The sequence below is a fragment of the Ruegeria sp. H3 genome (genome assembly GCF_056533095.1).
Genome location: NZ_JBQFOD010000006.1, coordinates 114,950 through 170,827, shown reverse-complemented (window position 1 = coordinate 170,827; position 55,878 = coordinate 114,950). Strand labels below are relative to the sequence as shown.

Genomic DNA, 55,878 nt, shown 5'->3' with positions numbered 1-55,878 from the left:
ACCGAAACTGTACCCAGATGGGTTGATCGGTTGCTGATGGCTAAGACTTAAGACAACATGAGCAGCAAAATTGTAAGACCAAACGCATCACCTCCTTCAGGAGAAGCCGCACCATGACAGATCAAGACCCAAAAACTGGTGAAATTCTCGAAGACGGCAGCATGGCCGACCGCGACCAGCTTAGCGCTCAGTTGTCCAGTCTTTGGTGGACCTTCTTAATTCGCGGCATTTTGGCCGGTGCTGTTGGTATTGCCGCGCTTTTCTGGCCCTCTGGCAGCATTGCCTTGCTGCTGCGTCTGGTTGGGGCCCTGCTGGTCATTGATGGCGGGTTAACGCTGCTTGGGGTCGGACGCCGGGGCCTGTTGGGTGGCGCAGCCATCGGTGCAGTACTGATCGGACTGATCTTGCTGATCTGGCCTGAGGGCACCGTGAAGTTGGCCTTTTTCCTGTTGGGGGCCTGGGCGCTGATTATTGGTATCGGCTCGCTGGCTGCGTCGCAGCAGATGAATGAGCGTGATCCGCAACGCGGTTCGATGCGCGGTTCGGGGATTGCGGCACTGATCGTGGGTCTGGTGTTGATGATCTGGCCCGCCATTGCACTGGTCGCGCTGGGATGGGCGATTGCCTTCTCGGCGCTTGCCATTGCGGTTGTCATGTTCTGGCTGGCAAACCGCCTGCGCAGCGCCAACAACCGGATCGGCATGAAGACCATTCATCACTAGGGACTAACACTTGCGACTATGCAAACAGGCCGGGCATTGCCCAGCCTGACGCATGGATGACGGCCGCAAAGCGGCCCGAAGACAGGCGTTGCTGCTAGTTCGAATGGGATCCGTGGTCGTGACCATGCTTGTCCTGGCGCTCCAGATCCACTGGGATGTTCAGAACGACCTCTCCGGCCTGCTCAAACACCAATGTAACAGGAACCGTGGCACCATGCTCGAATGGAGCCCTCAACCCCATCAGCATCACATGCGCACCACCGCGTTTGAGCATGTAGGTCTCGCCTGCTGGGATGGTAAAGCCTTCCTCGACATGGACCATCTGAGCCACGCCATCATCGTTGATCTTATGCGTGTGCAACTCTACCCGGGCTGCGGCATCTGATGTTGCACTGATCAAGCGGTCATCCGTCTCGCCCTGGTTCTGGATCATCATGAACGCGGCGCCCGCTTTGGCGGCTTTGCCGGATGAACGGGCGTAGGCGTCGTCAACAATGATCTGGCTGTCGGCAAAGGCCGGAACGGCCAGAAGAACGGTTGCAAAAGTGGCGAACAGGGTTGTTTTGAGGGACATTGTGCCTCTCCTTAAGTGTCTAGCGGTATGAAAACTATGAATGGGATCAGACCAAGACAGGAGGTGCACGCGCAGGTGTATCCGGGATGGGCGATGCGACAAGGCTGCCTTTATCGCGCAATGGCGTGGGAAGTCGATGCGCCGGGGCCTCAGGCTGCGCGGGTTGCACATCCGCAACCGCCCCCAACAGGGTCAGCGCATAGTCGGGGCAGTAATGTGGTGGGGCTGTAGGCTGTCCATTTGCGTCAAAATAGACCACAACAGGGCCGTTTCCGGTACATAGGACCATCTGGCCCGTCGCCATATCCACGCCGCGCGAAACCGCAATACTCTGCCCGGTCAGAACCAGCAGCAGAGATAAAATTACCGGCAAAAACTTATGAAACGCAGATCTCATCCTGACCTGCATATAGGCCAGACAGATGAAACGCTTCAAGCGCCAAACAGTCGCGCTTGAAGCGTCTCTTAGTAATCCAGCCCAGGCCGTTTAACGACCCCTTTAGTCAGGCTGGTATGGGAGCGATTCACCTGACGCTGAATACGCGTGCAGGCTAAAATTGCTTTTTTGAGAACGGTCGAAAGCAACAGGAAAATATAGAAACTCTTTAACGACATCACTCGGCCCCCGCCCAAAGAATGTAGTCAACATACGCCCTACATCTGCGCGCGTATGTGAACTGTTTCACGGTCGTTACAATTTATTTGAACTTTTTTGGGGCCCGAGCTGAATCGCAAAACGAAAAACCCCGCACCAATCGGGTACGGGGTCATTCAAACGGAATGTCAAAGAGGGTTACGCCGACGCTTGTGCCTTGGCGATTTCCTTTTTCACTTTCAATGCGTTCGCAGACAGCTCTTCATCCTTGGCCTTCGCCAGGAACGCGTCCAGACCACCGCGGTGATCGACAGAACGCAGCGCAGCCGCCGAGATACGCAGCTTAACGCCACGGCCCAGGGTTTCGGACTGCAGGGTGACATCATTCAGATTCGGCAGAAAACGACGACGAGTTCTGTTTTTGGCGTGGCTGACATTGTTGCCAGTCATCGGGCCTTTTCCGGTCAGTTCGCAACGGCGCGACATGGTTTCTTCCTTTGTTTCTGGAGGCCGGGCAAAACGCCTGCGGCCAAATCACAAGGGGCGCAACCCGAAGTCGCGCCCGAAAACTGGTTGGATGCGTGTAGTGGGAATCGCAGGAAGGGTCAAGACGGGTTACGCGGAATATTTGCGCCCTCTGTACCTTCTCTGAATGCCGGCGCGACCGGCGCATGCAACAGGGGTTTATTGTTTTTTAAATGACGCGAAACCAGCCGGGTCTGCAACTTGCCACGTGGGATCAGCCGCGCCGGGTCGGGGCTGTGATCGTGATCCGCCAGCTCCGGGAATATCTTGAATATCTCACGGCGCGCGGAGGTGCTGAGCGATTTCAACGCCTCGGGCCCGGTATACAAGCTCTCGGTTGGGGCACCTTCGGCATAGATCACCTCATGTCGGTCAAACAGCAAGTGGAAATACTCGACCGACCGCACCTCGTGATCGACATAGATACCCGGCACTGAGGTCAGCTTGATCGCCGGAATAAGAACTTCGGGCGCTCCGAACATGCGCTGCGCGATTTTGGATTGGACCAGCATCCGGTGCTGGCGCGAGACCAGCAAATCGCGGTTCGGCATCCCCTGTCCCAAGGCGCCTGCCACGATGCGCACCGGGCGTAGTTTGGGGTCCTGTTCAAGATCACGGGTTTTGAATGCCCGCCGCCCCGCCCAACGCACAGTTTGGGGTCCCAATCCAACCGTCTGGACCCTGTCCCCGGCCGTGATCTTCTGGATCGGGCAAAACCCGCAATCCGTCGAAATCAGAGTATCGCGGGTAAAGCACGGAAACCCGGCACCATTTTCGAACCCTGTATACGTGACAGTTGTTCCCGACGGCAGGGTAAACGACCCGCTGGACAGCGAATAGCTCGTGCCGGCCACAACCGTGATTGTGCCGAACGTACTGTCAGTGATCACGGTACCTTCGGGTAGGTTCAGCGTATCGGTACCACCGCCGCCTTCGACCGTACCTGACACACTAGTGCTTTGGAAATCCAGCGTATCGTTGCCATTCCCCAATGCAATGCTGCTGATGTCTGACCCACGGACAACGACGGTATCCGCGCCTCCTCCGGCATTCAGTGTTCCGACTGTGCTGCCGGTGATGGTAATGTCGTCACCACCCCCGTTGCCACGTACAACTCCAATAACCGTGCTGTTCGTAACCGTGATCTGGTCGCTGCCTCCACGGCCGCGAATATTGTCAATCGGAGTACCCTGAGGCGTACCATTCAACGTACCGTTGTCATCGGTAACGTCGATTATGTCGTTGCCATTGGTACCCCTTATATTGGGCATGGTCCTCTATTCCCAAGCAACAGTCAGGTCTAAGATAGCAACCATTTACACGACCAGATCGGCATGATCCGATAGAATACGCAACCATAGTGCGATGAGACGCCGCGCGCATCAAGGCCCCGGCCAAAACAACCGAAGACTAATCAACTGGCGGCGAGTTTTGCCAACATATGCCGCGCTGCGGTCGTGGGGCTGATCGTACCTTGACCCACCTCAGTGCTCAGCTCATCCATTTCCCGGCGCGCCTCGGGTGTGTCGAGACGGGCCAGCAGAGCATGCCGAACCTCTTGATCGAACCAGTAGCGGGCCTGTGCAGCTCGGTTTGTTGTCCAAAACCCGTTGTCCCGCCGCCATTGGCTGAGCGACTGTATTTCTGTCCAGGCTTGGTCGAGGCCATGTTCTTCAATGGCTGAGACTGTCATCGCTTTGGGAAACCCCTCCGGGTCCTGCGGGCGTTTGCGTAACAGGCGCAGGGCACCGGCATAGTCCGCACAGGTGCGTGTCGCCGTCGCCTTCAGGTCACCATCGGCCTTATTGATCAGGATGATATCTGCCATCTCCATTATACCGCGTTTGACACCCTGCAACTCATCCCCGCCCGCCGGAGCAAGCAGCAGCAGGAACAGATCCGAGAGGTCGGACACTACAGTTTCCGACTGGCCGACGCCCACGGTTTCGATCAATACGACATCATATCCTGCCGCCTCACACAGCGCGATGGCTTCGCGCGTGCGACGGGCAACACCCCCAAGCTGGCTTTGGCTGGGAGAAGGCCGGATAAAGGCGTTTGGATCACGGCTCAGACGTTCCATCCGGGTCTTGTCACCCAGGATAGACCCCCCGGACCGGGCCGAGCTTGGATCGACGGCAAGAACAGCAACGCGCAGGCCTTGCCCGGTCAACATCATGCCAAAGCTTTCTATGAAGGTGGATTTACCCACACCAGGCGTACCCGACAGGCCAATCCGCAGAGATTGCCTGCCTGATTGCGCCAGATAACTCAGAAGCTCCGAGGCCTGCTCCCGGTGATCTGCACGGATGCTCTCAACCAGCGTGATTGCGCGCGCCAGGGCCCGGCGCTCACCTTGCATGATCCTTTCACCCAATTCAGCAATGTCCATCCGCCCGGCCTTTTTTGGTGATTTGCCCTAAATGACGGTGCCGCGCCGCAATTGTCCAGAGCGCATCCAGTGTTTTGGCGGGGCCTTCTGGACGTTGACCAGCGCTTTGGCGATAAGGCGGTATGACACGATTGCCAATAGACGACGCGCTGCCCGAACTGATTTCTGCCCTGAGGGACCATGGGCGCGCCGTTCTGCAAGCCCCGCCGGGCGCGGGTAAGACAACCCGCGTTCCTCTGGCAATGCTAAAGGCCGGTCTTTGTACCGGTAAGATCGTAATGTTGGAACCCCGCCGCTTGGCCGCGCGCGCGGCTGCTGAACGCATGGCGGAGGCGCTGGGTGAGCGCGCGGGTCAAACCGTCGGCTACAGGGTCCGTGGTGAGGCCAAAACCTCGAACGCCACACGGATTGAGGTCGTGACCGAAGGCATCCTGACCCGAATGCTGCAATCTGACCCTGATCTTCCTGGTGTCGGGGCAGTGATCTTTGATGAGTTTCACGAACGATCCCTGAACGCCGATCTGGGTCTGGCGCTGTGCCTTGAGGTAGCTGGGGCTTTGCGCGATGACCTTATCCTCGTGGCGATGTCGGCCACGCTGGACGCTGAGCCGGTCGGGCGGTTAATGGAAGCCCCTCTCGTGACCTCGGAAGGGCGCAGCTATCCGGTTGAAACCCGCTGGCTGGACCGTCCGTTGGGCCCACAGGCCAGACGGTTGGATGCGCTGATTGATCTGGTTGAAACGGCAGTGTCCGAGACACAGGCGATTGGCGACGGCATTCTGGTTTTCCTGCCCGGTGAAGGTGAAATCCGACGGGCCGAAGCCGCGCTCAGCCGGCGCTTGCCAAAGACCTGCACGTTACGCCCCTTGTTTGGTGCCCTGCCCTTTGCCGCCCAGCGCGCAGCCATAGCACCGGTTGAGGCCGGACGCAAAATTGTGCTGGCAACGTCAATCGCAGAAACCTCACTGACAATTCCCGACATCCGCGTGGTCGTGGATATGGGTCAGGCGCGACGGGCGCGGTTCGATCCGGGCTCGGGCATGTCGCGGCTGGTGACCGAGCGTGTCACGCGGGCCGAAGCCACCCAGCGAACTGGCCGCGCGGGCCGTGTGGCCGAAGGGGTCTGCTATCGGTTGTGGTCAAAGGGCGAGGAAGGTGCCTTGCACTCCTATCCGCCCGCAGAAATTGAGGCCGCTGACCTGACCGGGCTGGCGTTAGAGCTTGCCTTATGGGGTGCGGAAGCTGGTGATCTTGCGTTTCTGACCTCTCCACCTGATGGCACATTGGCCGAGGCGCGATCCCTGTTGCGAATGCTTGGCGCGCTCGATGACAAAGGGCGGATCACAGATCACGGGCGGCGTTTGGCATCCCTGCCTCTACACCCGCGTTTGGGCCATATGCTGGTTCGCGCCGGAACACAGGCAGCCCCGCTGGCCGCGTTACTGGCTGAACGAGATCCCCTTAAGGGCGCTCCGGTCGATCTGACCCTCAGGATGGCTGCGATACGCGATACACGCGCTTTTCAAAGGGAAAAGCCCTGGCAGGTCAATCCAAGCGTCGTGGATCGGATCAAGGGCGAAACGAAACGTCTGCGCGCGATGATCAAACCTCAGGACGAAACCTTCAGCGCCGCAGCAATAGCAGCACTGGCCTATCCCGATCGGATCGGGCAACGGCGCAGAGGGGATGCGCCGCGCTATGTCCTGTCGGGCGGTAAAGGCGTGGTACTGGAAAACGAGGATACCCTGGCCAATGCGCACTATCTTGTCGTGCTCGACACCGATGGGAACCCGCGCGAAGCCCGCGTACGGATGGCGGTGCAGATTTCCGAACGCGATATCCGCGATCAGTTCGCTGACCAACTGTGTTGGGTCGATACCTGCACCTGGTCCAAGCGCGAACGGCGCGTAATCGCGCGACAGCAGGAACGGCTTGGCGCAATCACCCTGAGCGACCGCCTGTGGAAAGACGCTCCCGATGACACCGTGGTACAAGCTATGCTGGACGGTGTGCGCGATCTGGGGCTGCGCCTGGAAGGCGCCGCCGCGCGTTTTGCCGCGCGGGTCGAACTGGTACGCGCCGATGGGATTGATCTGCCGGATTTTTCAATCGAAGGGCTGATGTCTTCAATCGAAGATTGGCTATTGCCCATGCTGTCTGGCGTGCGCAGCGCCGAAGACTGGAAACGCTTTGACCTACTACCCGCGCTCCGGGCGCGGCTGGATTGGGAACAGATGCAAGAGTTGGACAAGCGTGCGCCGGGGTCTTTCAGCACGCCATTGGGGCGCAAAGTGCCGATTGACTATGGAGGCGACGTACCTGAAATCGCAGTTCGCCTACAGGAGCTTTTCGGGGTTGCGCAACATCCCGTTGTCGCAGGCGCGCCGCTTAAGATCACCCTGCTGTCCCCTGCGCAGCGCCCTATTCAGATCACGCGGGATTTGCCCGGGTTCTGGTCCGGGTCCTATGCGGATGTCCGCAAAGATATGCGAGCGCAGTATCCCAAACACCCGTGGCCCGAAGATCCGACGCAAGCAGACCCTACCCTGCGCGCCAAACGCCGCAGAAGCTGAGGTAAATCGGGGGGATCAACCGCCAAAGCCCACAAAAAGACACATATTTCCTTAAAAATGGGTAAAACATTAATCTTTTGGTCACGGATTTGTTGAAATATCATGACTCAATGGTTACCTGATCGGCCGAAGAATCGAGAAAAGCACCTGATATTTTGACTATGTCACATTGGTTTCGCAACATATGGGAAGAGGTCGCAAAACCCCTGTTTCTGCGCCCGCGTCGGGTGCAATTTGCAGCCCTGTGCACGCGACAAACCGATGCTGGCCCCGAAGTTCTGCTGATTACCAGCCGCGATACCGGACGTTGGATAATTCCAAAAGGTTGGCCGATTGACGGACTGGATGGCGCAGAAACCGCCGCGCAAGAAGCTTGGGAAGAGGCCGGCGTTGAAGCTGACATGGTTGAAAAGAACCCGTTCGGCCACTTCACCTACGACAAAATACTAAAAGACGGTTCAGCACAGCCGGTTCTGACAAGCGTTTATCGTGTTGCGGTACGCGCGCTGGCCGATGAATTCCCCGAAATTGGCCAACGTAAGCGCAACTGGGTGACCCCCAAAACGGCGGCCACTTTGGTCAGAGAGCCAGAATTGCAGGCCTTGCTACTTAAGGTCGAGTAGCACGTGTCGAAGCCAGCCAGAACTCGCTGCCCCGTTACTGGGAAACCACTGGCACTTTAACACCGCGAGCTCTCGTGTCGCCCGGCCGCACATGGTGCTCAGTTGAAGGTCTTGATGGGGCTGATTGAAATAGTCGGTTCGGCAATCCATAGAGAGCATCGATCGTTCATGCTGCCGCGGAGATGGTCTAGCAACATAGATCGACGTTGGAAAACACCCGCTGTCAGCGCCCCGGGCAAATCCGCCAGGAACATCAAAGGCAAGGTCTTATCCAGACTGATCTACCTGCTTCCGACCGCCTTTGCCCCGGGCCGTATCTCCTGTGGGCGCATGGGTGGCGTGGGTCGCTGTTGGATCAAATCAGAAACTCGAGTACAAATTGGTGTCTTCATGCCCATTTGTTCTGCCAGACGCATAACCTCACCTTGAAGGCTATCGATTTCCGTTTTGCGACCCTGCATCAAATCATAGGCCATCGAAGTGCGTGCGGTTGGGTCAATCGTCAGCATCTTCGACGCAACACGCATAAAGATCGGCGTTGGCAGACGCAGAATGAAAGGTGCCAGGCCGGCGGGTAACGGCGTAGTCGACGCGACCGGCTTGCTCGCAGCTTTCAGCACATTCAATGCCTCAGCCATTTGATCGGCCATCAAGCGGCGCCACTGGCGATCCATCAACTGATCGACAAGTGTTAGTCCGGACAAGGCGTTCAGCGCGTTGTTCAGATTGATGACCAGTTTGCCCCACTGGACCGCTTCGATTTGATCGCTTGCCGAAATTGGCAGATTAGGGCTGTTCAGGCGTTCAGCCAAGTTTCCGGGACCGGTCTGAACTACGATGTCACCGGATGTGGCACAGTGGTAGGTTGCGGGTTCAGTCGGGACCACATTAAACGGTACCATGCCCGCGCGCACGTCGTAGCCAGGCAATGCGTCGCGCAGGGTTTGGACATTCTGAATCCCATTTTGCCAAGATAGAACGGGCACCCCTTGTGTCGCATGAATAGCAATCAGACCCGCCATTTCAGACGTGGCCCCAGATTTTACCGTCACGATGATCGCATCGGCACCACCGAGGCATTTGGGATCATCGCTTAGAGTCAGCTTCTGCGCGGGCAGATGGCGATGCAGCCCCGCATAGTTTGTGACCGTCAGGCCCTGCTTTCGGATCGGTTCCAATACCCGGGGCCGCCCAAGCAAGGTGACTTCGTGACCGGCATCAGCCAGCAGCGCACCGCAATAGCATCCGATACTGCCAGCCCCAGCGATGACAATCTTCATGGCGATCCCTCCGCTTAACAAAGGATCACCGGGTTCTCAGCCCGGGACAAGCCCATGGCTCAATGACGTCGCGTTCACCGTGCCAGACGGGGCTTGGTGCGTTCCAATTCCTCTGAAATCGGAATGAACTCCTGATCATCCCCGGGCGGCAGGTGGAATGCGCCATTGGCCCAATCTGCGGTTTTCCACTCGCGGGTTGCGGTTTCGATCTTTTCTTTCGACGAGGATACAAAGTTCCACCAGATATACCGGTCCTCGTTCAATGTCGCCCCGCCCAACAGCATGAGCCGCGCGCCAAGAGGCCCCGCCGTAACCGAAAGTTTGTCTCCCGGACGGAAAACCATCATGCGCCCCGCGTCGAACCTGTCTCCGGCGATCTCAACCTGACCTTCGGTGACATAAACGCCCCGATCTTCATGATCGTCGGGCAGCGGGAAGGATGCACCAGGGTCGAGCTGCACATCCAGATAGAAGGTTTCAGACAGCATGGTCACCGGGCTTGTTTCGCCATAGGCTGTACCCAAGATCAGCCGCGCGCTGACACCGGCATCCTGAATATGCGGCAATGCAGCCTGTTTGTGATGCTCGAAATCAGGGGCCATGTCTTCATGTTGTTCTGGCAGGGCGATCCAAGTCTGGATACCGAACAGACTGTTTCGCTTGCCTCGGGTCTCATCGCTCGTACGTTCTGAATGGGTCACGCCACGTCCGGCAACCATCCAGTTGACCTCACCCGGATAGATCATCTGGTGGGTTCCCAGGCTGTCGCGGTGCTCGAACTCACCCTGATAAAGATAAGTCACGGTACCCAGCCCGATATGGGGGTGAGGGCGCACGTCGATTCCGCCTTCGGTGATGAATTCCGCCGGGCCCATCTGGTCGAAAAAAATGAAAGGCCCCACAAGCTGCCGCTGAACCGAAGGAAGTGCGCGGCGCACTTCGAACCCTCCGAGGTCACGCGCGCGCGGGATGATCAAAGTGTCCAATGCCGGGTTTTCGGATAGGCATTCGGGGTTGTGGGTCGGATTCCAACTCATTCCTGCTCTCCCAGTCGGGCGGCCCGAGGGGCCATATTGCGTTCACAAATGTGAATATAGGGCGAAACGTGTGCGGTAAAAGCGCATCAACGCACAGTTTGCGTGCAGGGAGATATCAGTGTTGGCAACAGGCACCAAACCTCACAGAGGCGTGAGGGCGAAACCTTGCGATTCCATTCGACGCGACCTCGGAATCGTCCGCGCATGTGCTATCTTTGGATATAGAGGCCATTGAACGAAGGGCTGCATTAGGTTCGACAGGAGAGTATCCATGACCCGCCTACTAATCACGCGCCGGAACCTGATCGCTACCGGAACAGCCGCACTAGCAGGCGGATTTACACCGGCACTGGCGGCTGGCGTTGCTCCTACTCCATCGATGCGAGGTGGGTCGAACAATTATCGCCCGGGCGCTCCGATCGTTGAACGGATCGGTGGCGGCGGCTTTTGGATGACAGGCTCGGTGCGCCGCGCGGGCGATGGGGCTCCCTTGCCGGGTCAACGCATCCAGATCTGGGCCCATACCACCGAAGGGCACGAGCGCGATCCGCAAAGCCATGGCGCGACACTAACGGATGCAAATGGTGAATTCCGGCTGGAAATGCCACAAATCGTTCCAGCCTTTGGTCAACCACATGGTCACCTGGCCTATGACAGTGGCACATATGAGACTGTGTTTCTGCGCCCGGTGATGTCCAGCTCTAAGGATAAAACGCTGGCTGCGCATTTCGTGTTGCAACCGATCTGACCCTCGTGATCCGTAAAATCGCACTCTGGGCGAGCCTGTTTGCCGCACTGGCCATTCCTTTGATGGTCGCAGGCTTCAGCCCATTGCTGGCATGGCGCGACCCTGTCTACATTGCGGCCGGTTTTTCGGGGATCATCGGCCTAGGTCTGCTGTTGGTTCAGCCCCTGCTCGCCGCCAGAGACCTGCCTGGCCTGACCCCAATGACCAGCAGAAACTTGCATCGCTTGTTGGGCGTCACGCTGATCATCTCCATTTTATTGCATGTCGGAGGTTTGTGGATCACCAGCCCGCCTGATGTTGTTGATGCGCTGCTATTCGTTTCACCGACACCATTTTCCGCCTGGGGTGTTGTCGCGATGTGGGCCGCCTTTGGCGCCGCTGTGCTGGCCCTTTACCGAACGCGCCTACGCCTTCGGTTTCGCATCTGGCGGCTGGGTCATGCGGGGCTCGCAACTATCACCATTCTAGGCAGCGTGATCCATGCGATGCTGATCGAAGGCACGATGGAAGTCATAAGCAAGACTGCACTCTGTGTGCTGGTTGTTTTGGCGACCGCGCAGGCGCTCGCCAAATTGCGGGTATGGGATGTGAAGCGAAGGGCTTAGACGCCTAGACACCAGCGCATTACCGCCTTTTGCGCATGCAGGCGGTTTTCGGCCTCATCAAAAATGACCGAGTTCGAGCCGTCCATAACCTCGGAAGTTGCTTCTTCTTCACGGTGTGCGGGTAGGCAATGCATGAACAGCGCATCCTGTTTCGCATGGGACATCAGTTCGGCATTGACCTGATAGGGGCGAAGCAGGTTGTGGCGACGCTCTTTCGCGGATTGAGAATCATGCATGGACACCCAGGTATCCGCCACGATCAGGTCAGCACCTTCGACAGCTTTATGGGGGTCGCGTTCGACGACGACCTTTGAGCCCCGCTGACGGGCAAAGCCCATGAACTCTTCCTCGGGGTCGAACTGAGCCGGGCCAGTAAAGGTGAAGTCAAATCCGAACTGTCCGGCAGCATGCAGGAACGAGGCGCAGACATTGTTGCCGTCGCCCGTCCAGACAACCTTTTTTCCTTTGATCGGTCCGCGATGTTCTTCGAAGGTTAGGACATCGGCCATGATCTGGCAGGGATGGGTTCGGTCGGTAAGTCCGTTGATCACCGGCACGTCCGAATATTCGGCCATTTCGGTCAGAATGGTTTCGTCAAAGGTCCGGATCATGATCATATCGACATAGCGCGACAGAACGCGGGCGGTGTCAGCGATGGTTTCGCCATGGCCCAGCTGCATGTCCTTCCCTGACAGAACCATAGTCTGCCCCCCCATCTGGCGAACGCCCACATCAAAGGAAACACGCGTCCGGGTTGATGGTTTTTCAAAGATCAGCGCAACCATGCAGCCCTTGAGGGGCTGTTCATCATCCGGCGCGGCTTTGCGGAGACCCAAACGGGCCTGTTTCATTTCGCTGGCCTGATCGATCATCGCTCTAAGGGATGCGGTATCGGTTTTGTGGATATCAAGGAAATGGTTCATGGCGTATCGCTTTTTGTTGTCGACGGGCGGGGGCTCTGCCCCCGAACCCCCGAGGTATTTTTTAACAGAAGAAGGGTCATGCGGTGGCAAGTTGGCCTTCAACCTGTGCGGCAGCCTTGTCGAGGCGGATCAGAGCTTCGACGATGTCATCCTCGCTGAGGGTCAAGGGCGGTAGCAAGCGGATCACGTTGTCGGCAGCGGGCACAGTAATGACCTGGTTGTCATAACCTGCGTTGACGACTTCGATATTCGCCGCCTTGCATTTCAGGCCCAACATCAGGCCGGATCCGCGCACCTCTTCAAAGACATCCGGATGTGCGGCAACCAGACCTTCGAGCTTCTGACGCATCAAGCCCGCTTTGCGGTTGACGCCCTCAAGGAATGCGGGTGTGGCAACCTGATCAATCACGGCGCAGCCAACAGCGCAACCCAGCGGGTTCCCCCCATAGGTCGAACCATGGGTGCCTGCTGTCATGCCGCTGGCGGCCTCTTCTGTGGCCAGCACTGCGCCTAAAGGGAAGCCTCCGCCAATGCCTTTGGCGACCATCATGATATCCGGGGTGATGCCCGCCCATTCATGCGCGAAGAGTTTGCCAGTGCGGCCCACGCCGCATTGCACTTCGTCCAGGATCAGAAGCAGGCCATGGTCGTCGCAAATCTGGCGCAAAGCTTTAAGTTCGGCATCGGGAACAGGCCGAATACCTCCTTCACCCTGCACTGGCTCGATCATGATCGCAGCGGTGGTTTCGGAGATGGCGTTGGTCACACCGTCGAGATCTCCGAAGGTGAGATGCACAAAGCCGGGCAACAGAGGGCCGAAGCCCTTGGTCATCTTCTCGGACCCGGCGGCGGCGATACCAGCCGAGGAGCGGCCGTGGAACGAGCCATCAAAGGTGATGATCTCGACCCTCTCGGGCTGGCCTTTGTCATAGAAATACTTGCGGGCCATTTTGACGGCCAGTTCACAGGCCTCGGTGCCCGAGTTGGTGAAGAACACGGTATCCGCAAAGGTGTGTTCGACAAGCTTATCGGCCAGCGCCTGCTGCTGCGGAATGTGGTAGAGGTTCGAGACATGCCACAGCGCATGCGCCTGTTCCGTCAGCGCATTGACTAACGCCGGATGCGCGTGGCCAAGCGCGTTCACCGCGATCCCGGCACCGAGGTCCAGAAAACGTCGGCCATCCGCCTCAGTCAGCCAGGCGCCTTCGCCCTTCACAAAAGTCAGGGGCGCACGGTTATAGGTCGGCAGAACGGACGGGATCATCGGATCATCCTTTTAAGATAGCTTAAGCCCTGTGAGTGATACACCGGGGCCATGGTCGTCAACTGATTTGGTGAGATTTGCGGCGCTTTACACGGCGCAAAGAGATCAAACGAAGCGGTTACGCAGAAAAGCGTCGGCGTCGGAGGCGCAGGATATGTGCGGTTTTGATCATGCGGGCCGTATAGCGACCCGTAGCGGTTCTGGAAACCCATAATTTGCGTCGTGCAAGAAATATTGCTCAGCATCGCTGCGCCTTGCAGTTACGTCTTGCCATTCTGGACGCGCTGCCCCACCGGTAGACCATGTTCGAACCCAAGGATCAGAATCCGCCACTGGCCGCCCTGCTGATTTTCTTCGCCAGTGCCTTTATTGCTGCAACGACCTTGTTGGCCAAGGCGTTGGGAACAGAAACGCTCGGCCCGCCGCTTCACCCAATGCAAATCAGCCATGGGCGGTTTTTGTTTGCGTTTGTGGTGATTGTCAGCGCAGTTGGCATTCTGCGCCCGCAGTTGCGGCGCCCCCATTGGAAGCTGCATATTGGTCGAACAAGCTTTGGCTGGCTTGGCATCACACTGATGTTTGCCTCGGTCGCGTTCATTCCAATCGCGGATGCAACAGCGATTTCCTTCTTGAACCCGGTCTTTGCCATGGTGCTTGCAATTCCTTTGCTGAAAGAGGGTGTTGGACCATGGCGCTGGCTGGCTGCTGCTGTATCGCTGGCAGGTGCGTTGATCCTGCTCCGCCCAACCCCTGAGAGCTTTCAGCCCGCAGCATTGTTGGCCCTGGCGGCTGCTGCCGTAATCGGGATGGAGCTGATTTTCATCAAAAAACTCTCAGGCAAGGAAATTCCTATCCAAATCCTACTGGTGAATAACTCGATGGGATTGGCCATTGCATCCGTTGCGGTCGTCTTCGTCTGGCAAATGCCCAACCCAGCACAATGGGCTGCGCTAATTGGTATCGGAGTCTTGATGGCCTGTGCCCAAGCCTGTTTCGTGAATGGTATGGCCCGTGCGGATGCCTCATTCGTGGCGCCGATCAGCTATGCAACACTGATCTTTGCAGCGATCTATGATTTTGCCGTGTTTCGCGTCGTGCCGGATCCGGTCAGCATCATCGGCTCGTCCATCATCATTGCCGGCGCGTTGATCCTGGTCTGGCGTGAAGCGCGGCAGCGTCAGGCCTTGAGCCGGTAACCCTTGCGCAACATCCACCATGTCATCGTACAGACCAGCAGAATGGCCAGGCTGCACACAATGGCCCCCAAAACAGGAGAGCTGTCCGACACACCGATCATGCCGTATCGCAACCCGTCGATCAGATAGAAAACCGGGTTTACATGGCTGATCGCCTTCAGAACCGGAGGCAAGGCGTCGACGGAATAGAAGGTACCCGACAAAAACGCCAAAGGTGTAACGATGAAATTGGTGATCGCAGCCATCTGATCAAACTTGTTGGCAAAGATACCGGCAAACAAGCCCAACGCGCCCATAAAAGCGCTTCCGAGAAGCACGAAGACCAGTGTGACCAAGGGATTGTGCGGAGCGATCGACAGGAATACCCAAAAGGCCAGGGCCACAACGCAGGCGATCAATGCGCCCCGCGCGATCCCACCTGCTAGATAACCCAGCAAAATCTCAAGCGGTGACAGGGGCGGCATCAACGTATCAACGATATTGCCTTGCACTTTGGCGATCACCATCGAAGAAGACGTATTGGCAAAGGCGTTTTGAATCACCGTCATCATCATGATGCCCGGCGCAAGGAAGGTCAGGAATGGCACACCCATCACATCCGGCCTACTGGGACCGATGGCGATTGTAAAAATTAGCAGAAACAAACCAGCCGTCACCAAAGGGGCCAGCAGAGTTTGCGTCCAGACCGCCAGAAAGCGCAGAGTTTCGCGCTGCGCCAGCGTATAAAGCCCCATCCAATTCACCGCGCCGAACCGGCGCGTGCCCTGATCCACAAGATTCTGCATGTCTGCCCCATAACTGATTCGAAGACCGCTTGTAACTCGGCCCGCAGTGATTAGAATAGGGCGCTGAAACGAATTCCCAAGGCGGCCCGAATCCGGGGCCGCTTTCCGCTTTTGAAAGGCAAATGATGTCCTGGACTGACGAGCGTGTAGAGCTGCTGAAGAAGATGTGGGGCGAGGGCCAGTCGGCCAGCCAGATCGCAAAAGAACTAGGCGGCGTGACCCGCAACGCCGTGATCGGCAAGGTACACCGTCTGGGCCTATCAAACCGCGCAACTGGTGCGACTCCGGCGAAATCCGAGCCTAAGGAAAAGCCTGCCCCCTCACCAAAGGTCGAGGCCAAGCCCAAAGCTGCACCCAAGACTGAACCCGCTCGCCCCGCGCCAGCGCCTGCGGCCGAGTCAAAACCTGCGGTTCCTGCCCGCCGGCAGATCATCCCGGCCGGTCAGCCGTTGCCGCCGCAGCCTTCAGCCAATGAAATCAGCCCCGAGGCATTGGCCAAGGTCAACGAGGTTGAGAAGAAGGCCAAGAAGCTGACGCTGATGGAACTGACCGAAAAAACCTGCAAATGGCCCGTGGGTGACCCGGCAACCGATGATTTCTGGTTCTGCGGTCTGCCGGTTGAGCCCGGAAAACCCTATTGCGAGGCCCATGTAGGTGTGGCGTTCCAGCCCATGAGCTCACGCCGCGACCGGCGGCGGTAACGGCACATCGGGTGCAATTCAATTGTCTTGGTTTTGCACCTTTCGAACAAACACTGTCTTTGGCAAGCCGTTACCTTGAAAGAGGTTGGCTTGTCCTAAATATTTCAGTCTTCGCCGGGTATTTCGCTTTGAGGCCAGTTTGAAACACAAAGTTTTATTCTTTGCCTATGCCGCACTAATTTTTCTGGCTTACCTACAACCATTCAACAACACGGTGTTCACCCCTTCCGCGTCTGGCAAAGGCCAACCCTTTTGGGTGCAAACTTTATACCTTTCAACTTGGATAGCCCCAATCCTACCTCTGGCAATCGCAGGATTTGTATCAATGGGGGTGCACTACATACCAGCCACTCTTGCCAAGCTTTGTGCTGCAATAACGGCTGTTGCAGGTATCTTTCTGACGCTGGCATCAGGAGTTTTTTCTCTGTTTTTAGAAACCCAGGTAGTTCATGGAATCAGTCTGACGATTGCCGTCTCATCCAGCTTTCTTGTTTGGTCGGGGAGTGACGGAAATCCAAAACCCTCATGGTTAGCCAAAATCGGGGTTTCGATTGGAACAGTGGCAGCGCTTTGGTCTCTTGTGACAGTTCCTATGATCCAAGTTCAAGCTCACATCATCGCTAAAGGGTCACCTTTCTGCATTGCGCATCACTCACCGCGATCCAAAGTCGACAAACTTTATGAACTACGCGGGTTTTCTTTTTACACCGAAGCGACGGGCTACAAATCCACTTCCGATTGGTTCTTTCACGGCCTGATGATCGTGGATCATCCAGACGCACAACGCATTTACAACTGGTCCCCACGGCGATGGCGGTTCGATCTGGTTGAGCGCCCAGACGCATTTGTCGCGACTGTAAGGAATGTTTGCATTCCAACCTGAACCCTCATCGCGCCGGATAGGACGCTTCGTCTGACATCGGCACCCAACCCGGCAGGTCCTGAGGCGATACCGAGACGTGCAGTTGCTCGGACCGATCCTGTCCGACCCTGCGATGCTTGCGTAGCAGGAAAATCTTACCCCACCCCCGCCACGTGCCCACCGAAGGCGCACCGGCATCTGTCGGGAACCGATCCCTCCACCCGTCTGGCAAAGGCAGCCCATGTCGCTCGGCCTTATCTAGCATCCAGATCATCGAGATATTGCTAAGCGGTCGGGCCTGTTCGAACCCGTTCAACTGACCACCTACATCTCCATGGCTGCCGCGGAACCAGACTTGTTCAACATGGCCTTTAAAATCGGGTTTGCACTGCCAGAGCACCGGCTCATACACCTCTCGCGTCTCATCCAGGGCCATGGCGTGATAGCCATGGCGCGTGGCTTGCCCCAGATGATGGTTGTGAAAAGCGTGCCTGTCTTCTGCCCAGCGCCACAACAATGGCAGACGCAGCCCAAGCGCCTTTACGGTATCCCAGACGCCAATCATCTCGATGGCAAGGTCGTCATGGCAGAACTTGCCCCGGAAATCCCGCGCCGCCGCGCCCGAAGGGTTGCACTCATAGTGGCGGTAGGCCTGTTTGATATTGCGCTCGGTTGCGTGCTCGGCCTTAAGCAGGCCGATCATATCGATCACCCCGGCCAGGCTGCGCACGCCATAGGCACCGCGTGAGTAACCCATGAAATAAATACGATCCCCCGGTTTGTACCGCGATGCCAGATATCCATAAGCGCGCCTGATTTGCCGGTTGATCCCACGCCCCATCATCACATCCAGCGAGGATTTCCAGCTGTCCCACTGTACGCCAGCTTCATAGAAAACGGATACTTGGCTGCCCATCTCCTTGCACAGTCGGTAAGTCTGACCCGCGTGGGTTTCGAATCCCGGTTCGAGCGTCGACATGGTCCCGTCCAGAATGATGACATGGCTGATCGGCTCGCGATGCCGCACTTCGGCAGAATGCTCGGACCGCAATGGCCGCCCAAGCCATCCCAGTACCTTTCTGCTTAGCCGCGACAAAACCATATCTCAGCCACTCCTGTACTCTGCAAAGTTGCGCGCGCGTCTCAGCATCGCACCTCCTCTGACCCTGGTCGCATGCACACCAATAGCCTCTGCATCCGCATCTCACCCCCGCAACACCAACGAGCGTCCAGCTTAAGGCGCGCTGATAAACGCGGCATGGAGATAAACTTAAGGATGGGCATCCTGCCCCTGCCGGACAAGGCACCCAACGAAACCGTGAGCCTCTGCACCATCATCTCGATCCTAGTCAGCCATTTGGGCAGCATCATGGCCAAGTCCGTCACCTGCTTCAGCGTCTTCAATTGAACCATCATATGTCTGAATATATTACGAAAGTTCAAAACCAGTGCAAATCTCCAGAAAGCGTCTGTCGCCGGGTCACGAAACTGACAGCAAAGCTACATCTTGTTCCGCCGCGCGGCCCTGTGACCACACCGTAAGAGTGTGATCGACCCGACCATCCGTTGTCTGTGGCGTGGTTCACGGTCGCGATGAACTTCACCGCTGAGGGGAATTGGCGGCAAAGCCTTCCACTTTCGCAAAGCTTTCGCTATTGCAGGCGCTGACCCTCAATTCGATGACGCAGGACGCATCCCATGGCGATGGAAAAGACATTCAACGCGGCCGAGGCCGAGGCCCGTATTTATGAGGCCTGGGAACAGGCCGGAGCCTTCAAGGCAGGCGCGAACAGATCGCGTGACGAAAGCTTTACCATCATGATCCCGCCGCCCAACGTGACGGGTGCTTTGCATGTGGGCCATGCGTTCAACAACACGCTACAGGACATCCTGATCCGCTGGCACCGCATGCGTGGGTTCGACACGCTCTGGCAACCCGGTCAGGACCATGCGGGCATCGCGACCCAAATGCAGGTCGAGAAGATGCTGGCCAACACCCAGCAGCCCGGTCGGCGAGAGTTGGGTCGCGAGAAGTTCCTTGAGAAAGTCTGGGAGTGGAAGGGCGAATACGGCGGCACGATCATCGAGCAGCTTAAGCGCCTCGGCTCCTCCTGTGACTGGTCGCGCAACGCCTTCACCATGGCAGGTGCATCAGGCGACCCGCGCACGGGGCACGAGAACTCGGCCAATTTCCACGATGCCGTGATCAAGGTTTTCGTCGACATGTACGAAAAGGGCCTGATCTATCGCGGCAAGCGTCTGGTCAACTGGGACCCGCATTTCGAAACTGCGATCTCGGATCTCGAAGTCGAGAATATCGAAGTCGCGGGCCACATGTGGCACTTCAAATACCCGCTGGCGGGTGGTGAAACCTATACTTACGTCGAAAAGGACGAGGACGGGAATATCGTGCTTGAGGAAGAGCGCGACTATATCTCGATCGCCACGACCCGCCCCGAGACCATGCTAGGCGACGGCGCGGTTGCGGTTCACCCCTCGGATGAGCGGTACGCACCCATCGTTGGCAAACTCTGCGAAATCCCGGTTGGTCCGAAAGAGCATCGCCGTCAGATCCCGATCATCACCGATGAGTACCCCGATCCGAATTTCGGCTCGGGCGCGGTGAAAATCACCGGCGCGCATGACTTCAACGACAACATGGTCGCCAAGCGCGGCGGCATTCCGATGTACCGCCTGATGGACACCAAAGGCGCGATGCGGGCCGATGGCGCGCCTTATGCCGAGGCGGCGGATTTGGCGCAGGAATATGCACGTGGGCGTGAGTTCACCGAGAACGAGATCGACGCGATCAACCTGATCCCCGACCACCTGCGCGGCCTCGACCGGTTCGAGGCGCGGGCGAAGGTGGTGGAAGAGATCACCGCTGACGGCCTGGCCGTCATGACCCGCGCAGACGATCCGCGTTTGGGTTCAACCGCTCTGAAGCCCGATCATGAGGGCGCAGACAAGCTGGTCCCGCTGGTCGAGAGCAAACCGATCATGCAGCCCTTCGGAGACCGCTCCAAGGTGGTGATCGAACCGATGTTCACCGACCAGTGGTTCGTCGACGCAGAAAAGGTCGTCGGCCCGGCGCTGGATGCGGTCAGGGACGGCACGGTCAAGATCATCCCCGAGTCGGGCGAGAAGACCTATTACCACTGGCTGGAAAACATTGAGCCCTGGTGCATCTCGCGGCAGCTTTGGTGGGGGCATCAGATTCCGGTTTGGACTGCCCAAGTTCCAGATTTGGACGGAACTATTGGGACGCATAGCGTCGGTGTTGGCCCTGGTGTTGAACTTTCCAGAGCTGTAGATTTCCTGCGCGAAAACGCTCCCAAAGACGACCCGGAAGCTGGTTACCGCAGCCGGGGTGGCCTGTTGGTAAAGGACTTCTGCGCTGCATCTGTTGAGGAAGCTCAAGCACAGATTTCCAAGGTTTGGATGGATCGCGCTGGATACACTCCGACAAGTTTCTTCGACACCGAAGGAGATCCGGGTTCATGGGAAATGAACTTCCCAGAAGCCCCAAATGGCGCGTGTCCGATGTGGCGCGACCCCGACGTCCTCGACACATGGTTCTCCTCCGGCCTCTGGCCCATCGGCACGCTGGGCTGGCCTGAGCAGACCGAGGAGCTGGAGCGCTACTTTCCCACGGACGTTCTGATCACCGGCTTTGACATCCTGTTCTTCTGGGTCGCCCGGATGATGATGATGCAACTGGCCGTGGTTGATCAGATCCCGTTCCACACCGTCTACCTGCACCAGCTCGTCCGCGACGAGAAGGGTAAGAAGATGTCAAAGACCACCGGAAACGTTATCGACCCGCTGGAGATCGTGGACGAATTCGGTGCGGATGCGCTGCGCTTTACCAACGCATCGATGGCGGCGATTGGCGGTGTGCTGAAACTGTCCCGCGAGCGCATCACCGGCTACCGGAACTTCGGCACCAAACTGTGGAACGCCGTCCGCTTTGCCGAGATGAACGAGGTCTTCACCGACGCCGTCCCACAACTGGATGTAGCCAACCTAAAACCCAAAGCCGCCGTGAACCGCTGGATCATCGGCGAAACCGCCCGTGTGCGGGAAGAGGTCGATGCTGCACTGGAAAGCTATCGCTTCAACGACGCGGCCAACGGGCTTTACGCCTTTGTCTGGGGCAAGGTCTGCGACTGGTATGTGGAATTGTCGAAACCGCTGCTGCAGGGCGACGACGTCGAAGCACAGGCCGAGACCCGCGCCACCATGCGCTGGGTTTTGGATCAATGCATGGTCCTACTGCACCCGATCATGCCCTTCATCACCGAAGAGCTTTGGGCGCTGACCGGCACGCGGCCCAAGATGGTTGTCCATGCCGACTGGCCAACCTACGCCGCTGCCGACCTGATCGACGCCGACGCGGATCGCGAAATGAACTGGGTGATCTCGGTGATCGAAAACACCCGCTCGGCCCGTGCGCAGATGCGGGTTCCGGCTGGCCTCTACGTGCCGATGCTGGTGGCCGAAATCGACGCCAACGGTCAGGCCGCATGGGATCGCAACGAGGCGCTGATCAAGCGTCTGGCGCGGATCGACAGTTTGACCAAAGCTGATGAGCTACCCAAAGGCACCATCTCGATCGCCGCCCCCGGCGCGTCCTTCGGCCTGCCGCTGGCCGATATCATCGACATCGGCGCGGAAAAGGAACGGTTGGAGAAGGCCAAGGGCAAGCTGGCCAAAGAACTCGGCGGTTTGCGTGGGCGTTTGAACAACCCCAAATTCGTGGCCTCGGCCCCGGAAGAGGTGGTTGAAGAAGCCAAAGCCAACCTTGCTGCTCGCGAAGAAGAAGAGGCCAAGCTGGACGAAGCCCTCGCTCGTCTGGCCGAACTCGCCTGATCTTTATCTTTTCACAATCACACAACTCGAAAACCCCGCCACACGTTCTGGCGGGGTTTTCCTTTTCTCTGACGCTTTTGACCTTGTTCCCGGCAGGCTGCGGTTGTTAGCAAATGCAAGTGGCAACCCCTGAGGACGCAATGACACAGCGCTTTCCCCCGATGCAGACCGTTTCAACCGGGTTGGTGGTCGCTATCGTTGGGTTCTTTAGCTCGTTCCCGATTGTCTTGCAGGGCTTGGCCGCCATGGGTGCCTCGCCCGCTCAGGCCGCATCCGGCCTGATGAGCGCGGCCATCGCAATGGGGTTGGCCGCCATCATTCTCAGCACAGTCTACAAGCTGCCAATCAGCGTCGCGTGGTCAACGCCGGGGGCTGCGCTGCTGGCCGTCTCTGCCACGCCGGTGGAGGGCTACTCCGGCGCTATCGGAGCGTTCTTATGCGCCGGCGCTCTGACGGTTCTGGCCGGGCTCTGGAAACCGTTGGGGCGTTTGGCAGCGGCGATCCCGACTACGCTGGCTCAGGCGATGCTGGCCGGTGTGCTTTTGCCGCTTTGTCTGGTACCTTTCAAAGCAGCGGTAGAGATACCTTGGCAGGCCCTGCCGGTAATCCTGATCTGGTTCATCGCAGGTCGATCCAATCGACTATTCGCCGTCCCCGCCGCTGTGATCGCGGCGGCCATTGTGGTGACTTTGAATGCCGGGGACGCCCAGTTGCTGCCCGATCAACTGGTAGCCGCCCCGATCTGGACCACGCCTACGTTTTCAGCCGCGTCCGCAATAGGGATAGGCGTGCCGCTTTTCATCGTGACGATGGCAACGCAGAACATTCCCGGTGTCGCCGTGATCCGCAGCTTTGGCTACAAGCCAGACGCAGGTCGGTTATTCTCAACCGTTGGGGGCGCAAGTCTGCTCTCTGCTCCTTTTGGTGCACCGGCAACCTGCCTGGCCGCAATTACCGCTGCGATGTGTTCGAACGAAGACAGTCACCCCGACCCTGCCCTGCGCTATTGGTCCGCGATCATGGGGGGCGTGTTCTACTGCCTGTTCGGTATCTTTGCCGTCGCAATCACCAGCTTCGCCGCGAATGCCGACCCGCTGTTGATGGGCACGTTGGCAGGTGTGGCGCTGATCGGGGTAATGGCCAATGCCTTGCACGCGTCACTGGATGTGCCAGCCGAGCGCGAGGCGGCCATTCTGACTCTGGCTATTACGGCCTCGGGCGTCAGTGTCTTTGGTCTGGGCGCAGCGGTCTGGGGGTTGCTGGCAGGTGGTATCGCCTATCTTGTGACCAACAAAATACGCTGATCCCTTTCGTCAAGTCTTAGATATTGATACGATACGCGCATGTTCGGATCGCTTGGAAAACTGGTTGAACGTCAGATCAAGAAGGCTCAGGCTGAGGGCCAGTTGCAGGGCCTTGATGGCGAAGGTGCCCCGTTGCCTGACCGTTCGGGCGAGGCGCAGGGCGATCCTGCGATCGCAGCCGGTCACCGGATCATGGCACAGGCCGGAGTTCTGCCTGAAGAATTCGATATCAAAAAGCAACTGGATGCGGCGCGCAAGGAATATGCAACCTTGTCCGACCCCGAGGCGCGCAAAGCGGAAATGGCCAGGATCGCGGATCTGGAGATGCGGTATCATATGGCCCGCGATGCGCGACGCGCCTTTATGCGTTGATCATTTGAATTCCGGCTTTCGACCTTGCATCTGAGCCATGACAACTTCCATCTGGTCGGGCTTTCCGATCAGGTCTACTTGCTCTGAAGATTCGGCCAACAAAACATCCTGGCGGCCCCGGGTTTCGGCCACCTCGATCAGCCGTTTGGCGGCCCGGATTGCAGAGGGGCTTTGACCAGCGATGTTTTCGGCGATTGCCAGGGCTTCGGTCAACGGGTCATCAGACAGCTTTGTCACTAACCCCCAGTCCGCCGCCTGAGATGCGCCGATGGGACGGGCAGTAAAGGTCAACAGCCGCAGAACATCAGATCGAACCAGCCGAGGCAGCAGGACCATGCCGCCCATGTCGGGTATGATGCCCCATTTCATTTCCATCACCGCCAGTTTGGCCTCGGGATGCGCGATGCGGATATCTGCACCCAATGCGATCTGCAGCCCGCCGCCATAGGCCACGCCCTGAATGGCGCAGATCACTGGAACCGGAACGCGGCGCCAGATCAGGGCAAGCTCCTGCATCTCATTGGCGTCTTCGTGGCTGCGGGTCATCAGCCATTCGGTCGGGTCCTTATGCGCCATGCTTGCAAAGCTAGCCATGTCGAGTCCGGCGCAGAAACTTTTGCCCTCGCCCGACAGGACAACAGCGCGTGCATCGGATGCGGCGACCTCTTGCCCGGCACCCAACAAGGCCTTTATCATGGCGTCGTCCAGCGCGTTCATCTTGTCGCCCCGCGTCAGGGTGACATGGGCAATGTGATTGCGGTATTCGACGGATACGCGTGCCATGATGGCCTCCCAACACTGTTTGGACCAACATGACCCAAAATGGGGGTTCAGTTCCACCGCGACGTCAGGGCAATGCACATGCTTGCCCCAACTGTGCGCATACGTTTATCTGCGCCTATGACCGGACCACTCTATACATCGCTCGCCCAAACCTTGCCCGCAACCGTGCCGTTTGTTGGCCCTGAAACGCAGGAACGTCAGCGCGGTGCACCGTTTTCGGCGCGTCTGGGCGCAAATGAGAACGTGTTCGGCCCCTCGCCCCGTGCGATTGAGGCCATGCGTGGGGCAAGTGCCGAGATTTGGATGTATGGCGATCCCGAAAACCACGATCTGCGTAACGCCCTGGCGGATCATCATGGGATCGCCCCCGAGAACATCGTTGTTGGCGAAGGGATCGACGGGTTGCTGGGATACCTGGCGCGGCTGATTGTCGAGCCAGGAGATGCGGTTGTGACCTCGGATGGGGCCTACCCGACCTTCAATTACCATGTCGCGGGCTATGGCGGGGTTTTGCACAAGGTGCCCTATGCCGGGGATCACGAAGACCCACAGGTCCTGTTTGCAAAAGCGGCCGAGGTTGGCGCCAAACTGGTCTATCTGGCCAACCCAGATAACCCGATGGGAAGTTGGCACAGCGGCGCAGATATCGTTGCCGCGATGGACGCTCTGCCCGAGGGATGTTTGCTGGTGTTGGACGAGGCCTATGTGGAATGCGCCCCGGAAGGCACAGCAGCCCCAGTGCGAGCCGATGATCCACGCGTGATACGGATGCGGACATTCTCAAAGGCCTACGGCATAGCCGGTGCACGGGTTGGGTATGCGATTGGTGCACCCGAGTTGATCCTGGCCTTCAACAAGATACGCAACCACTTTGGAATGAACCGCGCAGCCCAAGCGGGGGCGCTGGCTGCATTGGCGGATCAGGCTTGGCTGGGCAAGGTGCAACACCGCATTGAAACCGCGCGCAGCGGCATTGGAGAGATCGCGCGAGAGAATGGGCTGATCGCCTTGCCTTCGGCAACAAATTTCGTCGCAATTGATTGCGGTGAAGATGGCGAGTTTGCCAAGGCGGTGTTGGCGTCCCTCGTGGCTCAAGGCATCTTTGTTCGTATGCCATTTGTTGTACCGCAGAACCGGTGTATCCGCATCAGTTGTGGTACAGAGGAAGATCTAAGCGCCTTTGCCGAGGCTTTGCCAATCGCGCTGAAGGCTGCGCGGTCGGGCGAAGCATCCGGTTGAGGCAGGGGGCTCTGCCCCCGCCGCGCTGCGCGCGCCTCCCCCGGGATATTTATGGCCAGATGAAGCGGATCAGGCCTGGTTCGCCAGGATTGTCGCAGCAGCCTCGAGCGCGCCGTTGCCGCGTGGTATGTTCAAGGCCGCCATTGCGGTTTCCACGCCGCCTAGGATCGCCATAACCATCTGGGCGTTTACATGGCCCATATGGCCGAGGCGGAAACAGCCGTCCCAGTCTTCCATCCCCAAGCCGATGCCGAGCGTCAGGCCGAGGTGGTTTTCGGTAAAGTTGCGCAGCGGTGTGCCGCGCCCTTCGGTCAGGCGCAGAGCGGTGACCGCATGGCTGCGATAGGCCGGATCGGCGACATTGAAATGGAGGGCACCGCCCTGCGCCCAGACCTCGCAGGCGGCCCAGATCGCTTTGGCAAGGTGCTGGTGACGGGCCCAGACGTTTTCGACACCCTCTGCATGAATCATGTCGAGCGCTGCACGTAGACCGTAAAGGTGATGTGTCGGCGCGGTGCCGTCAAAATATTGGTAGAATAATTCAGGGTTGGCGCGCGGCCGCCAGTCCCAATAGAGCGAGACACGTGGCATTGCGGCCCGTTTTGCCTGCGCTTTGCCATTGAAGAAGACAAAGCCTATGCCGGGCGGTGTCATCAGCCCTTTTTGGCAGGCGGTGACTGTCACATCGACGCCCCAGGCGTCCATTTCGAACCGATCACACCCGAGTGAGGCGATGCAATCCGCCATGAGCAGCGCCGGATGGTTCAACTCGTCCAGAAGCGTGCGCAAGGCTGGGATATCATTGCGGATCGAGCTGGATGTATCCACATGGACGGCAAGAACTGCCTTGATTTCATGCGCTTGGTCGGCCCGCAGAACATCGGCGATTTGGTCGAAATCCCATGGAGAAGATGTGCCGAAATCAATCGTTTTGACCTTGGCACCAATCCCTTCGGCCATCTCAGCCCAGCCATAGGTGAACCTACCAGAGGCTGGGGCCAGAACGGTTTCGCCGGGCGCGATCACGTTCGAAAGCGCAGCCTCCCACGTGCCGTGGCCGTTCGCGATATAAATGGCGACGTTGTGCTGGGTACCGGCCACGCGCTTTAGGTCCTGCGTCAGCGCGGGCATCATCTCGATCAACTCGCCGTCATAGATATTGGGTGACGGGCGGTGCATGGCCTGCAGCACCGCGTCGGGCATCACCGAAGGGCCGGGAATGGCCAAATACTCGCGCCCATGCACGAGGGAGGTTTGGTTTGTCATGAGGGCAACCTGTTTGAATTGAGGCCTACCCTAGCGTTTCGCTCTGCGACGTCAATCCATCAGACCAGCGGCCTCGCGCGCAAGGGATTCGATCCCGGACCAATCGCCGTTTTGGACCATCTGCTTGGGCGCAACCCAGCTGCCGCCTGCGCAGATCACGTTGGAGAGAGACAGATAATCACGCGCGTTTGAGGGCGAGACACCGCCCGTGGGGCAGAAAGTGATCTGAGGCAGAGGCGCCCCAATGGCTTTCAGGGCCGGTGCACCGCCCGACGCCTCGGCAGGGAAGAATTTCAGCATGTCATAGCCCTTTTCCAGCAGGGCCATCGCCTCACTCGCGGTGGCAGCGCCGGGCAGAAGGGGCAGGCCTTCGGCTTCGCAGGCGGCGATGAGGGCGTCGGTCGCGCCGGGCGAGACGCCGAACTGCGCGCCCGCTTCTTTGGCGGCGCGGACGTCTTCGGGGGTGACCAGCGTGCCTGCGCCCACGACGCCTCCGGGCACAGCGGCCATGGCGCGGATCGCGTCCAGTGCCGCAGGGGTGCGCAGAGTGACTTCGAGCGCGGGAAGACCGCCTGCGACCAGCGCCTCGGCCAAGGGGCGAGCGTGGACGGCGTCATCGACGACGAGCACCGGAACTATGGGGGCCAGCGCGCAGATCTCGCGGGTGCGTTGGGTTTTGGACATGGGTTAAACTCCGAAAATGCTGGCACCTGTGTCGGCGGAGCCGACATTCTGGCGGAACGCGCCGAAGAGGTCGCGGCCGACGCCGTGCTGGTTGGCAGACAGATCAGCAGTGGCTGGGGTACGGTCGAGGACGCCGGGGGTGAGGATCTCAAGCTCACCCTTGACTGCATCGACGCGCAGCAGATCACCGTCTTGCAGATAGCCGATGGCACCACCGTCCAGCGCCTCAGGGCAGACATGGATGGCCGCGGGAACCTTGCCCGACGCCCCAGACATGCGGCCATCGGTGACCAGAGCGACCTTTTGGCCTCTGCCCTGAAGGATCGACAGTATCGGCGTCAGCGAGTGCAGCTCGGGCATACCATTGGCCTTCGGGCCCTGGAATCGAACAACGACGATGACGTCATCAGTGAACTCTCCGGCCTTGAAGGCGGCTTTGACGTCGTTTTGGTCGTGAAACACACGGACGGGCGCTTCGACCACTTGGTGTTCGGGTGCCACGGCTGAGACCTTCATGACGCCGGTGCCCAGATTTCCGGTCAGGCGCGACAGGCCACCGGTGGACTGGAACGGGTCCTTTGCCGGGCGCACGATCTTTTCATTCAGGCTGTGGCCCGCGCCGTCCTCCCAGACCAACTCGCCGTCTTTCAGCTTTGGTTCCTTGGTGTAGTTGTGAAGGCCCTGCCCCGCGACGGTCAGTGTGTCAGGGTGCAGCAGCCCATCGTCCAGTAGCGTACTGATCGTAAAGCCCAAGCCCCCCGCGGCGTGGAAGTGGTTCACATCGGCCAGACCGTTGGGATAGACCCGCGCGACCAGTGGGACCACTGCGGAGATGTCGGAAAAATCCTCCCAATCCAGCACGATACCACCCGCGCGCGCCATGGCGATCAGGTGGATCAGCAGGTTGGTCGAACCTCCCGTGGCCATCAAGCCAACGATACCATTGACGAAGGCGCGTTCATCGAGGATCTGGCAGACCGGTGTGTAGTGATTGCCCAACGCGCTGAGAGACAGGGCGCGGCGCGCGCCTTCCTCGGTCAGAGCATCGCGCAGAGGCGTGTTGGGGTTGACGAAGCTGGAGCCCGGCAGGTGCAGGCCCATGAACTCCATCAGCATCTGGTTGGTGTTGGCGGTGCCATAAAAAGTGCAGGTGCCGGGGCCATGGTAAGCTGCCATTTCAGCCTGCATCAGGGCGTCGCGACCAACCTCTCCGGCAGCGAATTGCTGGCGCACCTTTGCTTTTTCGTCGTTGGGCAGACCGCTGGTCATCGGACCAGCCGGTAGGAAGACGGCCGGCAGATGGCCAAAGGCCTGCGCGCCGATGATCAGGCCGGGCACGATCTTGTCGCAGACGCCCAGAAACACAGCCGCGTCATAGGTGTTGTGGCTGAGGGAAACTCCTGTCGCCAGCGCGATCACATCGCGCGAGAACAGGGATAGCTCCATCCCCGCCTCACCTTGGGTCACGCCGTCGCACATGGCGGGAACCCCGCCTGCGACCTGCGCTGTGCCACCTGCTGTTCGGATCGCCTGACGGATCAGTTCGGGATAACGCTCAAACGGCTGGTGAGCCGAGAGCATGTCGTTATAGGCGGTGACGATACCAAGGTTCCCAGCCGTACCGGTCGCCATCGAGTTCTGATCCTCACCGGCACCAGCATAAGCATGCGCCTGACCGCTGCAGGACAGATGCGCACGGGCGGGGCCTTTGGATTTGGCCAGTTCCATCCGCTCAAGATGTGGGCCGCGCAAGTCGGCGCTGCGGTCGATGATGCGTTTAGTGACGTCCGAAATAACTGTATTGACCATGATTACCCTCCGATCTGACGCCAGCGGCGTCCATCGCGATGCATCAGCATCAATGCTTCTTCGGGCCCTGAACTGCCCTGATCGTATTTTGCGGGCTTGTCGCCACGTTCTTCCCAGCCGTGAATGATGGGATCGACCCAGGCCCAGGCAGCCTCGGCTTCGTCCCCGCGCATGAACAAGGTCTGATCGCCGCGGATCACGTCCATAATCAGGCGTTCATAAGCGTCAGGGGATTGACCATCATCGCCCAACGCGTCGGCAAAGCTCATGTCCAGCGCCACGTCGGACAGGCGGAACCCGCCCTGCCCCGGCTCCTTGATCGTGGTGCGCAAGGTGATGCCCTCATCCGGTTGCAGGCGGATCACCAGCACGTTGCCGTGCAAAGGGCCAACATTCGGGAAAATCGTATGCGGAGGATCGCGGAAGAACACGGCGATCTCAGATTCACGAGCCCTCAGGCGCTTGCCGGTGCGCAGGTAGAACGGCACACCCGCCCAGCGCCAATTGCCTATATGCGCCTTGAGCGCGATATAGCTTTCGGTGCGGCTGGCCGGGTCACCAACATGATCCAGATAGCCATCGCTGCCCTTGCCCGTACGATATTGGCCGCGCGCGATATCTTTGGGCTCAACCGGTTCCAGTGCTTCGATCACTTTGACCTTTTCATCCCTCACCGCGTTGGGTGCGAATTTCGAAGGCGGCTCCATCGCCGTCAGACACAGCAATTGCACCAGGTGGTTCTGAATCATATCCCGCATCGCGCCGGATTGATCATAGTAAGCGCCACGCCCCTCAACACCCACCGTCTCAGCCACGGTGATCTGAACATGATCGACATGCGTGGCGTTCCAGAGCGGCTCGAATAATGAATTGGCAAAGCGCAGCGCCATCAGGTTCTGCACGGTTTCCTTGCCCAGATAGTGGTCGATCCGGTAGATTTGATGCTCTTCGAAACAGGCGCGCAACCCTTCGTTCAACGCCTTGGCCGAGGCCAGATCATGGCCAAAGGGTTTTTCCACCACGATCCTGCTGTCGGGCGTGGCCAACCCATGATCGTGCAGCCGTTGCGCGATACCCGAAAACAGGCTGGGCCCCACGGACAGATAGAAAGCGCGCACCACATCAGGTCGCAGCGATTTCGCCAGATCAGGCCATCCTGAATCGCCCAGCGCATCCACCGGGAAATAGTCGACGCGTGACAGGAACCGGTCCAAAATGCCCTTGTCATATTTCGGGGCAAACTCATCCATCGACGCGCGCAGTTGTTTGCGAAACCCTTCACTGTCCATGTCCGAACGCGCCGTACCAATAATACGCGCATCTTCGGGCATCTGACCAACCTCAAAACGGTGATACAGTCCGGGTAGGATCTTGCGCTGCGCCAGATCGCCCGTCGCGCCAAAAAGCACGAGGTCAAACGGGTCTACAGGAATTACACGTGAGACCATGGCCTGGTTCCTTTTGCATCCACCTGTGCCAGCCTATCATGCCCCATGATTTGAGAAGGTGACACTGCCATCATAAGAATGTTATCGCTAACATTTATGGTCGTAATAAGTAGATAGACCCAAGAAATCAAGCATGGATTTGCGCAAAGCCGCAGGTTTTCCGACTAGCTTTGGCTGCGCAACCACTCCATCACCGAAGGTCGCACGGATTGCTCGCCTCGGTGGCGCGCATCGGCGATGATCTTGCGCACTTCCTGAAGGTTCGAACGCAACAACAGGCTTTTCACAGGACCAATCGAGGCCGGACGCATCGACAAAGTCCGAATTCCCATCGCCGCCAAGCACAGGGCCTCAACGGGCCGACCCGCATCCTCACCGCAGAAACTGAGCGGCGTATCCGAGATATCGCAGCGTTCAACCACGCGTTCGATAAAGCTGAGGAAGCTGACATTCAGGGTGTCATACCGCCTGCGCACCAGCTCGTTTTCGCGATCGGCCGCAAAGAAGAACTGTTTCAGGTCGTTGCCACCGATTGAAATGAAATCGACTTCGTCAAAGAACTTCTGCGGTGCAAACCCCAAAGACGGCGTCTCGAGCATCGCACCTACTTCCAGCGTTTCGGGTAGCACATGACCCAGTCGCTTTTCCCGCTCGATGGTCTTGTTGACCTCCCATCGGGCTTCACGGAACTCATCGGCCTGCGCGACAAAAGGGAACATAACCGTTAAGGGCCGCCCATTCGCAGCGCGGATAAGCGCCTGCAATTGCATCCGCATGACCCCACGCTTATCAAGACCCACTCGGATCGCGCGCCAGCCAAGGGCGGGGTTCGGTTCGGCTACATGTTTCATATAGGGCAGTACTTTGTCTGACCCGATATCCAGCGTGCGAAATACCACGCGTTTCTCACCTGCTGCGTCCAGCACGCGTTGGTATTGCGTAACAAGTTCAGACCGTTTCGGCATCTGATTACGGACCAGGAATTGAAGCTCGGTCCGGAACAATCCAACCCCTTCGGCCCCCGAATTATTCAGCGACGGCAGGTCTGCCATCAGACCAGCGTTCATCACCAGATTCATCCGTGCGCCGTCCTGTGTCACGCATGGTGTTTCACGGATCGAGGCATAGCGTTCCTGCGCTTTTGCCTGCATGGCGATCTTGTCGCGGAAGGCGCTGACCACGGTATCCTCGGGGCGCAGGTGCACAACACCTTGGTCGCCATCGACCAGGATATGATCCCCATTGAGTGCCTCGGTCGTGATGCGCCCAACATGGACAACCAATGGGATCGCCAAGGCACGTGCCACGATGGTCGCATGGCTGCCCACAGACCCTTCCTCAAGCACAATCCCTTTCAGCGAGCGACCATATTCCAACAGATCGCCTGGGCCAATGTTGCGCGCAATTAGAATCGGATCCGGTGGCAGGTCTGAACTATCAGTTTTACCCTGCCCCGTCAGGATCCGCAGCAGGCGGTTGGACAGATCATCCAGATCGGCCAGACGCTCTCGCAGATAGGGATCAGTCACCTGCCCCATGCGGGCACGCGCCTGCGATTGCTCTTTCTCAACCGCCGCTTCGGCGCTAAGGCCCAGCGCAATGTCTTCCTCCATCCGGCGCATCCAGCCTTTGGAATTCGCAAACATCCTGTAGGCTTCCAACACTTTCAGCTGGTCAGAATCCCCGCCCTGAGAAATCTCCAACATCTTGTCGACGCCAACGCGCAACTCTTCGACCGCCTCGACCAGCCGCTCACGCTCTCGATGTGGATCATCGGCAATCGGATTGGTGATTACGACGCGCGGCTCGTGCAGCCAGACATGCCCCTCGGCTGACCCTTCCTGCGCCGGTCCGCCCCGCAGCAGTACGGATTGCTGGTGCAATGGAGACAGCGCCGCACCTTCACCGACGAACGCGCCCAGCTCGGCCATTTCGGCCAACACCATGGCGACAACTTCCAGAGCGTAGACCTCATCAGCAGAATACTCGCGCGCCTCGCGCGACTGAACGACCAGTACGCCTAGGTTTTCGCCCAATCGCTGTATCGGAACACCCAGAAAAGACGAGAACCGTTCTTCACCGGTTTCCGGCATGTAGCGAAAACCTTTGGCCGATGGCGCGTCGGCGGTGTTCACGATCTTGCCAGACTTGGCTACACGACCGACCAGCCCTTCGCCCATCCGCATCCGCGTTTTATGCACCGCCTCGGGCGACAGGCCTTCGGTTGCGCAGAGTTCCAGCGTTTCCTCGTCTCGGAACAGATAGACCGAGCACACCTCGGCTCGGATGCTATCGGCGATCAGATGAGTGATCCGGTCAAGCCGTTCCTGTCCGGCGGCCTCGCTCGCCATTTCTTCGCGCAGCCGTCCCAGCAGCTTGCGGGATTCAGTTTCGGTGCCGTCCGCCATGGCCCACCCAAATTAGTGCGTCAGGCAAGACCTTTGGCTGAAATGCTCAGGCCGCCTTGTCCAGTTCAAAGGCATCATGCAGTGCCTGAACGGCAAGTTCCATGTATTTCCGATCCACCAGAACGGAAATTTTTATCTCAGAGGTTGTAATGACCTTAATATTGATCCCCTCATCCGAGAGAATCTTGAACATCTTGGCCGCAACACCGGATTGCGAGCGCATACCGATTCCAACCACCGAGACCTTGCAAACGTCATTATCGGCAACCAGCTCGGCATAGTTCAGCTCGCCCGCATCCTTGATCGCCAACAGCGCTTTTTCTGCGCGTGCGACCTGATCGGTCGGGCACGAGAAGGTCATGTCTGTGCGACCTTCGTCCGAAATATTCTGTACGATCATGTCGACATTGACGCCCTCATCGCTGAGCGCGGTAAAGATGATCGACGCGATCCCTGGGCGGTCGGCGACCGACACCACAGTCATCTTGGCTTCGTCGCGAGAATAGGCCACACCGGCCACAACATTGGATTCCATAATATCCTCCTCATCGCAGACCAGCGTGCCTGCATTGTCGGATTGTTCTTCAAAACTGGACAGCACCCGCAGGCGCACCTTATAGCGCATCGCCAACTCGACCGAGCGGGTCTGTAGAACTTTTGCGCCCAGTGAGGCCAGTTCCAGCATTTCCTCGAACGAGATTTTCTCAAGCTTGCGCGCCTTCTCGCAGATGCGTGGGTCGGTCGTGTAAACACCGTCCACATCCGTGTAAATATCACAGCGCTCGGCCTCGAAAGCGGCAGCAAAGGCCACAGCCGTCGTGTCTGAGCCACCCCGGCCCAGCGTTGTGATACGCCCTTCGGGGCTCAGGCCCTGAAACCCGGCGACAACCGCGACTTTCATGCCTTCCCCGAACTTCTGGTTCAGGTTGTCGGTCGGGATTTCTTCGATCCGCGCCGAAGAATGAGCACCATTGGTCAACAACGGAACCTGCCAACCCTGCCAACTGCGCGCCGGGATATCCATTTCCTGTAGAGTCAACGCCATCAGACCTGCGGTCACATTCTCGCCCGAGGAAACCACAGCGTCATATTCACGCGCATCGAACAGCGGTGAGGTTTCATTCACCCAGCCCACCAGTTCGTTGGTCTTGCCGGACATGGCCGAGACGATGACGATCACGTCATATCCCTTGGCCACCTCAACGCCCACACGCTTTGCCGCGCGGCGGATACGGTCAAGATTGGCAACCGATGTGCCTCCGAATTTCATCACGAGTACGGGCATGAGGCCAACTGTCTCCGTGCCTTGGGCTGTTAGTTCCGTGCCTCATATGCGAGGGGGGGATCAAGGGCAAGGGCGCAATCAGGCTTTGCCTGCGACCCAGGGCTGCTTTACAATCAGTGGGCACAGTGTCAGCCTGTCCTTCGCAATCATTCCAAGAGGTTATTTATGCTCCGCCTTGTCGCCGCCTTCGTCCTTCTATCCTCTCCCGCCATTGCGCAGGTCGCAAGCGTGGCAGGAACCGATGGTCAGAACGCTTTGGGTACCGTCCCTTGCGCGGTCAATGCCGGTGACCCGCTGCAAAGCTGCAATGCGGAACTGCGCCGTCGCGATGATGGCAGCGCCACCCTGGCGGTGGCCTTGGGCAATGGCGAGGTGCGCAACATCTATTTCACCGATGGCGTGCCGGATTCCAGTAGTTCACCTTCGAAACTCAGCTACGAAACACGCGGTGATCTGCTGATCATATTCATCGAACCCGGAGAGGTTTATGAACTGCCAAAGGCAGCGCTGAACGCTCAGTAAGCATGCGGCTGGCCATCATAGGTCTCAAAGCAACCGGTATTGTCCAATGAGAGCGCGTCAAAGCGTTTGATGAGGCCTGAAACGGCCTCATCCACGTGAATATCGGCTGACGATCCGCCCATATCCGTCTGCACCCAGCCCGGATGGTAAATCCCGACTGCAATGCCATCTGCCCTTAGATCGGTCGCCAGATTACGTCCCAGATTCAACGCTGCCGCCTTCGAAGCACGGTAGATGTAACTGCCACCTGGCGCCCGCGAGTGTGATGCCATTTGTGATGAGAGAATAGCGATTTTGCCGCCAGCGGCCTTTAAATTTGGTAGCAAAGCCTGAATGGTTAGAAAAACACCGGTGACATTCGTCGCAAAGCTCTGTGCCCACATGTCTGCCGGATAGCCATCGAGGCCCTGACCCTTGTCAAGATAAACGCCTGCATTGCAGATCAGCAGATCCAGCGGTTGACCTTCTAGCTGCCGCGCCATCGCCTGATGATGCGCGCTATCTGAGACATCCAACTGTATTTCAGCACTATTGTCGCGGGCCGTGCCGGTGACATTATGACCCTCAGCGCGATATTGATCCGCCAGAGCCTTTCCGATTCCGCGATTGGCTCCGGTAATCAGTAGATGCATAGATCAATTCGTCTTTCTGCTGGGCACAAAGGGCAACGGGGCGACGGGCACGCCATCTTCGATCAGCGCTTTCGCCTCATCTGGCTTGGCCTCGCCATAGATCGATCGTTCGGGTGCGTCGCCCAAATGCATCTTTCGGGCTTCGCTGGCAAAATCTTTACCAACATAGTCCGAGTTTTCCTCGACCTTGCGGCGCAGCTCGGCCAGCGCTTTCTCTATCTCAGGCGCGGGTGTCGCCACACTGATGTCACCGGATCCGGCGGGCGCTGTTGCGTCGGGTTTGGGCGCGGCCTTACGTGCGGGGCGTACCCGTGGTGTCATGATTGCTTTTTCCACTTGCGAGCATCCGCAGACCGCACAAGTCAGAAGACCTGCTGCCGCCAGCTTGTCAAACGCTTCGGCGGACTGGAACCAGCTGTCGAATGTGTGGCCTTCGACGCATTTCAACGCGTATTGAATCATTTTTCACCCAAAAAAGCGATGGCCGAATAGATACCGACCGGCAAGACAATATCAAGCCCTACAAAAGGATGATCAATGCAGGCCGGACTTAAAGCTGCGTAAAATGACGGCAAGCTCAGGCGAGGCCACCTTGGACGCTGCTTTTTTCAGCGAACACCATTGCCGCTTGCGCTGCCCTTTTTCCGGAAATTCCTGCGCCAAGGATTTCACGTGCATCGGATACACGTCAACCATACACAAAACAGGCCCTTTTCTGGGTCGCATCTTTACAAAAGGGAACTGTCCCAGCGATTGGTCACCGCATTTTCCGACAACACCCGCCTCCTCCCAGGCTTCCTGCGTAGCGGTTTCGGCCGCCGTCAATCCGGGCATCAGCCAGCCTTTGGGGATGATCCATCGCCGGGTTTGCCGTGTCGTGATCAAAAGAACCTCCGGCCGACCCAGCTCAACCCGATAACATAAGGCAGCTGCTTGCGGTAAAATCGCAAGATTTTCCACACCATGCCATAGCTCGGATGAAAGCCGGGCGTTCATCGCGACAATCCCTTTCACAAGAGGTTCAAGCCTGTCTGTCAGGTCGCTGATTTTTGTCCTATTTTGCGAACCTGATAGTTTTTGATACCACATCATGCGGTTCAAGCCAAGGTTTCTGGCCTCGGGCTACATTCTGGACGACAGCATCCGAACCAGTTGATCGTGCGGAATATCGGCATCAATCGCCAATCGGCGCAGACCAAAATGAACATGCGCGATCTGCTGATAGTAGCGGGTATAGATATAGTTTGTTCCGCCACCTGCGAGTGCCCCCAGCAGCGGTACCGACTGCGCGGCAAGTTTTTGCCCCAGAACGATCGATAGCCGCGGCGCAACCGCTGCGATCAGGCGCTGCATGGCTGGTCCGGTCAGCGTCAAGCGCACGGAAAAGAACCCCAAATCAGCCCCGTCATCATATGACAATGGGCCTGCTGCTGACAAAACGCGAACGCAATCGAATTTGACGTTTTCCTCAGCCGGGTCAAAGCCTTCGCGCGCGGCCGCGCCCTGAATTGAGCGCAACAACATTGCAGTGGTTGCCGGCAGTTCAACCAATGACGTCGATAGGCCGCCAATACCACCTGCCGCGCCCATCGCGGTTGTAACCGCCGTATTCACCCATGGCTCCTGATCCGGTACAGCGCGCCTTGAACCTTGCGCCGCCTGAATGGCCAACCACAAAGCGCTCTCGGTCGCTCCGGTCAGGCCTTGACGTACGGGTTCAGGCAATTGGTCAATCAGGGATTCAGCCGACCCACCCAGTGCGTTCAGTAGTCGAACCCCGGCACCGCCCGCAGTTCTATAGTGCTGCGCCAAGCGGTCCAGCTCTGCCTCGGCATCTATGTCTTCAACAAGAACCACGTCCTGCATCTGATCCCTCCGTTCTTTGAACAGATCGGGGTTTGCAGTCAGAGTTTCAATAGGTCAGCGTGTCCATCTTGTGACGAAACCCGCCACATTAGCCCATCCTTCAGGGATTAAATCCAACCCGAGAATACGATCCGGGTTCGTTGGCGGTGGCATCTCGACACCTCTCAGCCGGGCAAAACCGAAGCGAGAGTAATAAGGCTCGTCACCTACCAGCATGACGCGCTGCCATCCCAGATCGCGCCCGGCCTCGAGACCGGCGTGGATTAGATACCCGCCCAAACCTTCACCTTGGCGCGTGGGGTGTACCGCGACTGGCCCCAATAGCAGCGCATCTTCTGTGCCGACATGGACCGGCCAGAACCGGATCGCACCCGCTAGAATGCCTTGCCCATCGCGCGCGACCATAGAGAGCCCGGAAACAGGCGGGACATCGTCGCGCAAGCGATAGGAAGACAGCGCTTCGCGCCCCGGTGCAAAGCACAGGTCATAAAGGGCTTCAACCTCCCACCAATCGTCCGGCTCTTCCGGCCTGATCCCGAATTGCTGCACGCCTGCCCTCTTTTCCTTGCTGGCATTCGCCCTAGCACTTCGATACGCCTTGGGCAAACGCTTGGAGACCATATGTTCTATCGCCCCGAAGACGGCCACGGACTGCCGCATAATCCATTTAACGCCATCGTCACCCCTCGCCCGATCGGGTGGATATCAACGCGCAGTGCTGATGGGATCAACAATCTGGCCCCTTACTCCTTCTTCAACGCTGTCGCCTATAACCCGCCGCAGGTCATGTTCGCCTCGACGGCGTCTAAGCCGGATCAGGATGGAACCAAAGACAGCGTTGCTAATATCGAAGCAACCGGTGTGTTCTGCGTGAACATTGTGGCTCAGGCCCATCAGGATGCCATGAACGCAAGCTCAGCCGCACTGCCGAAGGACACGGATGAGTTTCACCATGCAGGCCTGACGCCCGTTGAATGCCAGACCATTCCCTGCGCGCGAGTCGCCAATGCTCCGGCTGCGCTCGAGTGCAATCTGACCCAGATCGTCACCCTACCAGGCGAAGCAAACCGAGTTGTTTTCGGCGAGGTTATCGGCGTGCATTTACGCGATGACTGTATGAAGGATGGCAAGTTCGACGTGACCTCGTTTCAACCCCTGGCACGACTTGGATACCGCGACTATTCCGTGGTGTCCGAAGTGTTCAGCCTATCTAGGCCCGATGAATAATGCCCCTGCCCCACGCCTTACGCCGATACCCGGTGACCCTGCCCAATGGAACCGAGCATCCGGGTACTGTGTTCCTGAACCAGGCTATCGATCATCCTTGCATTGAAGCAGGTGACTACAGCTATGCCTCGGATTTCGACACGCCAACGGATTGGGCCGCTCGCCTGGCTCCGTTTCTGTTTCCATTTTCCCGCGAACGCCTCGTGATTGGTAAGTTCTGTCAGTTCGCCCACGGTGTTCGATTCATAACGTCATCTGCCAACCATGCGATGGATGGGGTGACGTGCTATCCCTTCCCGGTTTTTGATCCCGAGAAGCTGTTGGAGTATCAGCCAGACACGCGAGACACCGTAATCGGCAATGATGTCTGGATCGGTTACGGTGCCCTGATCCTGCCGGGCGCGAGGATAGGGGACGGGGCGATCATTGGTGCCGGATCGGTGGTGCGCGGCACGATCCCGCCATATGGCATCGCAACGGGTAACCCTGCCGAGGTTCGGAAGTTTAGGTTTCCGTCCGACATCATCGAGCGGTTGCTTGCCTTGGAGTGGTGGAATTGGCCCGCCGAACAGATCAAGCGCGCCGAAGATGCGCTGATTTCAGGCGATGTTGATGCCTTGGAACGTATCGTTCGTTAAGAAAAAGGCGGCCATTGTGGCCGCCTTTTAGGATCAGTGTCCGCCCAGAATTCCGGTGCGGACAGAGTAATCCACGGCCAGACCATAATCCGGGTCATCGTCGCTATCGACCATCAGGTGACCGGCCTTATTGAGCAGCCTGTGGCAGTCACGGCTGAGATGGCGCAGCATGACGCATTTGCCTGCAGCCTCGTACTTGCCAGCGATGTTTTCGATGGCTTGCAAAGCCGATTGATCCACAACCCGGCTCTCGGCGAAATCCACAATCACGGTGTCTGGGTCGTTTGACACATCGAACAGTTCTACAAAACCGTCAGACGATCCGAAAAACAGCGGGCCTTGGATTTCATAAACCTTGGCCCCTTTTTCAGTCTCCGAGTCGCGAGTGACAGCATGGATGCGCTTGGCGTTGTTCCACGCATAGGCCAGTGCCGAGACGATTACACCGACAACCACTGCTACGGCGAGGTCTTCCATCACTGTCACAACCGTCACCAGCACGATGACGAAGGCATCCGTCAACGGCACCTTCCGCATGATCTTGAACGAGTTCCAGGCGAAGGTGCCAATCACCACCATGAACATCACGCCAACCAGTGCGGCCAGCGGGATTTGTTCGATCAAAGGCGAGGCAAATAGGATAAAGATCAGCAGGAACAAAGCCGCAGCGATCCCTGCAATCCGCGTGCGACCACCGGATTTTACGTTGATCATCGACTGCCCGATCATCGCGCAGCCGCCCATGCCGCCAAAAAAACCAGTTACGATATTCGACGCGCCTTGTGCGATGCATTCCTGCGAGGCTCCACCGCGTTTGCCGGTGATCTCGCCAACGAGGTTCAGGGTCAGCAGGGATTCGATCAAGCCGATGGCTGCCAGAATAACAGCGTAGGGTAGAATGATCTCAAAGGTGTCCCAGTTCAGCGGAACCATCGGAATGTGGAAAGCGGGCAGGCCACCCTCGATTGACGCTAAATCGCCAACGCGCGGAACATCCAGACCCAAACCGATCACAAGCGCCGCAACGACCAGAATACCGGCCAGAGGCGCAGGAATGATGCGCGTGATGCGCGGCATCACCCAGATCACCGCCATGGTCAGCGCCACAAGACCCAGCATGGTGTAGAGCTGAAGCCCCGAAAGCCATTCACCGCCACTCATACCGTGGCCGGTGTTTTCCATGGTGCCGGGTACTTTGAACTGACCCATCTGGGCCAAAAAGATCACGATGGCCAGACCGTTCACAAAGCCCAACATCACCGGGTGGGGCACAAGACGTATGAAACGGCCCCAGTGCATTGCACCTGCGATGACCTGCAAGATGCCCATCAGAACAACGGTCGCGAACAGATATTCGACCCCATGCTGCGCCACCAAGGCCACCATGACCACGGCCAAAGCGCCCGTTGCACCCGAAATCATACCGGGGCGGCCACCGATCAGGGCGGTGATCAGACCGACTAGGAAGGCCGCGTAGAGGCCCACAAGCGGATGAACGCCTGCAACAAACGCAAAAGCTACGGCTTCCGGAACCAACGCCAGCGCAACGGTCAGACCTGACAACAGCTCGATCCGCAGGCGCGAGACGGTCAACCCCTCATCCGGTACCCAACGCAGATCGGGTTTGGCTATACGGTTGGCAAAGCTTGCCAGCATGGCTCGGGGCATGGGACGGTCCTGTGGGTCGTTATGTTCGCGCGAAAGGGGCCTTCTACCGGGTAAGCCCCGGCTGAGATACCGCATTATCGGGAACCCGCTATGCGCTAGATGCATGGCTTGGTAAGGTTTGCCCGGTGTTGCACACAAACAGTTGACTGCACTTGCCAATTCGCGCGCCGCCCCGCAGAAATCGGGTATCAGAAATTCGCATCGGAGGCCGAACGTGACCCAAACCAAAATCGCCGTCATCGGAGGATCGGGCATTTATGACATCGATGGGCTGGAAAATGCAGAATGGGTCACGGTTGATACCCCTTGGGGTGCCGCCTCGGATCAGATCCTTACCGGATCGCTGAACGGCGTCGAGATGGCCTTTCTACCTCGTCACGGACGTGGGCACGTGCATTCACCAACCGAGGTGCCCTATCGTGCGAATATCGACGCTCTGAAGCGTCTAAAGGTGACTGATGTCATCTCGGTCTCGGCCTGCGGTTCGTTTCGGGAACACATGGCACCCGGAGATTTCGTGATCGTCGATCAGTTCATCGACCGGACCTTTGCGCGTGATAAAAGCTTCTTTGGCACAGGTTGTGTAGCCCATGTCAGCGTTGCCCACCCAACGTGCCCACGGCTGAGCGATGCATGTGAGACAGCCGGCAAGGCCGCAGGCATCACCATCCACCGCGGCGGTACTTATCTGGTGATGGAGGGGCCCCAGTTCTCAACCCTTGCCGAATCCAAGATGTATCGCGAGCAATGGGGTTGTGATGTGATTGGAATGACCAATATGCCCGAGGCAAAACTCGCCCGTGAGGCCGAGCTTTGTTATGCCTCGATTGCGATGGTGACGGACTATGATAGCTGGCATCCGGACCACGGCGAGGTCGATGTCACCTCAATCATCGAAACCCTGACCGGCAATGCCGAGAAAGGCCGGGCGCTGGTCAAAGGCTTGCCCACTTTGCTAGGGGCTGAGCGCGCGCCCTGCCCGCATGGCTGCGACAGGGCGCTGGAATATGCGATCCTGACGGCCCCAGAGAAGCGTGATCCTGCCTTGCTGTCCAAGCTGGATGCGGTGGCAGGCCGGGTTCTTTAGGCTATCAATAACCGTTTCGATCACGCCAGCCTGGCTATTCGATGCGCACCAGTTCCCAATCGGCTTTCTTTCGCGTCAACCAGCTGATCCTAAGCACCTGATGTTTGGGCGCAGTCTTAACACACAGCGCACCGCAATCCTTTGGGATAATGCTGGAGCGTGACAATTGCACAAGTGCGGGCTGATCCGGAGTGTCCCGATCAAAATAGACCATATCTACGATGAACACAGACTGATCCGGCATCCGCACATGCTCGATCACGCGGGCCAGACAACTGCGTTCCAGCTTTGAATTCAGTTCATCGCTGCGATAGATCTTGTTGAACTCCCAGACGACATCTGCGTCCTCCAGGTTCATGCCAGCCAGAATCTTCTCGCCAACAAACTGTCCAACTTGCGAAATCGCATCATTCAGGCCTTTTCCCCATTCGTTGATGCCAGCAAAACTGACCGGTGCGATCGGGTAGTCATCCGCCATATGCAACGTGCACAGCTTGATCGACGCAAATTCTCCTGTCGAGTGATCAAACGCATATGCATCACCCGGTTTTGGGCTGCCCAGCCAATTGGCCGGGATACTGTTCCGATCATAGCGCAAGTCAGCCTCATCCGCGTCAAGGATCAAGGGTGCGCAGAACGAAAACACCGCGATTATTCCCGCCACAACCACCAAGTAGACCGCGCGCTTGCGTAGGGTTTCCAGTACAGATGACAGTTTCATGGCTGCACCGTGGGGCAGCATAAATTACCTCCGCAGTCCGAGTATCCCTCGGGACAGCCATCAGCAGCAACATGTTCTGGAACAAACAAAGTCAGGAGCAAAAGCCCCACTGCAAAACGTTTCATACTAAAATCTCCACCTTAAAATAGGAGGCTAATTTAGCATATGTGTAGACAATAGGCGAATCTTGCCCAAACCTGGCTTGGTTTGGCGGGGTTCTTCAGGTTGACTTTGGGGCTAGTAGAGCCCTAGCTGATGCCATTGCTTTCAGAAATAGGTTGATACATGTCCCTAGACCTCTGGCTGGCTTTCGTTGCCGCATCCACCGCCCTGCTTCTTATTCCAGGACCGACCGTTCTGCTTGTGCTCAGCTACGCTCTGTCCAAAGGGCGCAGCGTGGCGGTGGCTTCGGCGACCGGGGTGGCTTTGGGCGATTTGATTGCCATGACAGCATCGCTGTTGGGCTTGGGCGCTTTGGTGCTGGCGTCGGCCACGCTCTTTTCCATTCTGAAGTGGATCGGCGCAGCCTATCTGGTTTGGCTTGGGATCAAGCTGCTGCGCAGCGCGCCGTCCGGCGGGCTAGCCCCGGTGGAAACGGGCCGCGATGTCACTGCGCGCAGCGTTTTTGGACACGCCGCCGCTGTCACGGCCCTGAACCCGAAATCCATCGCGTTCTTCATCGCCTTTGTGCCACAGTTCATACGCCCCACAGACCCGCTGGGTCCTCAGTTTGTCATCCTGATCGCTACTTTCGTCGGCCTCGCCGCGCTGAATGCACTGGCCTATGCGTTGCTGGCAGATCGGTTGCGAATGATGGTGGGACGCGTAGGTGTGATCACTGCCCTGACACGGTTCGGAGGGGTCGCGTTGATCGGAATGGGGCTGGCGACCGCTGTCTTGCGCCGCCCAGCCTAGGCTAGTCTTCGGCATTTTCTTTCATGAAACCGCGAATGAAGCGGCGAATTTCGCGTGCGGCCGAGGTGTCCAGCTCTTTGCACAGCTCAACAAATGCATCGCGTTCATCCTTATCCAGACGCAGCACTAACTGACTGTTTTTCTTAGTAGAACCTTTACCGTCTTTCTTCGCCACGCGTCTTATTCCCGTCAAAACCTTGATTCTCTACGCGATGCAATGTATATACACAGCATAGAGGTTGTAGATATCGTGCACCTAACAATAAAAAAAGGATTATGGCAATGAACCTTCATACCGCCCAAGCATTTCTTTTGCGAGATCAGCGCAATTGGCGCAAACCACACCTGTCGTGGCTGCCGGCTGCTTTGTACCGCTACTACAGCCTGCCAAACGCCGTTTCTAAAAGCCGCAAATAGGCACAATCGCGCAGTCTTTTCTTGCATGGTTAGCCCTGATAGGCCAAACACCGCCGGGTGTTTTGTCGCCAAAGGGTTGCCTCATGTCCAGAACCAAAACGGTCAAAGATTACATCCGGACCATCGTCGATTTCCCGCACGAAGGGATCATGTTCCGCGATGTGACGACCCTGTTTGCCGACCCACGTGGCTTTCGCATGGCCATCGACCAAATGCTGCACCCTTACGCAGGTGAGCGCATTGATAAAGTCGTCGGGCTTGAAGCGCGAGGGTTCATTTTGGGCGGCGCAATTGCGCATCAGCTGAGCGTTGGATTTGTACCCATTCGCAAAAAGGGCAAGCTGCCCGGCACCACAATCAGTCAGGACTACAAGCTGGAATATGGCGAAGCCATCGTCGAGATTCACGATGACGCCATCCAACCGGGCGAGAAAATCCTTGTGGTCGACGATCTGCTGGCTACCGGCGGCACCGCTGCTGCCGGGATCAAGTTGATCGAACGTTTGGGGGGCGAGATTGTCTCGTGCTCTTTCATTATCGACCTGCCCGAACTTGGCGGCCGAAAAGTGCTGGAAGAGATGGGAATGGATGTGCATGTTCTGTGTGAGTTCGAAGGGCTCTGACCCGAAAGAAATCACTTATTTTTGAGTGGAAATTTGAAATGGCGCTGGCTTAGCCCGGGTAAGGCGGTTTTCAAGCCAATTCTTTGCACGTTTGCTGTGATCTTTTTCCTCAGCTGAACGTATCCCGTGTGATGCTACTGAGAGCATCCCAATTTAGGGAGACTACGTTATGTTCCGCAAATTCGCCGCCGCAAGTGTCGCAACAATCCTTTTCAGCACCTCGGCCATTGCCGATGGTCACGGCAAAGACATCGTGGACACCGCTGTCGCAGCTGGCAGCTTTGAAACACTCGTTGCTGCTGTGCAAGCCGCCGAACTGGTTGAAACGCTGAAAGGTGAAGGCCCGTTCACCGTGTTTGCCCCAACAGATGAGGCCTTTGCGGCCCTGCCCGAGGGCACGGTTGCAGACCTGCTGAAGCCGGAAAACAAAGACCAACTGGTGGCAGTTCTGACTTATCACGTTGTTCCGGGCAAAGTGATGTCTGGCGATCTGTCTGACGACATGACCGCAGCCACCGTTCAAGGCGGCGATATCACCATCGATCTGGATTCGGGCGTGATGGTCAATGACGCAAATGTGGTTCAGGCCGACATTGAAACGTCAAACGGCGTCATCCACGTCATCGACAAGGTGATCCTGCCGGCGTCGTAAGCGACTTTGGATCACGGCCCGTTCATACCTGGGCCGTGATCATGCCTTGAGAACCGCGCCCGGGTTCATGATCCCTTTAGGGTCCATGGCTGCCTTGATCGTACGCATTGCAGACAATTTGGCTGGATCGGAAAATCGTTCCAGATCATCCGTCTTCAACCGCCCGACGCCATGTTCTGCACTCACCGAGCCCTCAAACGCTTGGACGAGCTCGTGAACGGCCTGTTTGATCACCATGCGATCTTCTGCAAAGTCCGAACGGTTTTGTCCCTTGGGAGGAAACACGTTGTAATGTAGATTGCCATCCCCCAGATGACCAAAACAATTGATGCGGAATGGGCCCAATGCGTTGATGATCTCGGCTCCGTGCTGGATGAACTCAGGGATTGCCGAGATCGGCACAGAAATGTCATGGCTGGACACTGACCCAATCAGGCGATTGGCTTCGGGAATACGTTCACGAACAGCCCAAAGCTCCTGGCGCTGAGTTTCGCTTTGCGCCACCACCCCGTCATCGACCAAACCCCTTGCGTTTGCGGTACTGAACAAGGCTTCCAGCGCCTCAATGGGATCCTGCCCCTTCGGCAGCCCCAATTCGATCAAAACCGACCAATCCGGCGCGGTTTCAAAGGGCTGGCGTACATCCGGCAAAACCTCTGCCAGAAAGTCAAACCCCTGCCGATGGACCAGTTCGAATGTGCTGACCACCTCGCCCACCTGATCCCGCGCTACGGCGAGCAAGTCAATCGCAGCCGCGGGAGAGGCCACCTGAAACATCGCCGTCCCAGTTGCCGCGGGTTGCGGATACAGCTTCAGTGACGCCGCCGTAATGATCCCCAACGTTCCTTCGGACCCGATCAGAAGGTTGCGCAGATCATAACCGGTATTGTCCTTCCGCAATCGGCTAAGACCATGCCAGATCTCCCCACTTGGCAATACGGCTTCAAGACCAAGACACAGATCGCGGGCGTTCCCATAGCGCAGCACATTGACACCACCGGCGTTGGTCGCAAGATTGCCACCAATCCGGCAAGAGCCCTGCGCGGCCAGCGATAAGGGAAACAACCGTTCCACCGCCTCAGCCGCGGCCTGAACATCCGACAAAATGGCACCTGCTTCGACGATCATGACATTTTCCTTAGGATAGACCTCTCGGATCGCGGTCATGCGCTCCAACGATATCAACAGCGGCGCTGGACCATCGCTCATCACCTGCCCGCCAACCAAACCTGTGCCGCCACCATAAGGCAGAACGGCAACTGCCTCGTCAAACGCCAAGCGGACAAGCGCCGATACCTCCTCAACCGTGCGCGGTAACGCCAGCAGCCCCGCCTGCCCGGCAAATCGACCGCGCGGTTCTTCCAGATACCGCTCTTCGATCGGGCGCAGCACATCAATGCCTACAGAGGCCCGGATCAGGTCGGCAATTCGGTCATCGGCGGAGTTCAGGGTCATTGTTCTTACTTGCCCAAGGTGCGCAGCACCCACAAGCCTTATTCCAGATCAATCAGATATTCCGGTTCAAGCACCACAACGGTTGGCCGATCCGGCAACGTGCGCAGTGAGACGGTGATCTCCGATACGCCCTCGCGCACAACCGGGAAATCATCCCGGATATCCACCAGGAACCGATCCAGCGAGAAACCGGAAAACCAATGCATCGGAATGATGACCGAGCTTTCCAGCCGCTTCAGAACCGCAATCATATCCGGCAAAGGCATGGTCGTGCCCCCATCCACGGCAGCCATGACCACATCCAGCCGCCCAAGGGCCGCAAATTGCGCGTCTGATGGTACATGGTGCAGATGCCCCAAATGGCCGATGCAAAGGCCCTCGACTTCGAATACAAAGATCGAATTCCCCCGCTCCTCAACCCCGCCATAGGCAGACCGAATATCGGTAGAAACATTCCGCACAAGCAATTCACCCAGATCAAGGTGATGATCAATGCCCTGACCAAATTCCCCCCATCCCGGCAGGACATGCGGGATTGCAGGATCAGGGTTTGCCGTCCAATGCGTGCTATGCGCATGGTTCATTGTGACGACGTCCGGGATCAGATCGGCGCCACCGATGAAACCAGTGAAATCTGTGACAGCGTTCAAGCCGCCTCGCGTTTGGATCAAAAACGACGCATGCGCCACATAGCTGATCCGCACCGAATACTCCGGCACAGGGTCCTGCCAGGCGGCCTTGTAAATATATTCAATTCCAGGTGCCGCATCAGCGATGGCGATGCAATGGCTTGGCCGCCGTTCCTGCGCAACCGCCCCGCCTGAAATTACCATCAATGCCGCAACAAACCAGCGCATGTTCCAACTGTAGCGCAGAACGCCACCAAGTCATGCCTTTTTGCAGCGCGGTCCCACCCTCACGAAACACCACCGGCTCCGCGCCATCGATCCCCTGCTTCATTTGGCCAAAAATATCCCGGGGGAGGCGCGGCTTGCCGCGACGGGGGCAGAGCCCCTACCCCGTGTCGGTCTTACCGCGCCGGTCTGATCGTAAGCTGGCATACAACACATGCGTCCGCCACCGGCCATTGATCTGCAAATACGATTGCGCAACGCCTTCATATTTGAACCCGGAACTTTCCAACAATCCCCGAGAGGCTGCATTCTCGGGCAGGCAAGCCGCTTCAATCCGGCTCAGATCCAGCCGCGTGAAAGCGTGGTGCACCATCGCGCCAATCGCTTCGCGCATATACCCGTTGCGCGCAAAGGCCTGACCTGTCCAATAGCCCAACGTGCCAGCCTGCGCAGGGCCGCGCCGAATATTGTCCAGCGTGATCGCACCCACCAGCACATCATCTTCGCGTCGAAACAAAAACAGCGGGATTGCAGTGCCACTGGCCACAGACCGCTGGGCCCAATAGACCCGGTTAGTAAAGGACTTCCGGCTCAGGTGGTCCTTAGCCCAAATCGGCTCCCACGGCGTGAGATAATCTTTCGACGCCCGGCGCAACGCAGTCCAGGTGCCGAAATCGGAATGCACGGGCGGTCGCAAGCTCAGCCGCTCGGTTTCGAGTTTCAGCTTGCGTCTGCCCAAAAGCATCACGCCGCACGCCTCTCCTGCAGATCAGACAGTGAAGGCGCACCAGAGACAGGACCATACAACGCCAAAGCGGCTGGCGCGCGTGCTGCCATCTGTTCGGCAAAGGCCCGCACGTCCTCGGTGCTGACCGCGTCGATCTTGGCAACAGTATCCTCAAGCGAGGGCACCCGCCCCCAGATCTGCACCAGACGCGCAAGACGCTCAGCCCGGTTCGAGGGGCTTTCCAGCCCCATCAGCATCCCGGCTTTCATCTGCGCACGGGCGCGGGCGACCTCTTCTTCGCTCATATCATCGGCCGCGCGCTTCATCTCGTCTATTGTGATCGTTGCCAGCTCTGCGACCTGATCTGCCGACGTACCCGCGTAAATCGTGGTCGTGCCGGTATCCGCATAGGCCCCGGTCTGCGCAAAGATCGTGTAGCAAAGCCCGCGCGACTCGCGCACTTCCTGGAATAGGCGCGAAGACATACCGCCGCCCAACGCCGTCGAATAGATCTGAGCGGTATAGATCCCGTCATCGCGATAGCCTGGGCTTTCCAGCGCCAACGCAAAATGCGCCTGCTCTAGCTCTTTCTCCTGCCGTGCCTCACCGCCGGTGAACCGAGCGGCTTCGGGGATCAGACCTTTGCGCGGTTGCAGATGACCGAACATCTCTTCAGCCATTTTCATCAGCGCGTCATGGTCGACGGCGCCTGCCGCAGACAGGATCATTTGTTCGGGACCATAGTGCTCGGCCACGAAGCCTGAAAGGTCCTCTCGCGAGAAGGAACTCACCCGTTCCGACGGACCGAGGATGGTACGGCCCAGTGGCTGATCGTGATAGCTTTGTTCCTGCAGCCAGTCGAAAATCACATCGTCGGGCGTGTCATAGGCCTGTCCGATTTCCTGCAGGATCACGCCACGTTCAACCTCGATCTCACGCGGGTCGAAAACCGGGTTCAGGACAATGTCACCGATCACATCCATCGCCAGCGCCACATCGTGCTTCAGAACGCGCGCATAATAGGCCGTCACCTCGCGCGAGGTATAGGCGTTGATGTACCCACCTACATCTTCGATCGCCTCGGCGATTTGCAGTGAAGAACGCCGCTCGGTTCCCTTAAACGCCATATGCTCAAGGAAATGCGCGATCCCGTTCTGTTCGATCCGCTCATGCCGCCCGCCGGCGGTTACCCAGATGCCGATGGCCGCCGATTGCAGCCCCGGCATATGTTCACTGACGATACGAAAGCCGTTCTTCAGCTGGTCCTGTCTGACTGTCACTCAGCGATATGCCTTCTGATATGATCCTCGAGGGCACCCAGATCATTGGCAATCCGCGTCACCCGTTCCGGACGTTCATACAGATCAGACATGCGGGATGGAAGAGGCGGATGTTCCCCGCTCGCCTTCTCGACCGCCGCCGGAAATTTCGCGGGGTGCGCGGTGGCCAAAGTGATCATCGGCACATCCGCTGCGCGGTGATCCTCGGCCACTTTGATGCCGATGGCCGAATGCGGGCAGACCAGCTCGGCACTATGGGCCAGAGTGTGTTTGATCGTCCCAAGCGTCTCATCTTCGGACACGCGCCCCGAATCAAAGCTCTCACGCAGCGCCTCCATCGCGCCTTGGCTGACGTTGAAGCCACCGGCTTTCAGCTCATCCATCAACTGAGCGACCGCGCTACCATCCTCGTTATAGGCAGAATAAAGCGCGCGTTCGAAGTTTGAGCTGACCTGAATGTCCATCGACGGGCTGATCGAGGGGATGGTCTCGCCCTTGAAATACCCTTCACCCGACAGGCAGCGGTGCAGAATGTCGTTCTGGTTGGTCGCAACGACCAAACGGTCGATGGGCAGGCCCATACGTTTGGCCAGATAGCCTGCGAAGATGTCCCCGAAATTGCCGGTCGGGACGGTGAAGCTGACTTTGCGATGCGGCGCGCCAAGGCTGACAGCGGCTGAGAAGTAGTAGACGATCTGCGCCAGAACGCGGGCAAAGTTGATCGAGTTCACTCCGGCCAGTTTGACCTCATCCCGGAAATCGAAATCGTTGAACATATCCTTCAGCGCAGCCTGGCAATCGTCAAAATCACCATCCACCGCCAGCGCGTGCACATTGCTGTCCGCAGGCGTGGTCATCTGGCGGCGCTGCACCTCAGACACCCGTCCATGCGGATAGAGGATGAAAACATCCACCGCATCCAGCCCCCGGAATGCCTCAATCGCGGCCGAGCCGGTATCGCCACTGGTCGCGCCAACAATGGTTACGCGGTCATTGCGGCGTTTCAGGGCCACCTGGAACAGCTGACCGATCAACTGCATGGCAAAATCCTTGAAGGCCAACGTTGGCCCGTGGAACAGCTCCAACAGGAAGTGGTTTTCGTTCAGCTGCTTTAAAGGCGCGCGGGCGTCATGGCCGAAACCTTCATAGGCGCGGGCGATGATCTGTTTGAACTCATCCTCGGCGAAGGAGCCGCTGACATAGGGCCACATCACGCGGAACGCAATCTCCTCGTAGGACAGACCGGCCATGGCGGCGATCTCGTCATGGCTGAGCGTCGGGATTTCAGCCGGCAGGTACAGGCCACCATCACGGGCCAGCCCGGTCAGCATCGCCTCTTCAAAGCTCAGTTCAGGCGCTTGGCCACGGGTCGAGATGTATTTCATTGCGGGTCACTCTCAGAAGGGGCGCGATTGCGCCACAGGAAGTATCCGGTCATCGCGGCCCAGACGAGGGCCAATCCAAACCATGTGATTGCATATTGCAGGTGATCATTGGGAATGCCGGCCGTGTCGACCGGCAGCGGAGTCACGCCCGGATCGGTCTGAGAACGGGCGATCAGCAGAATCGGCTCGGCCCCCAGAGCGGCTGCCAGATTGGGCAGGTCTCGGGCGAACCAGATGTTGCTGTCGATATCGGCCTCGGGCGTGTAGCTGTCGATCTCATCGGGCCAATGCAGGTTGCCTGTCACTTCCATCGGGCCTGTCAAACGGTCGGTCTGTTTGGCCGTCGTGGGTACAAACCCCCGGTCCACCAGAATGGTCCGATCCTCGGTGCTGAACGACTGGATGATACGATATCCGGCACCGACCTGCTTGACCGAGACCAGAATGTGGATCTCGCCAGGCTGCATTTCCCCAGAGACCGAAACTGGCAGGTATTTGTGTTCGCTTTCGGAAATCTGTGACGGCAGGTCAATCGGAGCGGCGGAAATGCGCGCGTCGATTTCAGCCAGCACCCCCTGTTTCCAGGCCAAGCGCTGCACCTGCCAGATACCCAGCGACAACAGCGCGCCCAAACCAGCGAAACCGAAGATCAGCAGAAACAAAGTACGGCGCATATTAGATTATCGCTCGTTGCAGGAACCGGCGTCTTGTTAAGGGGCGTCTGCACTGAAATGCAACCACGCAATTGTGTGGGGCGCAATCTTGCGCCCCGGATAGAGAAAAAGCCGCCCCAAAGGGCGGCTTTTGCAATTGGATCACCTGACCGGCGTTACATCAGTGGGGCCTGACCCCAGATGTAGACGGCGAAGAACAGGAACAGCCAGACAACGTCAACAAAGTGCCAGTACCAAGCGGCAGCCTCGAAACCCACGTGTTTTTCGGGGGTAAAGTCGCCCTTTAGCGCACGGATCAGACAGACCGATAGGAAGATCGTGCCGATGATCACATGTGCGCCGTGGAAACCCGTCGCCATGAAGAAGTTCGAGTAGAACTGATCGCCGCCGAAGACCCAGTCTTCGTGGGCCAGCAACTCGTAATATTCAAACGCCTGCAGCGCGGTAAAGGCGATGCCCAGAACGATACCGATTGCCAGACCGTTGATCAGAGCCTTGCGGTCGTTGTCATGCACCAACGCATGGTGCGCCCAGGTGATAGCACAACCCGACAGTAGCAGGACCAGAGTGTTGATCAGAGGCAAGTGGAACGGGTCAACCGCATGGATATCCGGTTGGATGTATTCGGTGCCCGCATAGTCATACATCGGATACATCCGATGCTTGAAGAACGACCAGAACCAGGCAAAGAAGAACATCACCTCGGACATCACAAACAGGATGAAGCCATAGCGCAGGCCGATGCGCACGACCGGCGTGTGATCGCCCTGGCGGCTTTCGACCACGACTTCGGACCACCAGGCAAACATGGTGTACAGAACAGCCACCAAACCGGCCCAGAACATCCATGGCGTAATGCCATGCATCCACAGGACGGCTCCGAACAGCATCACAAAACCTCCAATCGCGCCGACAAGCGGCCAGATTGAGGGGTTCAGAATGTGGTAATCATGGTCTTTTGCGTGTGCCATCAGTGTCCCTCACCTAAAGGCGTTAGTTCGTATTTGTATCTGCCTGCGCGTCCAGGGCTGCATAGCCCTCGGGCAGGTCAATTTCGTAGAATGTATACGACAGAGTGATCGTATGCACATACTTTGCTTCCAGATCCTCGACCATTTCAGGGTCGACGAAGAAGGTTACCGGCATCTCAACCCGTTCGCCGGGCTGCAGCACCTGTTCCTCAAAGCAGAAACAAGCGATCTTCTGGAAATACCCGCCTGCTGAATAGGGCGCGACATTGTAGGATGCCTGCCCGGCAATCGGGCGATCGGTCGGATTGTAGGCCTCGTAGAAGGCCAGCCCTGTCTCGCCGATGCGCACTTCCATCTCACGTTCGATGGGCTTGAACTCCCAAGCCATACCCTTGGCTTTGGAGGCGTCAAAGCGCACAGTGATCGTGCGGTCCAGAATGTCATCAGGGGCGGCCTCAGCCACACCCGTTGTACCACCAAAACCGGTTACGCGGCAGAACCAATCGTAGAACGGCACCGCCGCCCATGCTAGGCTGCCCATCAGGATAACGACCCCGACGGTTTGCAAAACCGTTTTCCGTGGACCAGACATCGCCATCAGTTCTGCACCTCCTGCGTGGCCATACCGAAATCAGTACCGGATACTTTCACAACCGTCAGGCCGAAGATGATCACGATAAACGCTGCCAGCGTCAGGCCGACGCCAAGATTGCGGCCAAAACGGCGCTGATGCAATTCGTGGCTTTTGCGCAGACTCATGACCATCCTCCTAAACCGTAAGGCTTCAGAAGCGCCTCAACCAGAATGGCACCGAAGTGAAGGAACAGATAAATCAGCGACAGCTTGAAGAAAGAGCGCTCAACCCTGAAGTTATCCGCCTCGGCGTCATCTTCGGTGCGCCGAAAAATCTGCCAGGCACCGCGCAGGAACAACGCGTTGAGGATGATGGCAACCGTCAGGTAAATCGGCCCGCCGATGCCTGAGAACGCTGTGCCGACGGCCAGCAGGGCCAGCAGAACGGTATAGGCCAGGATATGCCAACGAGTCGATTTGCGGCCATGGGTCACGGTTAGCATCGGCACGCCTGCATCGTCATAGTCCGAACGCATGAACAGCGCCAGCGCCCAGAAATGCGGAGGCGTCCACATGAAAGTCAGGGCGAACATCAGCCAGGGCTCAATCGACATCGTACCTGTCGCCGCAACCCAGCCAATAACTGGCGGGAACGCGCCCGCAGCGCCGCCGATGACGATATTCTGAGGCGTCGTGCGCTTCAGCCACATCGTGTAAACAACGACATAGAAGAAGATGGTGAAGGCCAGAAACGCGCCTGCAAACCAATTGGTTGCAAGCCCCAGCATGATCACCGACAGGCCCGACAGCGTCAGACCCAGCGCCAGCGCCTCACCCGCATCCACCTTTCCCGACGGGATCGGGCGGGATTTGGTGCGCTTCATAACGCGGTCGATGTCTGCGTCCCACCACATGTTCAGCGCACCAGACGCACCGCCACCGATGGCGATGAACAGAATCGCACAAAAGCCCACAAAGGGATGTACGGGGGTTGGCGCTGCCAGCAGACCAACCAGAGCCGTGAAGACAACCAACGACATGACACGCGGCTTCAGCAAGGCGAAGTAGTCGCCAAAGCTGGCCTCGTCCGCCTTTGCGGCCGCAATGCTGGCATTGATGCTTGCGTCGGTCATTTCAGGTCCTTTAGGGCGACGGCAGCACGATGGTCCGCGCAGCCTGATCGTTCATGGCGGATGGGCTTACCCCACCCAGATGGCTATCAGTTCGAGGCCACCTGATAAGCTTGCGGCAGCCCCGCATACTCATCAATGGCACCCTTAAGCCACTCTTCATATGCCTCTTCGCTGACCACCTTTACGGTGATCGGCATATAGGCGTGGTCCTTGCCGCAGAGCTCCGAGCACTGGCCAAAGTAGACGCCTTCTTTTTCGGCTTCGAACCACAGTTCAGCCAAACGTCCGGGCACACCGTCCTGCTTCACGCCGAAAGAGGGGATCGTCCAGGAATGGATCACGTCAGATGCGGTCACCTGCATGACAACGATCTTACCTACCGGAACGACCACGGCAGTGTCGGTTGCCAGCAACCATTCGTCATCGCTATATCCGGAATCGGCCAGCTTCGCGCGCATTGCATCATCCAGAACGAACGGCGTGACATCCGCATCTGCGGGGCGAGCACCTTCGTCCAGGGTCGCCGGGTGACCCAGCAGGTAGCTGTCAAAGGCAAAGTCGTGGTCGACATATTCGTAGGTCCAGTACCACTGATTGCCCACAACCTTGATCACAACATCGCCTTCGGGAATTTCCTGCTGTTTGAAGAGAACCGGCAGCGAAAACGCACCGATAAAGACCAGTATAATGATGGGGCCCAAGGTCCATGCAATCTCGACCGGGGTATAGTGCGAAAAGCGCGCCGGGGTCGGGTTGACGCGCGAATTGTAGCGCACGATGCAATAGACAAGCAGAGCCGCCACAAAGATACAGATTGCGGTGATGATCACCAGAATCATGTTGTCCAACCTGTGAATGCCTTCCGCAAGGCTGGTCGCCGCGGGCTGGAACCCAAGGCCGCCATCGACCGGCTTACCAATGATCTCAAGGTCCTGAGCCATGGCGGGAAGGCTGGAGAGGGCTGTCATCAACCCCGAAAGCAT

At 58.0% G+C, this 55,878-nt stretch carries 58 protein-coding genes (2 of these 58 only partly in view); 21 read left to right on the top strand and 37 right to left on the bottom strand.

The window, feature by feature from the left end; all coding sequences use genetic code 11:
- Together ACR0JE_RS09560 and ACR0JE_RS09555 are read left to right on the top strand one after the other, a co-directional pair.
- A protein-coding gene (locus ACR0JE_RS09560; protein WP_480863997.1) for an NAD-dependent deacylase crosses the window boundary here: on the top strand, window positions 1–51 show its end. The gene continues 639 nt to the left of window position 1, outside the view; 51 of the gene's 690 nt are visible here — the last part of the coding sequence; its start codon lies off the left edge, out of view; its stop codon occupies window positions 49–51.
- A gap of 62 nt (window positions 52–113) precedes the next feature.
- Window positions 114–722, top strand: a complete 609-nt coding sequence (locus ACR0JE_RS09555; protein ID WP_480826711.1) for an HdeD family acid-resistance protein — start codon at window positions 114–116, stop codon at window positions 720–722.
- A 94-nt stretch (window positions 723–816) separates the two neighbouring features.
- Here the strand turns inward: ACR0JE_RS09555 and ACR0JE_RS09550 are convergent, their stop codons facing one another.
- From ACR0JE_RS09550 to meaB, 5 genes are all read right to left on the bottom strand, one after another.
- Window positions 817–1,296, bottom strand: a complete 480-nt coding sequence (locus ACR0JE_RS09550; RefSeq protein ID WP_480863996.1) for a copper chaperone PCu(A)C — start codon at window positions 1,294–1,296, stop codon at window positions 817–819.
- Between the two features lie 46 nt (window positions 1,297–1,342).
- Window positions 1,343–1,693, bottom strand: a complete 351-nt coding sequence (locus ACR0JE_RS09545) for a hypothetical protein (protein WP_480542148.1) — start codon at window positions 1,691–1,693, stop codon at window positions 1,343–1,345.
- A 396-nt stretch (window positions 1,694–2,089) separates the two neighbouring features.
- Window positions 2,090–2,377 carry a 50S ribosomal protein L28 gene (rpmB, locus tag ACR0JE_RS09540; RefSeq protein WP_039532366.1) on the bottom strand — a complete coding sequence of 96 codons (288 nt, stop codon included), beginning with the start codon at window positions 2,375–2,377 and terminating at the stop codon, window positions 2,090–2,092.
- 119 nt (window positions 2,378–2,496) lie between these two features.
- Window positions 2,497–3,687 (bottom strand): Hint domain-containing protein, encoded by a 1,191-nt coding sequence (locus ACR0JE_RS09535; protein ID WP_480863995.1) that lies wholly within the window; start codon window positions 3,685–3,687, stop codon window positions 2,497–2,499.
- 143 nt (window positions 3,688–3,830) lie between these two features.
- Complete coding sequence (gene meaB / locus ACR0JE_RS09530) at window positions 3,831–4,808, bottom strand: methylmalonyl Co-A mutase-associated GTPase MeaB (RefSeq protein ID WP_480863994.1); 978 nt, start codon at window positions 4,806–4,808, stop codon at window positions 3,831–3,833.
- Window positions 4,809–4,930: 122 nt separating this feature from the next.
- On the opposite strand from meaB, the gene hrpB reads away from it, so the two are divergent.
- Together hrpB and ACR0JE_RS09520 are read left to right on the top strand one after the other, a co-directional pair.
- The gene (gene hrpB / locus ACR0JE_RS09525; protein WP_480863993.1) at window positions 4,931–7,381 is read left to right on the top strand and encodes an ATP-dependent helicase HrpB; all 2,451 of its coding nucleotides are present in this window, start codon (window positions 4,931–4,933) and stop codon (window positions 7,379–7,381) included.
- Between the two features lie 161 nt (window positions 7,382–7,542).
- Window positions 7,543–8,004, top strand: a complete 462-nt coding sequence (locus tag ACR0JE_RS09520; RefSeq protein ID WP_480542140.1) for an NUDIX hydrolase — start codon at window positions 7,543–7,545, stop codon at window positions 8,002–8,004.
- 281 nt (window positions 8,005–8,285) lie between these two features.
- Here the strand turns inward: ACR0JE_RS09520 and ACR0JE_RS09515 are convergent, their stop codons facing one another.
- Both ACR0JE_RS09515 and ACR0JE_RS09510 read right to left on the bottom strand, forming a co-directional pair.
- A complete protein-coding gene (locus ACR0JE_RS09515) occupies window positions 8,286–9,284 on the bottom strand; it encodes a 2-dehydropantoate 2-reductase (RefSeq protein ID WP_480863992.1) in 999 nt (332 codons plus the stop codon).
- Window positions 9,285–9,358: 74 nt separating this feature from the next.
- Entirely contained in the window at window positions 9,359–10,321 is a 963-nt protein-coding gene (locus tag ACR0JE_RS09510) for a pirin family protein (protein ID WP_480863991.1), read from the bottom strand.
- A gap of 271 nt (window positions 10,322–10,592) precedes the next feature.
- Between ACR0JE_RS09510 and ACR0JE_RS09505 the strand changes: the two genes are divergently transcribed.
- Both ACR0JE_RS09505 and ACR0JE_RS09500 read left to right on the top strand, forming a co-directional pair.
- Window positions 10,593–11,069 carry a twin-arginine translocation pathway signal gene (locus ACR0JE_RS09505; RefSeq protein WP_480546519.1) on the top strand — a complete coding sequence of 159 codons (477 nt, stop codon included), beginning with the start codon at window positions 10,593–10,595 and terminating at the stop codon, window positions 11,067–11,069.
- Window positions 11,070–11,077: 8 nt separating this feature from the next.
- Complete coding sequence (locus ACR0JE_RS09500; protein ID WP_480547286.1) at window positions 11,078–11,674, top strand: ferric reductase-like transmembrane domain-containing protein; 597 nt, start codon at window positions 11,078–11,080, stop codon at window positions 11,672–11,674.
- Here the strand turns inward: ACR0JE_RS09500 and argF are convergent.
- Both argF and ACR0JE_RS09490 read right to left on the bottom strand, forming a co-directional pair.
- Window positions 11,671–12,597 carry an ornithine carbamoyltransferase gene (gene argF / locus ACR0JE_RS09495; protein WP_480863990.1) on the bottom strand — a complete coding sequence of 309 codons (927 nt, stop codon included), beginning with the start codon at window positions 12,595–12,597 and terminating at the stop codon, window positions 11,671–11,673. The genes ACR0JE_RS09500 and argF overlap by 4 nt on opposite strands.
- A 76-nt stretch (window positions 12,598–12,673) precedes the next feature.
- Window positions 12,674–13,861, bottom strand: coding sequence for an acetylornithine transaminase (locus ACR0JE_RS09490; protein ID WP_480546515.1), 1,188 nt, complete (start codon window positions 13,859–13,861; stop codon window positions 12,674–12,676).
- Window positions 13,862–14,163: 302 nt separating this feature from the next.
- On the opposite strand from ACR0JE_RS09490, the gene ACR0JE_RS09485 reads away from it, so the two are divergent.
- Window positions 14,164–15,057, top strand: a complete 894-nt coding sequence (locus ACR0JE_RS09485; protein ID WP_480863989.1) for a DMT family transporter — start codon at window positions 14,164–14,166, stop codon at window positions 15,055–15,057.
- On the opposite strand, the gene ACR0JE_RS09480 is transcribed toward ACR0JE_RS09485, so the two are convergent.
- Complete coding sequence (locus ACR0JE_RS09480; RefSeq protein ID WP_480863988.1) at window positions 15,039–15,842, bottom strand: ABC transporter permease; 804 nt, start codon at window positions 15,840–15,842, stop codon at window positions 15,039–15,041. The genes ACR0JE_RS09485 and ACR0JE_RS09480 overlap by 19 nt on opposite strands.
- 125 nt (window positions 15,843–15,967) lie before the next feature.
- Between ACR0JE_RS09480 and ACR0JE_RS09475 the strand changes: the two genes are divergently transcribed.
- Both ACR0JE_RS09475 and ACR0JE_RS09470 read left to right on the top strand, forming a co-directional pair.
- Window positions 15,968–16,543: a GcrA family cell cycle regulator gene (locus ACR0JE_RS09475; RefSeq protein ID WP_170531686.1), complete on the top strand. Its 576-nt coding sequence runs from the start codon at window positions 15,968–15,970 to the stop codon at window positions 16,541–16,543.
- A 139-nt stretch (window positions 16,544–16,682) separates the two neighbouring features.
- Complete coding sequence (locus ACR0JE_RS09470; RefSeq protein WP_480863987.1) at window positions 16,683–17,426, top strand: hypothetical protein; 744 nt, start codon at window positions 16,683–16,685, stop codon at window positions 17,424–17,426.
- 4 nt (window positions 17,427–17,430) lie between these two features.
- Here the strand turns inward: ACR0JE_RS09470 and ACR0JE_RS09465 are convergent, their stop codons facing one another.
- Window positions 17,431–18,507 (bottom strand): DUF2235 domain-containing protein, encoded by a 1,077-nt coding sequence (locus ACR0JE_RS09465; protein ID WP_480863986.1) that lies wholly within the window; start codon window positions 18,505–18,507, stop codon window positions 17,431–17,433.
- 156 nt (window positions 18,508–18,663) lie between these two features.
- Between ACR0JE_RS09465 and ACR0JE_RS09460 the strand changes: the two genes are divergently transcribed.
- The 4 genes from ACR0JE_RS09460 (at window position 18,664) to ACR0JE_RS09445 (ending at window position 23,953) form a co-directional block, all read left to right on the top strand.
- Complete coding sequence (locus ACR0JE_RS09460; protein WP_480542120.1) at window positions 18,664–18,813, top strand: hypothetical protein; 150 nt, start codon at window positions 18,664–18,666, stop codon at window positions 18,811–18,813.
- A gap of 290 nt (window positions 18,814–19,103) precedes the next feature.
- Complete coding sequence (locus tag ACR0JE_RS09455) at window positions 19,104–22,277, top strand: valine--tRNA ligase (protein ID WP_480863985.1); 3,174 nt, start codon at window positions 19,104–19,106, stop codon at window positions 22,275–22,277.
- A gap of 140 nt (window positions 22,278–22,417) precedes the next feature.
- Window positions 22,418–23,581, top strand: coding sequence for a benzoate/H(+) symporter BenE family transporter (locus ACR0JE_RS09450; RefSeq protein ID WP_480863984.1), 1,164 nt, complete (start codon window positions 22,418–22,420; stop codon window positions 23,579–23,581).
- Between the two features lie 39 nt (window positions 23,582–23,620).
- A complete protein-coding gene (locus ACR0JE_RS09445; protein WP_480863983.1) occupies window positions 23,621–23,953 on the top strand; it encodes a DnaJ family domain-containing protein in 333 nt (110 codons plus the stop codon).
- On the opposite strand, the gene ACR0JE_RS09440 is transcribed toward ACR0JE_RS09445, so the two are convergent.
- On the bottom strand, window positions 23,954–24,736 hold the full coding sequence (locus tag ACR0JE_RS09440) for a crotonase/enoyl-CoA hydratase family protein (RefSeq protein WP_480863982.1): 783 nt from the start codon (window positions 24,734–24,736) through the stop codon (window positions 23,954–23,956).
- A gap of 117 nt (window positions 24,737–24,853) precedes the next feature.
- On the opposite strand from ACR0JE_RS09440, the gene ACR0JE_RS09435 reads away from it, so the two are divergent.
- Entirely contained in the window at window positions 24,854–25,975 is a 1,122-nt protein-coding gene (locus tag ACR0JE_RS09435) for a pyridoxal phosphate-dependent aminotransferase (protein WP_480864024.1), read from the top strand.
- A 69-nt stretch (window positions 25,976–26,044) separates the two neighbouring features.
- Here the strand turns inward: ACR0JE_RS09435 and ACR0JE_RS09430 are convergent, their stop codons facing one another.
- The 6 genes from ACR0JE_RS09430 to ACR0JE_RS09405 all read right to left on the bottom strand — a co-directional run bounded on the left by ACR0JE_RS09430 (window position 26,045) and on the right by ACR0JE_RS09405 (window position 34,875).
- Window positions 26,045–27,241 carry a pyridoxal-phosphate-dependent aminotransferase family protein gene (locus tag ACR0JE_RS09430; RefSeq protein WP_480863981.1) on the bottom strand — a complete coding sequence of 399 codons (1,197 nt, stop codon included), beginning with the start codon at window positions 27,239–27,241 and terminating at the stop codon, window positions 26,045–26,047.
- Between the two features lie 51 nt (window positions 27,242–27,292).
- On the bottom strand, window positions 27,293–27,925 hold the full coding sequence (locus ACR0JE_RS09425; RefSeq protein WP_480863980.1) for a bifunctional 4-hydroxy-2-oxoglutarate aldolase/2-dehydro-3-deoxy-phosphogluconate aldolase: 633 nt from the start codon (window positions 27,923–27,925) through the stop codon (window positions 27,293–27,295).
- 3 nt (window positions 27,926–27,928) lie between these two features.
- Window positions 27,929–29,734, bottom strand: a complete 1,806-nt coding sequence (gene edd / locus ACR0JE_RS09420) for a phosphogluconate dehydratase (protein ID WP_480863979.1) — start codon at window positions 29,732–29,734, stop codon at window positions 27,929–27,931.
- 2 nt (window positions 29,735–29,736) lie between these two features.
- Window positions 29,737–31,182 (bottom strand): glucose-6-phosphate dehydrogenase, encoded by a 1,446-nt coding sequence (gene zwf, locus ACR0JE_RS09415; protein WP_480542100.1) that lies wholly within the window; start codon window positions 31,180–31,182, stop codon window positions 29,737–29,739.
- A gap of 164 nt (window positions 31,183–31,346) precedes the next feature.
- On the bottom strand, window positions 31,347–33,590 hold the full coding sequence (gene ptsP, locus ACR0JE_RS09410; protein WP_170530932.1) for a phosphoenolpyruvate--protein phosphotransferase: 2,244 nt from the start codon (window positions 33,588–33,590) through the stop codon (window positions 31,347–31,349).
- Window positions 33,591–33,636: 46 nt separating this feature from the next.
- Window positions 33,637–34,875: an aspartate kinase gene (locus ACR0JE_RS09405; RefSeq protein WP_353013671.1), complete on the bottom strand. Its 1,239-nt coding sequence runs from the start codon at window positions 34,873–34,875 to the stop codon at window positions 33,637–33,639.
- 165 nt (window positions 34,876–35,040) lie between these two features.
- On the opposite strand from ACR0JE_RS09405, the gene ACR0JE_RS09400 reads away from it, so the two are divergent.
- Window positions 35,041–35,397 carry a hypothetical protein gene (locus ACR0JE_RS09400; RefSeq protein ID WP_480863978.1) on the top strand — a complete coding sequence of 119 codons (357 nt, stop codon included), beginning with the start codon at window positions 35,041–35,043 and terminating at the stop codon, window positions 35,395–35,397.
- On the opposite strand, the gene ACR0JE_RS09395 is transcribed toward ACR0JE_RS09400, so the two are convergent.
- The 5 genes from ACR0JE_RS09395 to ACR0JE_RS09375 form a co-directional block, all read right to left on the bottom strand.
- The gene (locus ACR0JE_RS09395) at window positions 35,391–36,029 is read right to left on the bottom strand and encodes an SDR family NAD(P)-dependent oxidoreductase (protein ID WP_480542094.1); all 639 of its coding nucleotides are present in this window, start codon (window positions 36,027–36,029) and stop codon (window positions 35,391–35,393) included. The two genes, ACR0JE_RS09400 and ACR0JE_RS09395, sit on opposite strands and share 7 nt — an antisense overlap.
- 3 nt (window positions 36,030–36,032) lie before the next feature.
- Entirely contained in the window at window positions 36,033–36,491 is a 459-nt protein-coding gene (locus ACR0JE_RS09390; protein WP_480863977.1) for a DUF1178 family protein, read from the bottom strand.
- 72 nt (window positions 36,492–36,563) lie between these two features.
- Complete coding sequence (locus ACR0JE_RS09385) at window positions 36,564–37,121, bottom strand: NUDIX hydrolase (protein WP_480864023.1); 558 nt, start codon at window positions 37,119–37,121, stop codon at window positions 36,564–36,566.
- 30 nt (window positions 37,122–37,151) lie between these two features.
- On the bottom strand, window positions 37,152–37,895 hold the full coding sequence (locus tag ACR0JE_RS09380; RefSeq protein WP_170530945.1) for an EcsC family protein: 744 nt from the start codon (window positions 37,893–37,895) through the stop codon (window positions 37,152–37,154).
- 54 nt (window positions 37,896–37,949) lie between these two features.
- Window positions 37,950–38,444 carry a GNAT family N-acetyltransferase gene (locus tag ACR0JE_RS09375; RefSeq protein WP_480863976.1) on the bottom strand — a complete coding sequence of 165 codons (495 nt, stop codon included), beginning with the start codon at window positions 38,442–38,444 and terminating at the stop codon, window positions 37,950–37,952.
- Between the two features lie 72 nt (window positions 38,445–38,516).
- Between ACR0JE_RS09375 and ACR0JE_RS09370 the strand changes: the two genes are divergently transcribed.
- Together ACR0JE_RS09370 and ACR0JE_RS09365 are read left to right on the top strand one after the other, a co-directional pair.
- Entirely contained in the window at window positions 38,517–39,122 is a 606-nt protein-coding gene (locus ACR0JE_RS09370) for a flavin reductase family protein (protein ID WP_480542086.1), read from the top strand.
- Window positions 39,122–39,760 (top strand): CatB-related O-acetyltransferase, encoded by a 639-nt coding sequence (locus ACR0JE_RS09365; protein WP_480542084.1) that lies wholly within the window; start codon window positions 39,122–39,124, stop codon window positions 39,758–39,760. Before ACR0JE_RS09370 ends, ACR0JE_RS09365 begins: the two co-directional genes overlap by 1 nt.
- 33 nt (window positions 39,761–39,793) lie before the next feature.
- On the opposite strand, the gene ACR0JE_RS09360 is transcribed toward ACR0JE_RS09365, so the two are convergent.
- Window positions 39,794–41,428, bottom strand: a complete 1,635-nt coding sequence (locus ACR0JE_RS09360) for a SulP family inorganic anion transporter (protein WP_480542082.1) — start codon at window positions 41,426–41,428, stop codon at window positions 39,794–39,796.
- A gap of 214 nt (window positions 41,429–41,642) precedes the next feature.
- Here ACR0JE_RS09360 and ACR0JE_RS09355 point away from each other — a divergent pair, with 214 nt between their 5' ends.
- Window positions 41,643–42,515 (top strand): S-methyl-5'-thioadenosine phosphorylase, encoded by an 873-nt coding sequence (locus ACR0JE_RS09355; RefSeq protein WP_480863975.1) that lies wholly within the window; start codon window positions 41,643–41,645, stop codon window positions 42,513–42,515.
- A gap of 34 nt (window positions 42,516–42,549) precedes the next feature.
- Here the strand turns inward: ACR0JE_RS09355 and ACR0JE_RS09350 are convergent, their stop codons facing one another.
- A complete protein-coding gene (locus tag ACR0JE_RS09350) occupies window positions 42,550–43,257 on the bottom strand; it encodes a hypothetical protein (RefSeq protein WP_480863974.1) in 708 nt (235 codons plus the stop codon).
- 264 nt (window positions 43,258–43,521) lie between these two features.
- Here ACR0JE_RS09350 and ACR0JE_RS09345 point away from each other — a divergent pair, with 264 nt between their 5' ends.
- Window positions 43,522–44,151: a LysE family translocator gene (locus tag ACR0JE_RS09345; RefSeq protein WP_480863973.1), complete on the top strand. Its 630-nt coding sequence runs from the start codon at window positions 43,522–43,524 to the stop codon at window positions 44,149–44,151.
- 1 nt (window position 44,152) lies between these two features.
- Here ACR0JE_RS09345 and ACR0JE_RS09340 read toward each other — a convergent pair whose 3' ends face one another.
- Window positions 44,153–44,326 (bottom strand): hypothetical protein, encoded by a 174-nt coding sequence (locus tag ACR0JE_RS09340; RefSeq protein WP_170354960.1) that lies wholly within the window; start codon window positions 44,324–44,326, stop codon window positions 44,153–44,155.
- A gap of 325 nt (window positions 44,327–44,651) precedes the next feature.
- Here ACR0JE_RS09340 and ACR0JE_RS09335 point away from each other — a divergent pair, with 325 nt between their 5' ends.
- Together ACR0JE_RS09335 and ACR0JE_RS09330 are read left to right on the top strand one after the other, a co-directional pair.
- On the top strand, window positions 44,652–45,191 hold the full coding sequence (locus ACR0JE_RS09335) for an adenine phosphoribosyltransferase (protein ID WP_353013691.1): 540 nt from the start codon (window positions 44,652–44,654) through the stop codon (window positions 45,189–45,191).
- Between the two features lie 169 nt (window positions 45,192–45,360).
- A complete protein-coding gene (locus tag ACR0JE_RS09330) occupies window positions 45,361–45,843 on the top strand; it encodes a fasciclin domain-containing protein (protein WP_480863972.1) in 483 nt (160 codons plus the stop codon).
- A gap of 39 nt (window positions 45,844–45,882) precedes the next feature.
- On the opposite strand, the gene ACR0JE_RS09325 is transcribed toward ACR0JE_RS09330, so the two are convergent.
- The 11 genes from ACR0JE_RS09325 to coxB form a co-directional block, all read right to left on the bottom strand.
- A complete protein-coding gene (locus tag ACR0JE_RS09325) occupies window positions 45,883–47,298 on the bottom strand; it encodes an FAD-binding oxidoreductase (protein WP_480863971.1) in 1,416 nt (471 codons plus the stop codon).
- A 38-nt stretch (window positions 47,299–47,336) separates the two neighbouring features.
- The gene (locus ACR0JE_RS09320; RefSeq protein ID WP_480542069.1) at window positions 47,337–48,155 is read right to left on the bottom strand and encodes an MBL fold metallo-hydrolase; all 819 of its coding nucleotides are present in this window, start codon (window positions 48,153–48,155) and stop codon (window positions 47,337–47,339) included.
- Between the two features lie 157 nt (window positions 48,156–48,312).
- The gene (locus ACR0JE_RS09315; protein ID WP_480863970.1) at window positions 48,313–48,897 is read right to left on the bottom strand and encodes a GNAT family N-acetyltransferase; all 585 of its coding nucleotides are present in this window, start codon (window positions 48,895–48,897) and stop codon (window positions 48,313–48,315) included.
- Window positions 48,897–50,159 carry a M16 family metallopeptidase gene (locus ACR0JE_RS09310; RefSeq protein WP_480863969.1) on the bottom strand — a complete coding sequence of 421 codons (1,263 nt, stop codon included), beginning with the start codon at window positions 50,157–50,159 and terminating at the stop codon, window positions 48,897–48,899. Before ACR0JE_RS09310 ends, ACR0JE_RS09315 begins: the two co-directional genes overlap by 1 nt.
- A complete protein-coding gene (thrC, locus tag ACR0JE_RS09305; protein WP_480863968.1) occupies window positions 50,156–51,544 on the bottom strand; it encodes a threonine synthase in 1,389 nt (462 codons plus the stop codon). Before thrC ends, ACR0JE_RS09310 begins: the two co-directional genes overlap by 4 nt.
- The gene (locus ACR0JE_RS09300) at window positions 51,541–52,218 is read right to left on the bottom strand and encodes an SURF1 family protein (protein WP_480863967.1); all 678 of its coding nucleotides are present in this window, start codon (window positions 52,216–52,218) and stop codon (window positions 51,541–51,543) included. The genes thrC and ACR0JE_RS09300 overlap by 4 nt, the downstream gene beginning before the upstream one ends.
- A gap of 155 nt (window positions 52,219–52,373) precedes the next feature.
- Complete coding sequence (locus tag ACR0JE_RS09295) at window positions 52,374–53,189, bottom strand: cytochrome c oxidase subunit 3 (protein WP_170530976.1); 816 nt, start codon at window positions 53,187–53,189, stop codon at window positions 52,374–52,376.
- A 22-nt stretch (window positions 53,190–53,211) separates the two neighbouring features.
- Complete coding sequence (locus ACR0JE_RS09290) at window positions 53,212–53,787, bottom strand: cytochrome c oxidase assembly protein (RefSeq protein WP_480542061.1); 576 nt, start codon at window positions 53,785–53,787, stop codon at window positions 53,212–53,214.
- Window positions 53,787–53,948: a hypothetical protein gene (locus ACR0JE_RS09285; RefSeq protein WP_170530980.1), complete on the bottom strand. Its 162-nt coding sequence runs from the start codon at window positions 53,946–53,948 to the stop codon at window positions 53,787–53,789. The genes ACR0JE_RS09290 and ACR0JE_RS09285 overlap by 1 nt, the downstream gene beginning before the upstream one ends.
- A complete protein-coding gene (gene cyoE / locus ACR0JE_RS09280; RefSeq protein ID WP_480863966.1) occupies window positions 53,945–54,895 on the bottom strand; it encodes a heme o synthase in 951 nt (316 codons plus the stop codon). The genes ACR0JE_RS09285 and cyoE overlap by 4 nt, the downstream gene beginning before the upstream one ends.
- A gap of 86 nt (window positions 54,896–54,981) precedes the next feature.
- Window positions 54,982–55,878, bottom strand: partial view of a cytochrome c oxidase subunit II gene (coxB, locus tag ACR0JE_RS09275; RefSeq protein WP_353013711.1) — the 3' portion only. The gene runs 15 nt beyond the window's last position; 897 of the gene's 912 nt are visible here — the last part of the coding sequence; the start codon falls outside the window, past its right edge; it ends in the stop codon at window positions 54,982–54,984.

Bases quoted from the DNA above. Each gene is read 5' to 3' on its own strand.
- ACR0JE_RS09555 (WP_480826711.1), top strand. From the start codon at position 114: ATGACAGATCAAGACCCAAAAACTGGTGAAATTCTCGAAGACGGCAGC.
- ACR0JE_RS09550 (WP_480863996.1), bottom strand. From the start codon at position 1,296: ATGTCCCTCAAAACAACCCTGTTCGCCACTTTTGCAACCGTTCTTCTG.
- ACR0JE_RS09545 (WP_480542148.1), bottom strand. From the start codon at position 1,693: ATGAGATCTGCGTTTCATAAGTTTTTGCCGGTAATTTTATCTCTGCTG.
- rpmB (WP_039532366.1), bottom strand. From the start codon at position 2,377: ATGTCGCGCCGTTGCGAACTGACCGGAAAAGGCCCGATGACTGGCAAC.
- ACR0JE_RS09535 (WP_480863995.1), bottom strand. From the start codon at position 3,687: ATGCCCAATATAAGGGGTACCAATGGCAACGACATAATCGACGTTACC.
- meaB (WP_480863994.1), bottom strand. From the start codon at position 4,808: ATGGACATTGCTGAATTGGGTGAAAGGATCATGCAAGGTGAGCGCCGG.
- hrpB (WP_480863993.1), top strand. From the start codon at position 4,931: ATGACACGATTGCCAATAGACGACGCGCTGCCCGAACTGATTTCTGCC.
- ACR0JE_RS09520 (WP_480542140.1), top strand. From the start codon at position 7,543: ATGTCACATTGGTTTCGCAACATATGGGAAGAGGTCGCAAAACCCCTG.
- ACR0JE_RS09515 (WP_480863992.1), bottom strand. From the start codon at position 9,284: ATGAAGATTGTCATCGCTGGGGCTGGCAGTATCGGATGCTATTGCGGT.
- ACR0JE_RS09510 (WP_480863991.1), bottom strand. From the start codon at position 10,321: ATGAGTTGGAATCCGACCCACAACCCCGAATGCCTATCCGAAAACCCG.
- ACR0JE_RS09505 (WP_480546519.1), top strand. From the start codon at position 10,593: ATGACCCGCCTACTAATCACGCGCCGGAACCTGATCGCTACCGGAACA.
- argF (WP_480863990.1), bottom strand. From the start codon at position 12,597: ATGAACCATTTCCTTGATATCCACAAAACCGATACCGCATCCCTTAGA.
- ACR0JE_RS09490 (WP_480546515.1), bottom strand. From the start codon at position 13,861: ATGATCCCGTCCGTTCTGCCGACCTATAACCGTGCGCCCCTGACTTTT.
- ACR0JE_RS09485 (WP_480863989.1), top strand. From the start codon at position 14,164: ATGTTCGAACCCAAGGATCAGAATCCGCCACTGGCCGCCCTGCTGATT.
- ACR0JE_RS09480 (WP_480863988.1), bottom strand. From the start codon at position 15,842: ATGCAGAATCTTGTGGATCAGGGCACGCGCCGGTTCGGCGCGGTGAAT.
- ACR0JE_RS09475 (WP_170531686.1), top strand. From the start codon at position 15,968: ATGTCCTGGACTGACGAGCGTGTAGAGCTGCTGAAGAAGATGTGGGGC.
- ACR0JE_RS09465 (WP_480863986.1), bottom strand. From the start codon at position 18,507: ATGGTTTTGTCGCGGCTAAGCAGAAAGGTACTGGGATGGCTTGGGCGG.
- ACR0JE_RS09460 (WP_480542120.1), top strand. From the start codon at position 18,664: ATGGAGATAAACTTAAGGATGGGCATCCTGCCCCTGCCGGACAAGGCA.
- ACR0JE_RS09455 (WP_480863985.1), top strand. From the start codon at position 19,104: ATGGCGATGGAAAAGACATTCAACGCGGCCGAGGCCGAGGCCCGTATT.
- ACR0JE_RS09450 (WP_480863984.1), top strand. From the start codon at position 22,418: ATGACACAGCGCTTTCCCCCGATGCAGACCGTTTCAACCGGGTTGGTG.
- ACR0JE_RS09445 (WP_480863983.1), top strand. From the start codon at position 23,621: ATGTTCGGATCGCTTGGAAAACTGGTTGAACGTCAGATCAAGAAGGCT.
- ACR0JE_RS09440 (WP_480863982.1), bottom strand. From the start codon at position 24,736: ATGGCACGCGTATCCGTCGAATACCGCAATCACATTGCCCATGTCACC.
- ACR0JE_RS09435 (WP_480864024.1), top strand. From the start codon at position 24,854: ATGACCGGACCACTCTATACATCGCTCGCCCAAACCTTGCCCGCAACC.
- ACR0JE_RS09430 (WP_480863981.1), bottom strand. From the start codon at position 27,241: ATGACAAACCAAACCTCCCTCGTGCATGGGCGCGAGTATTTGGCCATT.
- ACR0JE_RS09425 (WP_480863980.1), bottom strand. From the start codon at position 27,925: ATGTCCAAAACCCAACGCACCCGCGAGATCTGCGCGCTGGCCCCCATA.
- edd (WP_480863979.1), bottom strand. From the start codon at position 29,734: ATGGTCAATACAGTTATTTCGGACGTCACTAAACGCATCATCGACCGC.
- zwf (WP_480542100.1), bottom strand. From the start codon at position 31,182: ATGGTCTCACGTGTAATTCCTGTAGACCCGTTTGACCTCGTGCTTTTT.
- ptsP (WP_170530932.1), bottom strand. From the start codon at position 33,590: ATGGCGGACGGCACCGAAACTGAATCCCGCAAGCTGCTGGGACGGCTG.
- ACR0JE_RS09405 (WP_353013671.1), bottom strand. From the start codon at position 34,875: ATGCCCGTACTCGTGATGAAATTCGGAGGCACATCGGTTGCCAATCTT.
- ACR0JE_RS09400 (WP_480863978.1), top strand. From the start codon at position 35,041: ATGCTCCGCCTTGTCGCCGCCTTCGTCCTTCTATCCTCTCCCGCCATT.
- ACR0JE_RS09395 (WP_480542094.1), bottom strand. From the start codon at position 36,029: ATGCATCTACTGATTACCGGAGCCAATCGCGGAATCGGAAAGGCTCTG.
- ACR0JE_RS09390 (WP_480863977.1), bottom strand. From the start codon at position 36,491: ATGATTCAATACGCGTTGAAATGCGTCGAAGGCCACACATTCGACAGC.
- ACR0JE_RS09385 (WP_480864023.1), bottom strand. From the start codon at position 37,121: ATGATGTGGTATCAAAAACTATCAGGTTCGCAAAATAGGACAAAAATC.
- ACR0JE_RS09380 (WP_170530945.1), bottom strand. From the start codon at position 37,895: ATGCAGGACGTGGTTCTTGTTGAAGACATAGATGCCGAGGCAGAGCTG.
- ACR0JE_RS09370 (WP_480542086.1), top strand. From the start codon at position 38,517: ATGTTCTATCGCCCCGAAGACGGCCACGGACTGCCGCATAATCCATTT.
- ACR0JE_RS09365 (WP_480542084.1), top strand. From the start codon at position 39,122: ATGCCCCTGCCCCACGCCTTACGCCGATACCCGGTGACCCTGCCCAAT.
- ACR0JE_RS09360 (WP_480542082.1), bottom strand. From the start codon at position 41,428: ATGCCCCGAGCCATGCTGGCAAGCTTTGCCAACCGTATAGCCAAACCC.
- ACR0JE_RS09350 (WP_480863974.1), bottom strand. From the start codon at position 43,257: ATGCTGCCCCACGGTGCAGCCATGAAACTGTCATCTGTACTGGAAACC.
- ACR0JE_RS09345 (WP_480863973.1), top strand. From the start codon at position 43,522: ATGTCCCTAGACCTCTGGCTGGCTTTCGTTGCCGCATCCACCGCCCTG.
- ACR0JE_RS09335 (WP_353013691.1), top strand. From the start codon at position 44,652: ATGTCCAGAACCAAAACGGTCAAAGATTACATCCGGACCATCGTCGAT.
- ACR0JE_RS09330 (WP_480863972.1), top strand. From the start codon at position 45,361: ATGTTCCGCAAATTCGCCGCCGCAAGTGTCGCAACAATCCTTTTCAGC.
- ACR0JE_RS09325 (WP_480863971.1), bottom strand. From the start codon at position 47,298: ATGACCCTGAACTCCGCCGATGACCGAATTGCCGACCTGATCCGGGCC.
- ACR0JE_RS09320 (WP_480542069.1), bottom strand. From the start codon at position 48,155: ATGCGCTGGTTTGTTGCGGCATTGATGGTAATTTCAGGCGGGGCGGTT.
- ACR0JE_RS09315 (WP_480863970.1), bottom strand. From the start codon at position 48,897: ATGCTTTTGGGCAGACGCAAGCTGAAACTCGAAACCGAGCGGCTGAGC.
- thrC (WP_480863968.1), bottom strand. From the start codon at position 51,544: ATGAAATACATCTCGACCCGTGGCCAAGCGCCTGAACTGAGCTTTGAA.
- ACR0JE_RS09300 (WP_480863967.1), bottom strand. From the start codon at position 52,218: ATGCGCCGTACTTTGTTTCTGCTGATCTTCGGTTTCGCTGGTTTGGGC.
- ACR0JE_RS09295 (WP_170530976.1), bottom strand. From the start codon at position 53,189: ATGGCACACGCAAAAGACCATGATTACCACATTCTGAACCCCTCAATC.
- ACR0JE_RS09290 (WP_480542061.1), bottom strand. From the start codon at position 53,787: ATGGCGATGTCTGGTCCACGGAAAACGGTTTTGCAAACCGTCGGGGTC.
- ACR0JE_RS09285 (WP_170530980.1), bottom strand. From the start codon at position 53,948: ATGAGTCTGCGCAAAAGCCACGAATTGCATCAGCGCCGTTTTGGCCGC.
- cyoE (WP_480863966.1), bottom strand. From the start codon at position 54,895: ATGACCGACGCAAGCATCAATGCCAGCATTGCGGCCGCAAAGGCGGAC.